General features: G+C 68.9%; 59 protein-coding genes and 1 pseudogene (1 of these 60 only partly in view). 30 read left to right on the top strand and 30 right to left on the bottom strand.

All coding sequences use genetic code 11. The annotated features are described in order from the left end of the window. Positions 1-95, bottom strand: the beginning of a protein-coding gene (gene dgoD, locus BM362_RS06105; RefSeq protein WP_093572415.1) for a galactonate dehydratase. The gene continues 1054 nt to the left of window position 1, outside the view; the window shows 95 of its 1149 coding nt (coding positions 1-95); the start codon lies at positions 93-95; its stop codon lies off the left edge, out of view. 8 nt (positions 96-103) lie between these two features. Next, complete coding sequence (locus BM362_RS06100) at positions 104-784, bottom strand: SDR family NAD(P)-dependent oxidoreductase (protein WP_067577391.1); 681 nt, start codon at positions 782-784, stop codon at positions 104-106. An 80-nt stretch (positions 785-864) separates the two neighbouring features. On the opposite strand from BM362_RS06100, the gene BM362_RS06095 reads away from it, so the two are divergent. The 3 genes from BM362_RS06095 to BM362_RS06085 are packed head-to-tail and all read left to right on the top strand — an operon-like array spanning position 865 to position 3169. Next, the gene (locus BM362_RS06095) at positions 865-1479 is read left to right on the top strand and encodes a bifunctional 4-hydroxy-2-oxoglutarate aldolase/2-dehydro-3-deoxy-phosphogluconate aldolase (RefSeq protein ID WP_093572414.1); all 615 of its coding nucleotides are present in this window, start codon (positions 865-867) and stop codon (positions 1477-1479) included. Next, entirely contained in the window at positions 1476-2462 is a 987-nt protein-coding gene (locus BM362_RS06090) for a lactonase family protein (RefSeq protein WP_093572413.1), read from the top strand. The genes BM362_RS06095 and BM362_RS06090 overlap by 4 nt, the downstream gene beginning before the upstream one ends. Then, on the top strand, positions 2459-3169 hold the full coding sequence (locus BM362_RS06085) for a FadR/GntR family transcriptional regulator (RefSeq protein ID WP_093572752.1): 711 nt from the start codon (positions 2459-2461) through the stop codon (positions 3167-3169). Before BM362_RS06090 ends, BM362_RS06085 begins: the two co-directional genes overlap by 4 nt. On the opposite strand, the gene BM362_RS06080 is transcribed toward BM362_RS06085, so the two are convergent. Next, on the bottom strand, positions 3145-4077 hold the full coding sequence (locus BM362_RS06080; RefSeq protein ID WP_093572412.1) for a GlxA family transcriptional regulator: 933 nt from the start codon (positions 4075-4077) through the stop codon (positions 3145-3147). The two genes, BM362_RS06085 and BM362_RS06080, sit on opposite strands and share 25 nt — an antisense overlap. Before the next feature lie 72 nt (positions 4078-4149). Here BM362_RS06080 and BM362_RS06075 point away from each other — a divergent pair, with 72 nt between their 5' ends. Continuing rightward, complete coding sequence (locus BM362_RS06075; RefSeq protein ID WP_208865105.1) at positions 4150-4806, top strand: HD domain-containing protein; 657 nt, start codon at positions 4150-4152, stop codon at positions 4804-4806. Between the two features lie 13 nt (positions 4807-4819). After that, a complete protein-coding gene (locus BM362_RS06070) occupies positions 4820-5233 on the top strand; it encodes a Rid family hydrolase (RefSeq protein WP_067577401.1) in 414 nt (137 codons plus the stop codon). Positions 5234-5239: 6 nt separating this feature from the next. On the opposite strand, the gene BM362_RS06065 is transcribed toward BM362_RS06070, so the two are convergent. Genes BM362_RS06065 through BM362_RS06055 form a run of 3 tightly spaced genes read right to left on the bottom strand, consistent with a single transcriptional unit; the run spans position 5240 to position 7074 of the window. Next, positions 5240-5845 (bottom strand): TetR/AcrR family transcriptional regulator, encoded by a 606-nt coding sequence (locus BM362_RS06065; protein ID WP_093572410.1) that lies wholly within the window; start codon positions 5843-5845, stop codon positions 5240-5242. Between the two features lie 37 nt (positions 5846-5882). Next, positions 5883-6572: a hypothetical protein gene (locus BM362_RS06060; protein WP_093572409.1), complete on the bottom strand. Its 690-nt coding sequence runs from the start codon at positions 6570-6572 to the stop codon at positions 5883-5885. After that, entirely contained in the window at positions 6565-7074 is a 510-nt protein-coding gene (locus tag BM362_RS06055; RefSeq protein WP_037808752.1) for a SigE family RNA polymerase sigma factor, read from the bottom strand. The genes BM362_RS06060 and BM362_RS06055 overlap by 8 nt, the downstream gene beginning before the upstream one ends. A 141-nt stretch (positions 7075-7215) precedes the next feature. Here BM362_RS06055 and BM362_RS06050 point away from each other — a divergent pair, with 141 nt between their 5' ends. Both BM362_RS06050 and BM362_RS06045 read left to right on the top strand, forming a co-directional pair. Then, on the top strand, positions 7216-8232 hold the full coding sequence (locus tag BM362_RS06050; RefSeq protein ID WP_067577407.1) for a threonine aldolase family protein: 1017 nt from the start codon (positions 7216-7218) through the stop codon (positions 8230-8232). A gap of 16 nt (positions 8233-8248) precedes the next feature. After that, positions 8249-8830 carry an HAD family hydrolase gene (locus BM362_RS06045; RefSeq protein WP_067577409.1) on the top strand — a complete coding sequence of 194 codons (582 nt, stop codon included), beginning with the start codon at positions 8249-8251 and terminating at the stop codon, positions 8828-8830. A 66-nt stretch (positions 8831-8896) separates the two neighbouring features. On the opposite strand, the gene BM362_RS06040 is transcribed toward BM362_RS06045, so the two are convergent. From BM362_RS06040 to purD, 9 genes are all read right to left on the bottom strand, one after another. Next, entirely contained in the window at positions 8897-9082 is a 186-nt protein-coding gene (locus tag BM362_RS06040; protein WP_067577411.1) for a hypothetical protein, read from the bottom strand. A gap of 123 nt (positions 9083-9205) precedes the next feature. After that, positions 9206-10372 carry a pyridoxal phosphate-dependent aminotransferase gene (locus tag BM362_RS06035; RefSeq protein ID WP_067577413.1) on the bottom strand — a complete coding sequence of 389 codons (1167 nt, stop codon included), beginning with the start codon at positions 10370-10372 and terminating at the stop codon, positions 9206-9208. A 41-nt stretch (positions 10373-10413) separates the two neighbouring features. Beyond that, on the bottom strand, positions 10414-11547 hold the full coding sequence (locus BM362_RS06030; protein ID WP_093572406.1) for a transglycosylase SLT domain-containing protein: 1134 nt from the start codon (positions 11545-11547) through the stop codon (positions 10414-10416). A gap of 22 nt (positions 11548-11569) precedes the next feature. Then, entirely contained in the window at positions 11570-11881 is a 312-nt protein-coding gene (locus BM362_RS06025; protein ID WP_067577414.1) for a hypothetical protein, read from the bottom strand. Positions 11882-12068: 187 nt separating this feature from the next. Next, positions 12069-12827, bottom strand: a complete 759-nt coding sequence (locus tag BM362_RS06020) for an ESX secretion-associated protein EspG (protein ID WP_067577416.1) — start codon at positions 12825-12827, stop codon at positions 12069-12071. Continuing rightward, complete coding sequence (locus tag BM362_RS06015; protein ID WP_093572405.1) at positions 12824-14425, bottom strand: PPE domain-containing protein; 1602 nt, start codon at positions 14423-14425, stop codon at positions 12824-12826. Before BM362_RS06015 ends, BM362_RS06020 begins: the two co-directional genes overlap by 4 nt. 9 nt (positions 14426-14434) lie before the next feature. Next, positions 14435-15037, bottom strand: coding sequence for a DUF3558 domain-containing protein (locus BM362_RS06010; RefSeq protein WP_093572404.1), 603 nt, complete (start codon positions 15035-15037; stop codon positions 14435-14437). Beyond that, entirely contained in the window at positions 15018-15407 is a 390-nt protein-coding gene (locus BM362_RS06005; protein ID WP_037354127.1) for a PE domain-containing protein, read from the bottom strand. Before BM362_RS06005 ends, BM362_RS06010 begins: the two co-directional genes overlap by 20 nt. A gap of 99 nt (positions 15408-15506) precedes the next feature. Then, positions 15507-16766, bottom strand: coding sequence for a phosphoribosylamine--glycine ligase (gene purD / locus BM362_RS06000; RefSeq protein ID WP_067577420.1), 1260 nt, complete (start codon positions 16764-16766; stop codon positions 15507-15509). Between the two features lie 241 nt (positions 16767-17007). Between purD and BM362_RS05995 the strand changes: the two genes are divergently transcribed. Beyond that, positions 17008-18144 carry a glycerophosphodiester phosphodiesterase gene (locus BM362_RS05995; protein ID WP_093572403.1) on the top strand — a complete coding sequence of 379 codons (1137 nt, stop codon included), beginning with the start codon at positions 17008-17010 and terminating at the stop codon, positions 18142-18144. A 68-nt stretch (positions 18145-18212) separates the two neighbouring features. Here BM362_RS05995 and BM362_RS05990 read toward each other — a convergent pair whose 3' ends face one another. Beyond that, the gene (locus BM362_RS05990) at positions 18213-18665 is read right to left on the bottom strand and encodes a hypothetical protein (protein ID WP_093572402.1); all 453 of its coding nucleotides are present in this window, start codon (positions 18663-18665) and stop codon (positions 18213-18215) included. A 168-nt stretch (positions 18666-18833) separates the two neighbouring features. On the opposite strand from BM362_RS05990, the gene BM362_RS05985 reads away from it, so the two are divergent. Then, the gene (locus BM362_RS05985) at positions 18834-20369 is read left to right on the top strand and encodes an amino acid permease (RefSeq protein ID WP_093572401.1); all 1536 of its coding nucleotides are present in this window, start codon (positions 18834-18836) and stop codon (positions 20367-20369) included. Between the two features lie 1172 nt (positions 20370-21541). Beyond that, positions 21542-23179, top strand: coding sequence for a Na+/H+ antiporter (locus BM362_RS05980; RefSeq protein ID WP_067577426.1), 1638 nt, complete (start codon positions 21542-21544; stop codon positions 23177-23179). Here the strand turns inward: BM362_RS05980 and BM362_RS05975 are convergent. Further along, the gene (locus BM362_RS05975; protein WP_067577428.1) at positions 23160-24062 is read right to left on the bottom strand and encodes a TIGR03564 family F420-dependent LLM class oxidoreductase; all 903 of its coding nucleotides are present in this window, start codon (positions 24060-24062) and stop codon (positions 23160-23162) included. The two genes, BM362_RS05980 and BM362_RS05975, sit on opposite strands and share 20 nt — an antisense overlap. 150 nt (positions 24063-24212) lie before the next feature. On the opposite strand from BM362_RS05975, the gene BM362_RS05970 reads away from it, so the two are divergent. Further along, on the top strand, positions 24213-24710 hold the full coding sequence (locus BM362_RS05970; protein ID WP_067577430.1) for an OsmC family protein: 498 nt from the start codon (positions 24213-24215) through the stop codon (positions 24708-24710). Positions 24711-24761: 51 nt separating this feature from the next. Here BM362_RS05970 and BM362_RS05965 read toward each other — a convergent pair whose 3' ends face one another. Further along, positions 24762-26048 (bottom strand): adenylosuccinate synthase, encoded by a 1287-nt coding sequence (locus BM362_RS05965; RefSeq protein ID WP_067577432.1) that lies wholly within the window; start codon positions 26046-26048, stop codon positions 24762-24764. Positions 26049-26124: 76 nt separating this feature from the next. Between BM362_RS05965 and BM362_RS05960 the strand changes: the two genes are divergently transcribed. From BM362_RS05960 to BM362_RS05950, 3 genes are all read left to right on the top strand, one after another. Further along, a complete protein-coding gene (locus tag BM362_RS05960; protein WP_244287050.1) occupies positions 26125-26796 on the top strand; it encodes a hypothetical protein in 672 nt (223 codons plus the stop codon). A 152-nt stretch (positions 26797-26948) separates the two neighbouring features. After that, positions 26949-27587, top strand: a complete 639-nt coding sequence (locus BM362_RS05955) for an HNH endonuclease family protein (RefSeq protein ID WP_067577435.1) — start codon at positions 26949-26951, stop codon at positions 27585-27587. A 48-nt stretch (positions 27588-27635) separates the two neighbouring features. Continuing rightward, entirely contained in the window at positions 27636-28535 is a 900-nt protein-coding gene (locus tag BM362_RS05950; RefSeq protein ID WP_093572399.1) for a glycosyl hydrolase family 18 protein, read from the top strand. Here the strand turns inward: BM362_RS05950 and BM362_RS05945 are convergent. Next, a complete protein-coding gene (locus BM362_RS05945; protein ID WP_093572398.1) occupies positions 28525-30402 on the bottom strand; it encodes an FAD/NAD(P)-binding protein in 1878 nt (625 codons plus the stop codon). The genes BM362_RS05950 and BM362_RS05945 overlap by 11 nt on opposite strands. 317 nt (positions 30403-30719) lie before the next feature. Here BM362_RS05945 and BM362_RS05940 point away from each other — a divergent pair, with 317 nt between their 5' ends. The 3 genes from BM362_RS05940 (at position 30720) to BM362_RS05930 (ending at position 34059) form a co-directional block, all read left to right on the top strand. Beyond that, the gene (locus BM362_RS05940; RefSeq protein WP_067577437.1) at positions 30720-31979 is read left to right on the top strand and encodes an MFS transporter; all 1260 of its coding nucleotides are present in this window, start codon (positions 30720-30722) and stop codon (positions 31977-31979) included. 323 nt (positions 31980-32302) lie between these two features. After that, on the top strand, positions 32303-33487 hold the full coding sequence (locus tag BM362_RS05935) for a sensor domain-containing diguanylate cyclase (protein ID WP_425285685.1): 1185 nt from the start codon (positions 32303-32305) through the stop codon (positions 33485-33487). Positions 33488-33552: 65 nt separating this feature from the next. Beyond that, a complete protein-coding gene (locus tag BM362_RS05930; RefSeq protein WP_093572397.1) occupies positions 33553-34059 on the top strand; it encodes a GNAT family N-acetyltransferase in 507 nt (168 codons plus the stop codon). Here BM362_RS05930 and BM362_RS05925 read toward each other — a convergent pair. Both BM362_RS05925 and BM362_RS05920 read right to left on the bottom strand, forming a co-directional pair. Beyond that, on the bottom strand, positions 34056-34934 hold the full coding sequence (locus BM362_RS05925; protein ID WP_093572396.1) for a helix-turn-helix domain-containing protein: 879 nt from the start codon (positions 34932-34934) through the stop codon (positions 34056-34058). The two genes, BM362_RS05930 and BM362_RS05925, sit on opposite strands and share 4 nt — an antisense overlap. Positions 34935-35044: 110 nt before the next feature. Next, on the bottom strand, positions 35045-35455 hold the full coding sequence (locus BM362_RS05920) for a DUF3151 domain-containing protein (RefSeq protein ID WP_093572395.1): 411 nt from the start codon (positions 35453-35455) through the stop codon (positions 35045-35047). A gap of 234 nt (positions 35456-35689) precedes the next feature. Between BM362_RS05920 and BM362_RS05915 the strand changes: the two genes are divergently transcribed. Beyond that, positions 35690-36859 carry a hypothetical protein gene (locus BM362_RS05915; RefSeq protein ID WP_208865104.1) on the top strand — a complete coding sequence of 390 codons (1170 nt, stop codon included), beginning with the start codon at positions 35690-35692 and terminating at the stop codon, positions 36857-36859. A gap of 85 nt (positions 36860-36944) precedes the next feature. After that, positions 36945-37226 (top strand): alpha-L-fucosidase, encoded by a 282-nt coding sequence (locus BM362_RS50450; protein ID WP_093572394.1) that lies wholly within the window; start codon positions 36945-36947, stop codon positions 37224-37226. A 95-nt stretch (positions 37227-37321) separates the two neighbouring features. Here BM362_RS50450 and BM362_RS46785 read toward each other — a convergent pair whose 3' ends face one another. From BM362_RS46785 to BM362_RS05895, 4 genes are all read right to left on the bottom strand, one after another. Beyond that, a complete protein-coding gene (locus BM362_RS46785) occupies positions 37322-37576 on the bottom strand; it encodes a hypothetical protein (RefSeq protein ID WP_143132385.1) in 255 nt (84 codons plus the stop codon). A 125-nt stretch (positions 37577-37701) separates the two neighbouring features. Continuing rightward, positions 37702-38148 (bottom strand): hypothetical protein, encoded by a 447-nt coding sequence (locus BM362_RS48110; RefSeq protein ID WP_208865103.1) that lies wholly within the window; start codon positions 38146-38148, stop codon positions 37702-37704. 106 nt (positions 38149-38254) lie between these two features. Beyond that, the gene (gene fbaA, locus BM362_RS05900; RefSeq protein WP_067577447.1) at positions 38255-39286 is read right to left on the bottom strand and encodes a class II fructose-bisphosphate aldolase; all 1032 of its coding nucleotides are present in this window, start codon (positions 39284-39286) and stop codon (positions 38255-38257) included. A 104-nt stretch (positions 39287-39390) separates the two neighbouring features. Then, positions 39391-40212, bottom strand: coding sequence for an LLM class F420-dependent oxidoreductase (locus BM362_RS05895; RefSeq protein ID WP_067577449.1), 822 nt, complete (start codon positions 40210-40212; stop codon positions 39391-39393). A 62-nt stretch (positions 40213-40274) separates the two neighbouring features. Here BM362_RS05895 and BM362_RS05890 point away from each other — a divergent pair, with 62 nt between their 5' ends. The 3 genes from BM362_RS05890 to BM362_RS05880 all read left to right on the top strand — a co-directional run bounded on the left by BM362_RS05890 (position 40275) and on the right by BM362_RS05880 (position 42643). Next, on the top strand, positions 40275-41189 hold the full coding sequence (locus tag BM362_RS05890) for an aldo/keto reductase (protein ID WP_093572393.1): 915 nt from the start codon (positions 40275-40277) through the stop codon (positions 41187-41189). Positions 41190-41270: 81 nt separating this feature from the next. Then, positions 41271-42161: an SDR family oxidoreductase gene (locus BM362_RS05885; RefSeq protein ID WP_067577453.1), complete on the top strand. Its 891-nt coding sequence runs from the start codon at positions 41271-41273 to the stop codon at positions 42159-42161. An 8-nt stretch (positions 42162-42169) separates the two neighbouring features. After that, entirely contained in the window at positions 42170-42643 is a 474-nt protein-coding gene (locus BM362_RS05880; protein ID WP_093572392.1) for a pyridoxamine 5'-phosphate oxidase family protein, read from the top strand. On the opposite strand, the gene BM362_RS05875 is transcribed toward BM362_RS05880, so the two are convergent. Next, the gene (locus BM362_RS05875; protein ID WP_067577457.1) at positions 42640-43683 is read right to left on the bottom strand and encodes a zinc-binding dehydrogenase; all 1044 of its coding nucleotides are present in this window, start codon (positions 43681-43683) and stop codon (positions 42640-42642) included. The two genes, BM362_RS05880 and BM362_RS05875, sit on opposite strands and share 4 nt — an antisense overlap. A 69-nt stretch (positions 43684-43752) precedes the next feature. On the opposite strand from BM362_RS05875, the gene BM362_RS05870 reads away from it, so the two are divergent. The 4 genes from BM362_RS05870 (at position 43753) to BM362_RS05855 (ending at position 47917) form a co-directional block, all read left to right on the top strand. Then, entirely contained in the window at positions 43753-44520 is a 768-nt protein-coding gene (locus BM362_RS05870) for a helix-turn-helix transcriptional regulator (protein WP_067577459.1), read from the top strand. 75 nt (positions 44521-44595) lie between these two features. Continuing rightward, entirely contained in the window at positions 44596-46065 is a 1470-nt protein-coding gene (locus BM362_RS05865) for a flavin-containing monooxygenase (RefSeq protein ID WP_093572391.1), read from the top strand. Then, complete coding sequence (locus BM362_RS05860) at positions 46062-46922, top strand: metal-dependent hydrolase (protein ID WP_067577462.1); 861 nt, start codon at positions 46062-46064, stop codon at positions 46920-46922. Before BM362_RS05865 ends, BM362_RS05860 begins: the two co-directional genes overlap by 4 nt. Beyond that, positions 46919-47917, top strand: a complete 999-nt coding sequence (locus BM362_RS05855; RefSeq protein ID WP_067577464.1) for a PDR/VanB family oxidoreductase — start codon at positions 46919-46921, stop codon at positions 47915-47917. The genes BM362_RS05860 and BM362_RS05855 overlap by 4 nt, the downstream gene beginning before the upstream one ends. Here BM362_RS05855 and BM362_RS05850 read toward each other — a convergent pair. Continuing rightward, positions 47914-48192: a YciI family protein gene (locus BM362_RS05850; protein ID WP_067577466.1), complete on the bottom strand. Its 279-nt coding sequence runs from the start codon at positions 48190-48192 to the stop codon at positions 47914-47916. The two genes, BM362_RS05855 and BM362_RS05850, sit on opposite strands and share 4 nt — an antisense overlap. Positions 48193-48389: 197 nt before the next feature. Here BM362_RS05850 and BM362_RS05845 point away from each other — a divergent pair, with 197 nt between their 5' ends. The 4 genes and pseudogenes from BM362_RS05845 to BM362_RS05830 all read left to right on the top strand — a co-directional run bounded on the left by BM362_RS05845 (position 48390) and on the right by BM362_RS05830 (position 51685). Then, on the top strand, positions 48390-48965 hold the full coding sequence (locus BM362_RS05845) for a SigE family RNA polymerase sigma factor (protein WP_051172562.1): 576 nt from the start codon (positions 48390-48392) through the stop codon (positions 48963-48965). Positions 48966-49017: 52 nt separating this feature from the next. Next, on the top strand, positions 49018-50208 hold the full coding sequence (nagA, locus tag BM362_RS05840; protein ID WP_067577468.1) for an N-acetylglucosamine-6-phosphate deacetylase: 1191 nt from the start codon (positions 49018-49020) through the stop codon (positions 50206-50208). A gap of 371 nt (positions 50209-50579) precedes the next feature. Beyond that, positions 50580-50840, top strand: a pseudogene (locus BM362_RS50445) (hypothetical protein); the annotation flags it as partial. A gap of 140 nt (positions 50841-50980) precedes the next feature. Continuing rightward, entirely contained in the window at positions 50981-51685 is a 705-nt protein-coding gene (locus BM362_RS05830; RefSeq protein ID WP_067577471.1) for a DedA family protein, read from the top strand. Positions 51686-51747: 62 nt separating this feature from the next. Here the strand turns inward: BM362_RS05830 and BM362_RS05825 are convergent, their stop codons facing one another. From BM362_RS05825 to BM362_RS05815, 3 genes are all read right to left on the bottom strand, one after another. Then, complete coding sequence (locus BM362_RS05825) at positions 51748-53142, bottom strand: FAD-binding oxidoreductase (protein ID WP_067577473.1); 1395 nt, start codon at positions 53140-53142, stop codon at positions 51748-51750. 50 nt (positions 53143-53192) lie between these two features. After that, a complete protein-coding gene (locus tag BM362_RS05820; RefSeq protein WP_093572748.1) occupies positions 53193-53774 on the bottom strand; it encodes a class I SAM-dependent methyltransferase in 582 nt (193 codons plus the stop codon). A gap of 74 nt (positions 53775-53848) precedes the next feature. Next, positions 53849-54730 (bottom strand): SDR family oxidoreductase, encoded by an 882-nt coding sequence (locus BM362_RS05815; RefSeq protein ID WP_093572389.1) that lies wholly within the window; start codon positions 54728-54730, stop codon positions 53849-53851. Positions 54731-54818 lie beyond the last annotated feature (88 nt).

The following is a 54818-nucleotide window of genomic DNA, read 5'->3' as shown; positions in this document are numbered from 1 at the left end:
GGTTCGCCCCAGCCGGTGATGCCCTCGTCGGTACTGATCTTGAGGAACAACCAGCGCGGCGCGACGAGGAACGTTTCGATCCCGGTGATCTGCACCCTGTCTCCTAAGCGGAATCTTTCGCAGCCGACCAGCCGCCGTCGACGGTCAGCTCCGCCCCTGTCACGAACGAAGCCGCGGGCGAGAGCAGGAACGCGATCACCGCGGCGACTTCGGCCGGGTCGCCGAGCCGTCCGGCGGGTGTCGCGCGAGTGCTGCGTTCGCGGTCTTCCGCGCTGATCCGGCCCCATGCCTCGGTCTCGACCGGACCGGGAAGCACCGAATTCACCCGGACATCCGGCGCGTACTCCACGGCCAGTTGCCGGGCCAGAGACACCAACGCGCCTTTGCTGGCCGCGTACGCCGGATGTCCGGGAAGCCCGAAACGGGCGTGTACCGAGGAAACCAGCACCACCGAGCCGCGCCGAGACCGCAGCGAAGGCAGGCAGGTCCGGACGGCGAGGTAGGACGCGGTGAGGTTCACGTCGAGCTGTCGTTGCCATTGCGCGCGGTCTGTTTCGTGCAGTGGGCCCAAAGTCGGCAGGTACGCGTTGCTGACCACTGCGTCGACTTCGCCCGCAAGGTCGAGAACTCGTTGCCACGTCTGGTCATCCGTCACGTCGCCCGGTACGCCGCCGGGCACCGGGGCGAGGTCGACGCCGATCACCCGGTAGCCGTCGGCGTCGAGCTGACGGGCGGTCGCGGCGCCGATCCCGGACGCCGCACCGGTCACCACGGCAGTGCGCATGGTTCGCAAGCATGCCGCGGCACCGGAGCAGCGGTCAAGAATAATTAGTAATTTATAATTTGCCTGCTAGGCTGGCCGCCATGGGATACCGGTGGGAGATCACGCGCGCAGCGGTGCGCCAGGGCGTCGTCGGGATCGTGCGGACGGCGGACGCCGCCTCGGCCGTCGCCGCCGCGCGGGCAGTGCTCGACGCCGGGTTGAAGTCGGTCGAAATCCCGCTCACCAACGCGGGCGCGCTCGTCGCGATCGAGGAGCTGAGCGCCGCGTATCCGGACGCCACCATCGGGGCAGGCACGGTGCTCGACGAGTCGTCCGCAACGGCCGCGATCCGGGCAGGAGCCCAGTTTCTCGTGTCCCCGTCACTGCACACCGCGGTCTTGCGTACCGCTCATCGGTACGGCATCGCGGCACTGCCCGGCACCGGCTCGGTCACCGAAATCGTGCGCGCGATGGAGGAAGGTGCTGACGCCGTAAAGGTTTTCCCCGCGTCCGCGCTCGGCCCGCAATGGATCAAGGACGTGCGCGCCGCGCTTCCGCAAGCCCCGCTCGTGCCAACGGGTGGAATCGCTCCCGAGGACGTGCCACGCTGGCTCGACGCGGGCGCCGTCGCCTGCGGGATCGGGTCGGCGCTGACCCGTGGATCCGCCGAGGACATCCGGGTCCGAGTGGCCGCATTGGTGAGGGAGAGCTTGTGAGCGACGTCGTACTCGTCGGCTGCCGTACCGCCGAAACCGGCGGGAACGGCACCGGAATCGCGGTTTTCCGGCGCTCCGGTGGCGAACTGACCGCGGATTCGACGTTGCCGATGGTGTCGCCGACCTGGCTGACCCAGCATCCCGCGCTGCCGATGGTGTACGCGACCAACGAGACGAGCTACGGCGAGATCACCTCCTTGTCGGTCACCGACGGCCTGGTCGCACTCGACGTCGTCGAATCCGGCGGGGCCAGCCCGTGTCACCTCGCGGTGACGCCGGACGGCCGGTTTCTGTTGTGTGCCAACTACGGCGGCGGCAGCCTCGCCGTCTTCGCCCTGCGCGCGGACGGCCGGATCGAGGGACGCACGGACCTGGTGCAGCACACTGGAAGCGGGCCGCGCACCGATCGGCAGGAAGGCCCGCACGTCCACATGGCGGTATCGTCAGCGGACAGTTCAGTGGTGAGTGCCGTCGATCTGGGCACTGACGAAATCCGCAGCTACACACTGTCTCCCGAAGGAAAACTCACTCCGCTGGCCGTTTCGTCGCTACCGCCGGGCACCGGGCCACGACAGCTCGTGCGCGGCGAGGACGGAATCGCTTACATGGCCGGGGAATTGTCCGGCGAGCTGATTACGCTGCGGGAGACTTCGCCGGGAGCGTTCGAGTTCGTCGCCGCGACTCCGGCGACGGCGACTGGCGGCGAATCACTGGTGGCACACCTGGAAGTGCTCGATTCCGGGATCTACCTGTCGAATCGCGGGCCGGAATGCATCACGTCGTTCGCCGGAACCCCGCTGCGCGCGACGGCCGATCAGCCGTGCGGGTCGTACCCGTGGAACTTCGCGGTAGCGGACGGAACCTGCTACACCGCGGCCTTCAAGGACGATGTCGTTTCCGTTTTCCCATTGAAAGACTTGGGAAACGCAGAGGTCCGGAAGTATCCGACCGGCTCCCCGACGTGCGTGCTCCCGCTCCGGTGACCGACCATCGCCCTCGCGGCCTGCACGGACAGACCGTGGAAACGCTCGCCGCACGCATTCTGTCCGGCGAATGGCACGAGGGCATGGTGCTGGACCTTCCCGCGCTGCGCGAGGAGTTGGACATCAGCCTCACCGCGCTGAGGGAAGCGTTGAAGGTGCTGGCAGCAAAGGGAATGATCGGCGCGCGGCAGAAGCACGGGACCTACGTGCAACCACGCGAGAACTGGCAACTGCTCGACGCCGACGTCATGCGCTGGCAAACCACCGCACGCGGAAACGCCGGTCTGCTGGACGAATTGGCCGAAGTACGCGCGGTGGTCGAGCCCGCGGCAGCACGGCTGGCGGCAGAACGCGCGACCGCCGAAGACCTTGCCGCGCTGGCGTCCGCGCTCGACGCGATGGTCTCCGCACCGGACCTGGAAGCGAGCGTCGAAGCGGATCTGGCGTTCCACCGCGGCCTGTTGACCGCAGCGCACAACAACTTCCTGCTCCAGATCGAACGCGTCATCGCGATCGGCTTGGCAGAGCGGGACAAGCTCGTGCACAGCGCCGGTCCCGCCGACGATCCGGTTCCGAGCCACCGGCGAGTGCTGGACGCCATCGCCGCGCACGACCCGATCGACGCGGAGACCGCGATGCTGGAACTGCTGGTGAAATCCGCCGCCGACGCGAAGCGGACAGATCAGGACGTGAACGCGCGGCGGTAGGCAGTCGGCGTGGTTCCGAGGGTCCGCCGGAAGTGCAGCCGTAGGTTGGCCGGGGTGCCCAGACCACAGTCCCGCGCGACCCGGTCCACCGAGTGGTCCGTGGTTTCCAGCAGTTCCCGCGCTTTGCCGAGCCGGGCGTTGAGCAGCCACTGCAACGGCGTTGTCCCGGTTTCTTCGGCGAACCGGCGCAGGAAAGTCCGCTGCGACATCTCCGAGTGCCGGGCGAGCAGCCGGATGCTGAGCGATTCGTCCAGTCGCTGCAACGCCCATTCCCGCGTGGCCGACAGCGAAGCGTCGCCAGCCTCCGCGAGCGGCGCGGGCACGTACTGGGCCTGTCCGCCTTCGCGATGCGGGGCAGCGACCAGACCGCGCGCGATGCGATTGGCGACGGCGGCACCCAGATCGCGGCGCACGATGTGCAAGCACAGATCGATGCCGCAGCACACGCCCGCTGAGGTGAGCACGTCGCCCTCGTCGACGTAAAGCACATCCCGAGCAACCCGGACCGAAGGGTATTCCCGCTCGAATTCGTCGATATATTCCCAATGCGTCGTGGCGTGCAAGCCGTCCAGCACTCCCGCCGCGGCCAGCGCGAACGCACCCGTGCAGATGGACACCACCCGCCGTCCCCGGTCGCGGGCGTCGGCCAGCAGCTCGACCGCCGCGTCCGGCGTCTCGCGGATCGGGTCGTACCCCGGCACGATCAGCGTGTCCGCAGCGCGCAGCTCCTCGATCCCGCCTTCGGCGGCCAGCTCGAATCCGGCGCTGGTGGCAACCGTCGGACCGAGCGCGCACAGCGTCATCTCGTAGTGCGTTTGCGGCCGGACCTGGAACACCTGCGCCGGGATCGCCAGATCCAGTGGAAGGACCCCGTCGAGCGCCAGCACCGCGACCCGATGCACTGTCATGGCGAGATTCTATCGAAGTCCGGCAAACTTGCCACTCACCAGGTCAGAGCGTTGCGGACCACGCTTGAAGCCATGACCGAACTCCTTCCGGACCCGGTGGTCGCGCTGCCGGCGACTCCGCTGGCGGACGCCGTCGTCGAGCTCGTCCGCCCGGTGGAATCGCAGTCAGTGTTCAACCACAGCGTCCGTACCTACCTGTTCGCGCGGCTGGTCGCCGACCGGCTGGCCGTGTCCGGCTTCGACGACGACCTGCTGTTCGCCGCGTGCGTGATGCACGACATCGGCGTGGCGCCGGACGGCCCGCACGTGGAGCGTTTCGAGGTCGAAGGCGCCGACCGGGCTGCTGGGTTCCTGCTGAAGCAAGGGATTTCCACCGCGGACGCCGACGAGGTCTGGCAAGCCATCGCCCTGCACACCACCGCGGGCATCGCGGAACACCGGGGTCCGCTGTGCCTGCTCGTCCGCGCCGGGGTCTCCGTCGACTTCGGCGGTCCGATCGCCGCCGAGTACCTCACCACCGTCACCGACGAGGAGGGCGGGGCGATCCACGCCGCTTATCCCCGGCTCGAGATGGTCCGCTCGCTCACCGACGCGATCGTCGCGCAGGCCGCGAAAAACCCGAAGAACGCGCCCGTGCCGTCCACTCCCGCTGACTTCTTGCGAGAGCGTGCGGCCGACGGCGAAACCCGGCTGGAGCGTGCCGCCCGCACCTCCCGCTGGGGCAACTGAGAAAGGAAGCCACATGTACGCCGTCAAAATCCCCGAGGACTCCGAGGTTTTCGGACCGTCCGGGGCCTCCGCCTTCGCCCGCTTCGGCTACTCGGCCGCTGTTCGCGCGGGCAACCACCTCTTCATCGCCGGGACGATCGGCCGCCGCCCCGACGGAGAGATCGCCGAAACCATCGAGGAACAGACCGAGATCGCGCTCCGCCGGATCGAGGAAATCCTCCGGCTGGAAGGACTCGACCTCTCCGCGCTGGCCGACATCACCAGCTATCACGTCGACATCCACCAGCACCTGCCCGGTTTCCTGGAAGCCAAGAAGCGACTCGTGACCGCCGAGCCCTATCCGGCGTGGTCGATGATCGGCGTCAGCGGGCTCGCCAGCCCGGGGCTGCTGATCGAAATTCGCGCCACGGCGGCCTATCCGGAATGACTGTCCTCAATGGACGGTCTCGGCGAGCGCGGTCCGCAGCATCCGCCCGGCCGCGGCGCGCGGAGCCGGGTCGACCGCGATCAGCGCGTTGACCACGGCCCCGTCGACCAGCGCGACCAGCCGGTCCAGTTCGTCCTTGGCCACCGGCGTCCCGGAGCGGGTGAGGATCTCCGTCAGCAGTTCGTTGAGCTGCTGGGACAGCGTCCGCATCAGCGGGCGCAGGTACGGCCGGCGGCCGGTCGCGACCAGGCGTTCGTAGCGCAGCAGGACCGCCTCGGCGTCGGCTTCCGGGTCGCCGCTCGGCGGGCCGAGCAGCATGTCCAGCACGAGTTCCACGGTCGCCTGCACGCCCCGGTTCCGGGTCGTCAGGTCGTCGAGCCGCCGTCGTCCGTTCACCAGCTCGGTCTGGCCGTGGTGCTCCACCGCGGCGGTGACGAGTTCTTCCAGTGAGTCGAAGTAGTACGTCGTGGACGCCAGCGGCAGACCGGCCCGTTCGGCGACCGCGCGATGCCGGACCGCGTCGAAACCGCCCTCGGCCAGCAGCTCGGCGGCGGCTTCGACCAGCGCTGCCCGCCGTCGCTCGCCCTTGGGGGTGGTGGCTGCTGCCGTCATGTCCGGTCATTCTGCCAGCCGCCCCGGTGGCCGCCGATCAGAACCGGATGGCCAGCGAAGCGGCGAAGCGCGCCAGGTCGGTTGCGTACGGTGCCGGGTGCCCGGAAGTCCCCGGCACGCTGACCAGCACGAGAGTCCCGCCAGTGCCGGTTTGCTTACGCACGGTGAGAGCTCCTGCTGGTTGCGTGGGCACGTTCACCGCGGCACCGCGAGCGAATACCGCCGCGCCGATGGTCCCGTCCGGAAGCGGGAACCCCGCGCCGCGCGACGACGTCGTACAAACGCTGCCCGGGGAAGCCTGCGCGGCATTCAAGTGGCCTGGGAGCTCGCCAGCGAGGGCAGTGGCGAGCTCCCAGTCCACCCGTCCGCACCCGGAGGTGCCTTCGACCCGAGGGCCGGTCCTCCCGGTTTCGCCGGCTCCCTGCCGAGACGGCTGACCCGGGAAGTCATCCCCATTGCTGAAAGGACGCGCCGCCGACCCGCCGGGTTGCACCGATGCGGCTACGGAATTCGCGCTGGAATCGGACTTCTCACTCGAAATACCCACAATTCCCCAGGTGCCGAACCCGGCGGCCACGAGCACGGCCGCCGCGCCGGCGGTGATCCGGTTACGCCGGCGCAGCGTCTCGCGCTTCGACCGGCGCACCACGTCGTCCACCGAGAACGTCGGCGGCGGCACCTCGCCGGGAACAGCGGAGAACAACGTCTCGGCTTCCCGCTCATCCATTGGTCTCCACCTCCCGTTCCAGCACCTGACGCAGATTCGCCAGCCCGCGTGCCGTCTGGCTCTTCACGTTGCCTTCGCTGCAGCCCAGCGCCGTCGCCGCGGCCCCGACGTCCAGTCCGTCGAAGAACCGCAGCACCAGCACCGCCCGCTGCTTCGGCGGCACTTCCTTCAGCGCCGCGAGCAGGTCCTCGCGCGTCGCGACGCGTTCGGCCAGCCCGGGACTGTCGTCGACAGGCTCCGGCAGCACCTCGGTCTGCCGCTCCCGCCGCCACGGACGGCGGGACTCGTCGATAACCGCGCGCACGAGCGTCTTGCGCACGTACGCGTCGGTCGCCGCGCGGTCTCTGATCTTCTTCCACCTCCGGTGCAACGCGACGAACGCCGTCTGCGCGAGGTCGTCGGCTTTGTGCCAATCCCCGCACATCAAGTAGGCAGTCCGGCGCACGGCGTCCCTCCTCGCGGCGAAGTACTCCGCGAACTCCTGTTCGTCGCGCTGGTCCACGCGCTTTGCAGCTCCGCTCTGGCCATGTCCGGTGTAGGGACGGATCCGGGGGCGTCCACGGTTGCACGTCCGGCCGGAAACGTTCCACCCCCCGTCGCATTGATGCCGCGCCCAGCTGTGTGATGTGATCGGACTGTGACCATGACTGGGCAGCTGATCGACTTCCGTTCCGACACCGTCACCCGCCCGGACGCGATCATGCGCGCGGCCATGGCCGAGGCCGAGGTCGACGACAACGTCATCGGCACCGATCCGACCATCGCCGAACTCGAACGCCGGGCCGCGCAGACGCTCGGGATGCCCGCGGCGCTGTGGACGCCGAGCGGGACGATGGCGAACCTGATCGCGCTGAGCGTCCACCTGCGACGCGGCGACCGGTTCCTCGCCACCCGCGGCGCGCACGTGCTCACCAACGAACTCGGCTCGGCCGCCTGGCTGGCCGGCGGCATGCCCGACATCCTCGAACACGACGCGGGCCCTGGCCGGTGCCTGCCGGAAACGCTGGAAGCGGCGATCGGCAACCCTGGCCCGTACTTCACGCTCCGCACCACGCTGTTGTGCCTGGAGAACACCCACAACGCGGCCGGCGGCGCGGTCACTCCGCCCGACGAGCACGCGCAGCTGCTGTCCGTCGCCAAGCAGGCCGGGCTCACCGTGCACCTCGACGGCGCGCGGATCTGGCACGCGGCTGTCGCGTTGCAGGTGCCGCCCGCCGCGCTGACGGTCGGCGTGGACTCGGTGTCGGCATGCTTCAGCAAGGGCCTCGGCGCGCCGGTCGGCTCGGTCGTCGCGGGGAGCGCCGAGTTCGTCGAGCAGGCCCGCCGGATGCGGCAGATGCTCGGCGGCGGCGTGCGTCAAGGCGGAGTGCTCGCCGCTGCGTGCCTGGTCGCGCTGGACCGCGTCGACGAACTGGCCGAGACGCACGAGTTCGCGAAACGGCTGGCCGACGGCCTGTCCGAACACGGCTGGGACGTGCGGACGCCGGATACCAATATCGTTCTCGCCGGGGTGCCGGACGTGCCGACCGCGCTGAACTGGCTCGGCTCGCTCGGCATCCAGGCTCTGCCCATGGCGGGCAAGGTCCGGTTCGTGACGCACCGGGACCTGTCGTCCGCTGACATCGCCGAAGCACTGCGCCGGATCAAAGCCGGTGCCTGAACCCTGGGGGACTCAGGTGACCAACTGGATCGTGTTCGACTACGGCGAGGTGCTCAGCCTCCGCACCGCCGCGGTGCCGAAGCTGGCCGCCGCCATGGGCGTCTCGCCCGAGACGTTCGAACCGGTGTACTGGAGCGTGCGCGACCCGTACGACCGCGGCTGCCCTGACCTGGAGTACTGGACGTCGATCGGCGACCAGGTAGGCGCGAAGGTGGACGACGCGCTGTCGGCCGAGTTGACCGCGCTCGACGTCGCGGGGTGGGGACAGCTCGCGCCGGGATCGCTGGACCTGTTGCAGTCGCTGTCCGACGCCGGAGCCTCGCTCGCGTTGCTGTCGAACGCGCCGTCGGCGTTCGGCGTCTGGGTGCGCGAGCAGGAGTGGGCGAAGCTGTTCAAGCACACGCTGTTCTCCGGCGACGTGAAGGTCGCGAAGCCGGACGCCGAGATTTTCCAGCTGCTGCTGGACAAACTGGGTGCCGCACCGGAGGAGTGCTTGTTCTTCGACGACCGCCAGGTCAACATCGACGGCGCCCGCGCGGTCGGAATCCGCGCGCACCTCTGGGACGGCGCCGAGGCCGCCCGCGCAGCGCTGGCCTGAACCGCGAACGGCTCCCGCCCCTTTCGGTGCGGGAGCCGTCGGGTGCCCAGTATGGTTCGGCGCCGGTCAGCGGCTGATGCGCTTCGACTGCTTCTTCCCGGTGATCGCCCCGTAGGCCGCGGTGCCCAGGAACAGCACCCCGCCGATGATGCCGATCCACAGCACGGCCTTGAACACGAAGCCGATCACTGACCCGAGCACCATGAAGGCGATCCAGGCCACGATGAGCGCTCCGACGATCTTCCAGAACATGGCTCCTCCGATGCCGTTTCCGCGCCACGTCGGCCCGGTGCCCTCCAGCGTGCCATCCGTGCGACGGAAACTCTCTACGCCAGCCCAACGTTCAGGGGGATCTCCGGGTTCCCCTGACCGGTTTCACCCCAGCCAGTCTCCGAGCCGACGCAGTCCCTCGGTCACGTCCTCGGTCGCGCCCGCGAAGGAAAACCGCACGTAGCGGCCGCCGTCGACCGGGTCGAAGTCGATTCCCGGGGTGATCGCGAGGCCGGTGTCGGCGAGTAGCCGCTGGCACCAGCTCAGGCTGTCGGTGGTGTGGTCGGAGACGTCGGCGTAGGCGTAGAACGCGCCGTCGGCCGGGGCGAGCTTGTCGAGCCCGATCTCGCGGAGCCCGGCGAAGAGCAGGTCGCGGTTGCGCCGGTAGTGCTCGACGTGCGCGTCCGCTTCGGCGTACGACTCCGGGGTGAACGCCGTGACCGCCGCGTACTGCGAGACCGCCGGCGGGCAGATGGTGAAGTTGCCGGTCAGGACGTCGACCGCGCGGTGCAGGCGCTGCGGCACCAGCATCCAGCCGAGCCGCCATCCGGTCATCGCGAAGTACTTCGAGAACGACCCGAGCACCAGCGCTTCCCGGCCGTACTGCCAGGCGCAATCGAGCTGCTTGCCATACGAGATGCCGTGGTAGATCTCGTCGCTGATCAGCTGCACGCCGTGCGAGGCGCACCAGCCGGAGATCGCGGCCAGCTCGCCCGGCGGCAGCACGGTCCCGGTGGGGTTGCTGGGACTCGCGACGATGAGCCCGTCAATCGGCCCGAGCCGGTCGAGCTGCTCGACGGTCGGCTGGAAATTCGTCTCCGCCGTGGTCGCGAACTCGACGACCTCGCAACCGAGGACGTTCAGCAGATTCCGGTACGCCGGGTAGCCCGGGCGGGCCATCGCGACCCGCGCGCCGGGGTCGAACGCGCTGAGGAACGACAGCAGGAACCCGCCGGACGAACCGGTGGTCATGACGACGTCGGAGGCGATCACGTCGACGTCGTAGGTGCGCCGGTAATGCCCGGCGACGGCTTCCCGCAGCTCAGGAATGCCCAGCTGTTCGGTATAGCCGAGGGTGTGCTTCGCGAGCGCTTCCTGGGCGGCCTTGAGCACCGCCGCCGGAGCGGGCACGGACGGCTGCCCAGCGGCGAGCGAAATCAGGTCGCCGTGGCTGCGCTGCCGGGCCTGCGCCGCGGACAGCACGTCCATCACGTGAAAAGGAGGCACGCCTGCCCGCAACGCGGGTCCGCCGAAAGCACCGATGTCGACCATGCGGCCAGGCTAACCGGCGGAACCACGTGCGGGGTGTGCCGTCAGTAACCGCGGTACGCGCCGCCGTGCGCCATCGCCGCGATGCCCGGGACGTTGGACATCGAGCCGTACCGGTCGAGCGAGTACCGCACGCCGGCGATGATGTTGTCGACCGGGTTGTAGATGTTGTCGTGCCCCGGCAGCTTGTGCGCGTTGAACGTCGAGTCGATGCACTGCATCAGGCCCTTGGACGGATGCCCGGCCGCGGCGTTCGAATCCCAGTTGTTGATCGCGTTCGGATTGCCGCCGGACTCGTGCTGGATGATCGCCCAGATGTTCTTGATGTCCGCGTCGGTCACGTTCACGCCCGCGGCCTGCAGTTCCTTGATCGCTTCCTGGATCCACTGCTGAACGTTGCCGGGCGGCGGAGAGGAGGGCGGACCGCCGCTCGGGCCGAGACCGCCGCCGCCACCGCTGGCACCGCCGCCACCGCCGCCGTGATGACCGCCGCCGCCACCGCCGTGGCCGGTGTGCAGGCCGCCGGTGCTCTGCGGGATGGTGCCGTCCGAGTTGGGGAGCGGGACCTTCGAGTAGCCGCCCTCGATCTGCGTCTTCATCAGGTCCTGCGACTTCTTGACCATGTCGTCGGCCTGGCCCAGCAGCGGATCGATGGTCTGCTCGGCATTGGTGGCGTCGGTTTGGTTGGCCTTGTTCGCGGCGTCGATGATCGACTGCGACGTCGGGCTGGGTGCCGGGCCCTTCTTGTCCGACTTGGCGTACTCGGCCTCGGCGGTCTGCGCCTTCTGCGCTTTGTCCGACTCGGTCTTGATGCGGTTGTCGATATTCGTCTTGGCGGTGTTGAAGGCCTCGGTGACCTTGCTCTTGATCCCGCCGAGGTCGCTCGACAGCTGCGTCAGGTCCTTGCCGACGTCGTCAAGATGCCCCTGCACCTTGTCGCCGGCCTTGGTGATCTGCGTGACGTACTCGACGAAGGAGTCCGCCGCCGGGCCTTCCCATACTCCGCCTGCCAACGACTTCGTGGAATTGTTCAGCGCGGCACTGTGGTCGCCCGCCTGCTTCGCGGCGTCGCTGAACTGCTGCCCCGCTTTGCTGATCGCGTCCGGGTTGATCTTGTCGACCTTCTTGGACTTCTCGACAATGCCGTTCCAGTTCGGCGGGTAGTCGATCAGCGCCATGCTCTAGCCCCCTCGTGCCTGCTCAGCGGTCTTCGTGGACGGTCAGGTCGGTCTTGTGGACCTGATCGGTTTCCTGGATCAGCCCGGCGGCCTTCTTGAGAATGAAGCTGGTCGCCTCCATCAGCTTCCCGGCCGCGTCGAACTCGCTGTGCACGCCCTGTTTGAACGTGCCGACCGCGCCGTGCACGTCCTTGGAGCCGCCCATCGTGCCGAACGGGCTTTCCGGCTCGTCGTCAACGCCGGTGAGGTGCTTCTTGGACTTTTCGAACTCGTCCTTCAGCTTCTCCACGTTCCTGGCGGCAATGGCCATGGAATCCGGATCGTAGACAGGCACCGTTCGTCATCCCCTTCGCGACACTCGCTTCCCGACCAGTTCGGACGCTCCGCTCACCAGGTCGGTTCCCTGCTTACTCTAAGACTTCGAGCACGTGCCGTGTGCAGTTCTGCCCGACTTCCGGCCGCGAACCCCCGGACCGGGTTATAGCGCGATCGAAAAGGGGTAAAACGGTCACGCCAAAGCGTCAGATCGCGGCCTGCAACTCCCGCACCCGCTCCACGAGCACCGCGTTGTCCGCCGGGCTCACCGTCGCCCAGGTATGCCCGTCCGGATCATCGGTGAGCTGGAACAGATACCGCCCGGAATCGGTGTCGTAGAACGCCGCGACGTGCGGCGACCGGCGCACCGTCCCGTCCCGCAGGATGTGTTCCGCGCAGAACTGGCCGCGGGCCGCCTGTCCCATCAGCATGCCCGCCAGTTCCTGCGCCTCCCACAACGCCACGCCCCGGTCTTCCAAGGCCGTGACCATTGCTTTCGGATCACCCGCGGCAGCCGTGTCGGCGGCAACGAGCGTGCTGTGCGGTACCGAGACCGACTGGCCGACACCCGGGTCGAGCGATCCGGCCACCGTCACCGCGGCGGCGGCGAGCCCGCTGGCGTCAGCGGGGATCAGCCACACCTCGTCCCGGTCGACCACCGCGAGCACGGCCTGGCTGCCCCGGCTCACCGCGCGGCCGCGGATCTCTCGGTCCGCCCACACCCAGACGTCCACCGCTTCCCGCGGACGCGCCAGCAAATGCAGTTGATCGAGCACCGTCCCAGAAGGACGGCGGCCGCGCGCCAGCCGTCGCTGCGCGAGCGAATCCCAGACGGACTCGATCAGCTCGGCCCGTTCGGTGTGCGTGCGCCCTGGCGACGGAACCGCGAGCGTGGCGGGACGCCCGCCCAGGTCCAGCGATTCCCACAGCACATCGAATTCGAGGGCGGTCAGTACCAGGTTCACGGCCGGCGCACGTCTCCGGTGCCGTCACCGAGGACGTCGCGCGTCACCATCCGGCCGTCGGCGAACAGGTCCTTGTCGTCGACTCCGAAGCGGCGCACGTGCTCGTCGTCGCTTTCCTGCGGCGCGGCTTCGGAGAGGTACTTGGCGTCGCCGCCGCCCGGTTTCGGCGCGATCTGCTCGGCTTTGCGCAGCGCGACGGCTTCTTCCTCGGGAAGCTCGTCCACCGGCAACGGCCGGACCAAACCCTTCGGCTGACCGTCTTGTGCGCGGCCTTGCCGTTCGCGGTCGCCGGAAAGCGCGCCACCGGCTACTCCCGCGCCCAAAGCAGCAGCGCCTGCCCCGATTTCTCCGGCAGACGCGCCTCCTGCGCGCGGGGCCGGGGCGTTGCCGGGAGCTTCGGCGACGGGTGGCGGCGGTGCCTGCGGGACGCTGCCGACCAGCCGACCTCGTTGCAGCGCCTGGTTTTCGTGCCCGCCGCCAGGGTAGCTGCCCCCGGCCGAGCCGCCGACCGCGGAACGACCGGATCCGCTTGTGCCGCCCAGGCTTTCGGAGCTGCCCACAGTTCCGCGGTTGGCCGGCGTGCTCTCGGGTCCGCTGCTCGTGCCGCGCGGACCAGCCGGCGGGAACGTGCCAGGCTCCCCGGGCCGTACCGCGCCCGGAACCCGTGGCCCAGAGGGTCCGCCCGAAGTGCTTGGCCCGCTGGGGATTCCCGGCCCGTTGGTCGAACCGACCGACCGAGGCGGATTGCCGTGCGGCACCGATCCCTTCTCCCACCCCGCGGGCGGCGGCGAGGACGGCGGCACGTAGCTGGCCGCGATCACCGGTGCGGCTGGCCGAGGAACCGGTGCCTGCGAAGCCGTGCCGTACGCGGGCGTCGGCGGATCCACGACCGGCGGGGCCGGAGGCGGCGGCGGGGGAACGTACTGCGACTTCACTGACGCCGCGGCGGGCCGTACCTGGCCGTCCGGAGTCACCTCGACCGCGGCGGCCGCGCGGTCGACCGGGCTCGGCCCGCTGCCAGGCTGGACCATCGTGAGCGACTGCGGCTGGCTCAAGGGCTCGGTGGACAGCAGGTTTTCGCCGCTCTGCTGGGCGTAGGCGTTCAACGCCTCGACCGCCTGGCCGCGCGCGTTGTCCGCGGCCTGCACCTGTGCCGCGTGATCGGTCTCGAATCCGAGGAAGCTCGCCACCGAATCAATGAGGGTGAGGCTCTCCGCGCCTTTGCGCACCGCCGCCGGGTCGGGCAGCTTGTACTTGGTGCGGTTGAACGCTTCCCCCTGCGCGAAAAGCATTTCCGCGGTGTGGGTGACCTTCTGCATCGCGTCTTGGGAGAAGCCAGCCTGGTCCGACAGCACCTGCCCGGCCTGTCCGCCCGCCTGGCTCTGCCATTCGACGCCGAGCTTCGCCAGCTGGTCGCGCAGCGTGTGATCGGTACCCGCGAGCGCGGTCGCGATTTCCCGCAGCGCCTCGACAGCGGTGGCGATGCTGGCGATTCCATCGCCGGTGCCGAACTTCTCGATCTCGTCGGCGATCGCGGTGTCGGTCCATCCGTCGAAACGGTGGTCGCGGATCCTGCCCGCGAGTTCGGAAATCTCCACGCGCCCTCCCTAGGTCCGGTTCTTCAGGCCCTGCACGGCCAGGCCGGCGGCCTGGGTGGCGATGTCGCACAACTGCGGCTGGCTGAACGCGCCCGCGGTGATCGCGAACTCCTGTGCCGCCATGGTCTGTCCCGCGGCGACGCCGACGAGCACCTCGCAGTCGGCGGGGGTGCCCGCCGCTCGGTAGTTCGTGATCGCCGGATAGCCCTCGACGCTGGTGGCCGCTGTGGTCATGCTGTTCTTGCGTCGCGATCCGGTGAGCCACTCCTGCAGGTCCGCGTTGACGATCCGCAGGTGCAGCGCGTGGAACGGCTCGGTCTTGTCCGAATCGAACACGCAGGTGGGCCCGTCCTTCGGCGCGGCGGCCTTGCGCGGCACGCTCGTCACCTTCAGCAGGTCGAGCTGCGCCTGGCCCAGCAGGTCGCACGGATCGGTTCCGGCGATCGGCAAGTCCGATGGCCGCTGCGGCAATGCGGCCGCTTTCGTCTGCTGCGCCAGGGAACTCATCGCGGGCTGTACGGGGTACGCAGTGCCTTGCTCGCCCGAGGAGCAGCTCGCGACCCCGAGCACCGCGACGACGGCGAGGATCGGCTTAGTGGATGCCGTGCGCACCGCGGTCCCCGAACGCCGCGGCCTTGTCCGCGTCGCTGGCCTCGTACGTCTTCGCTGCTTCGCGCAGCTGTCCGACAAGCTTGTGCAGATTGGCGACGTACGCGCGCACCTGCGCCGCATACGACTGATCGCCTTCCGCGACGACCGTGTTCCACGCAGCCATCGCGTTCACACTCACCGTGTCCGACGAAGGAGTGTCGACGCGCAGCTCGCCCAGCCGCGTGAGGAGCTTGTCTTCGAGCGCGCTGACCTGCTCGTCGACCACCCGCGCGACCTCAAGCAGCTTCGCTGGCTCGACCACGATGTCCGCCACGCCCGGCGCTGCCGGAACCGACGAAGCCAGGTCGGTGAGCGGTGTGCTTCCCGGCATGCGCTAACCCCTCCCGTGATACGGACGGTGACCGTACGGACCCGTTTCGAGGCTACCAACCGGCGCGTGAACCCGAGGCGAACTTCGTGGAGAAGCTGTTCAGGCGGGAGCGCTTACTTCCCCGTTGGCCGCGCGCAGTGCGATATCGGTGCGATGGTGCGAGCCCGCGAGGTGTACACGCTCGACAGTCTCGTACGCGTGCTTACGCGCCGCCTTAAGCGTCTTACCGGTGCCGACAACCGACAGCACGCGTCCGCCAGCCGAGATCACCGCACCGTCGTCGCGACGCCGCGTACCCGCGTGAAGCACGCCTTCGATCTCTCCGCCGGTGATGACGTCACCAGTGCGCGGCTTGCCCGGGTACCCGTCCGCAGCAATCACGACGGTGACCGCGGCCCCACCCGACCACTCCAGCGGCGGCAGCTCGGCCAGCTTCCCGGTGGCCGTCGCATTCAGCACAGTGGCCAGCGACGTACGCAGCAGTGCCAGCACAACCTGCGTCTCGGGGTCGCCGAAGCGGCAGTTGAACTCGATCACCTGCGGGCCTTCCGAGGTGAGCGCGAGACCGGCGTAGAGCAGGCCGGAGAACGGGCTGCCCCGGTCGGCGAGCTCGTCCACGACCGGCTGCACGACCCGCGCGACGACGTCGTCCACCAGATCGGCAGGGGCCCACGGCAGCGGTGCGTACGCGCCCATGCCGCCGGTGTTCGGACCGGTGTCGCCGTCGCCGACACGCTTGAAGTCCTGCGCGGGCAGCATCGGCACCACGGTGCGGCCGTCGACGAAGCAGAACAGCGAGGCTTCCGGGCCGTCCAAAAAGGACTCCAGGAGGACCGGGTGACCGCCGTCGAGCAGCATTAGCGCGTGCTTGCGCGCGACCTCGATGTCCTGGGTCACAACCACGCCCTTGCCCGCGGCGAGACCGTCGTCCTTCACGACCCAGGTGGGCCCGAACCGCTGAAGAGCGGCGTCGAGGCGGGCGGGAGTGTCGACGACCTCACTGCGAGCTGTCGGCACCTTCGCGGTCGCCATGACGTCCTTCGCGAACGCCTTCGACCCCTCGATGCGCGCGGCCGCAGCAGACGGTCCGAAGCAGGCGATGCCAGCGTCGCGCACCGCGTCGGCGACGCCCGCGACGAGCGGCACCTCCGGCCCGATCACGACGAGGTCGGCCTTCCACTCCTTGGCCAGAGCCGCGACGGCCTCCGGCTCGGCGAGCTCGACCCCGAGCTGCTCCGCGACCGCAGTCGTGCCGGCATTGCCGGGGGCGCAAGCGAGCGCCGTGACCGCGGGGTCGCCTGCCACCGCGAGGACGAGTGCATGCTCCCGGGCGCCGGAGCCGATTACCAGTACGCGCACGCCGGACAGCGTAACGGTGCGTGTCGCGCCGCGGCAGCGCGCCGTCCGCGACCCCGGCAGCGGACCAGGTGCGCGACTGGTCCGGTGCCGGTCGCATGGTGTCCGGTTTCGGGTGCCATCCACCGTTTACCCGGTTGTCAACCGCCCGTCCGGCTGGTGCCGCGCGCCCGACGCTTGCGGCGGCGAGGGTGACGCGGTAGTCGTGGCGAGCTGCGGATCGCCCGGTAGAGAAAGGTCCCCCATGAAGCGCAAACGCCTCGGCGTGCTCGCCCTGTCCGGCCTGGCCCTGCTCGGCGTCGCCGGTCTCGCGATCGGCCCGGCCGCCGCGAGCGAGGAGACGGCCGCGGGTGCGGCCGCGCACGGTCCCCGGCACGATGGCCCGGTGATCGTCGGACACCGGGGCGCGCCCGGCTACCGCCCGGAGCACACGCTCGCGTCGTACGAACTCGCCTACCGGATGGGCGTGGACTACGTCGACGTCGACCTGGTGCCGACCAAGGACGGCCAGCTCGTCGCCCGGCACGAGCCGGAGATCGGCGGCACCACCGACGTCGCGAACCATCCGGAGTTCGCCTCGCGCAAGACCACGAAGGTCATCGACGGAACCACGATGACCGGCTGGTTCACCGAGGACTTCACCCTCGCCGAGCTGAAGACGCTCTACGCCAAGGAGCGGATCCCGCAGAACCGGCCGAACAACCAGCTCTACGACGGCCGCTACCGGATCGCCACCTATCAGGAGGTGCTCGACCTGACCCGGCGGCTCGGCCACGAACTGCACCGGACGCTGGGCACCTACCCCGAGGTCAAGCACTCGACGTACTTCAGCTCGATCGGGAACCCGACCGAGCCGAAGCTGGTGTCGATCCTCAACCGCAACGGCCTGAACCGCCCGAACGCGCCGGTGATCATCCAGTCGTTCGAGGTGTCGAACCTCCAGGCACTGCACAAGCAGGTGCGGGTGCCGCTGCTGCAGCTCACCGAGGCGACGGGCGCTCCGGCCGACTTCGTCGCGAAGGGCGACAAGCGCACGTACGCCGACCTGGTCACGCCCGCCGGCCTGCGCGAGATCGCTAAGTACGCGAAGTACCTCGGCCCGGACAAAGGCCAGATCATCCCGCGGGACGCGCAGGACAACCTCGGCAAGCCCACCGCGCTGATCGCCGACGCACACCGCGCCGGGCTTGAGGTGCAGCCCTACACCTTCCGCAACGAAAACCCGTTCCTGCCCGCGAACCTGCGCTCCTCGGCCAGCCCGAGTGCGTTCGGCAACGTGTTCGCGGAGGAAGCGGCGTTCTTGAAGGCCGGGGTCGACGGATTCTTCGCCGACCAGCCGGACACCGCACTGGAATCGGTGCGGGACTTCGCCGGTCGCTGAGTTTTCCGCTGGTTCCGCCTGGCCCGCCGGTGACGTTCGCGTCGCCGGCGGGCCGTTTTCGCGGTTGCTCAATGATCGTGACGATGGAGTGCGCCGCGAAGCGCGCGAGCGATCGTTCGCTGCAACCGCCGCAGGATCTTGATCGTCTCCTCGTCCGAGAAGCCGGTGGTTATCGACCAATCACAGCCTGAACCGAACACATCGCTGGCGAAGACGATTTCAGTAGCCACCAGCATCCGCCGCCAGTCCCGAGGGCCGAGCGGATCGCCAGCGGTGAGAGCCGCATGCAGACGACGACCTTCTTCGTACAGATCAGCCACGCTCCGGAAGCCCATCGCCACTGCGAGCGCTTCAGTGCAATGTGCTGGCCCACCCCACTCGGCCAGTCCGCGACCCAGTACTTTGCGCTCGTCGTCGGCCAACTCGATCGCGACCAACTCTTCGGCTTTCACCAGCAGATCATGGCCTGCGCCCGCAGTCCTCCCGCAGATGACCGGTTCGAGTGATGCGATCTCGAACAATTGTTCGAGATACTGGTCTTGTGTTGATCACTCAGACCCGGACCGCCCTGCGCCGTTCGGAGGAGCTTCCGCCCAGCCACCAGCGAAACCTTGACACCCGCGAACGCCGGGAGCTAACTTCTGCGCACTCTCAATGGTCTGTCCGCATACCTTTCAGGTGGGTGCCCGATGGATGTCTCCGACCAGCAGACCGGCCAATCCGACGAAGACAGCGCTCGCCTGCACGCGCTCGGCTACGCGCAGGAACTCAAACGCACGATGTCGGCGTTCTCGAACTTCGCCGTGTCGTTCACGATCATCTCGATCCTGTCCGGCTGTCTCACGCTGTACGGCTTCGGCATGAAAACCGGCGGCCCGGCGGCGATGATCTGGGGCTGGCCACTGGTCGGGCTGTTCGTGGTGCTGGTCGGGCTGGGCATGGCGGAGGTGTGCTCAAGCTACCCAACCGCGGGCGGGCTTTATTACTGGGCCGCGAAACTGGCGACCCGCAACGGCCCGGCGTGGTCGTGGTTCACCGGCTGGTTCAACCTGATCGGACAGATCGCGGTGACCGCGGGCATCGACTTCGGAGCCGCGCTCTTCCTCAACGCGTTCCTCGATCTGCAGTGGGGCTTCAGCGCGACGCCGGGCCACACGATTTTGTTGCTGGCCATCATTCTTGTCGTGCACGGGGTGCTGAACACCTTCGGCGTGCGAGTGGTGGCGGTACTGAACAGCGTCAGCGTGTGGTGGCATTTGCTGGGCGTGCTGGTGATCGTGGGCGTGCTCGTGTTCGTGCCGGCGAAGCATCAGGAAGCGTCGTTCGTGTTCGGCAGCTTCGTGAACCAGACCGGCTGGGGTTCCGCACCGTACGTGTTCTTGCTGGGTTTGCTGCTGGCGCAGTACACCCTGACCGGTTACGACGCCTCGGCGCACATGACGGAGGAAACCAAGAACGCCGCGAAAGCGGGCCCGCGCGGAATCATCAACTCGATCCTCGTGTCGCTGGTCGCGGGCTGGATCCTGTTGATCGGCCTGACGTTCGCGATCCAGGACTACGACGGAGCCGTCAACTCGGCGACCGGCGTCCCGCCAGCCCAGATCTTCATCGACGCGACCGGCGCGGTGACCGGCAAATTCCTGCTCCTGATCTGCATCGGCGCACAGCTGTTCTGCGGCATGGCCTCGGTGACCGCGAACTCCCGCATGATCTACGCCTTCGCCCGCGACGGCGCGATCCCGGGCTCGAAGATCTGGCACAACATCAACAAACGAACCCAGACCCCGACCAACGCAGTATGGCTAGCGGCGGTCGGTGCACTGGTGCTGGCGCTGCCGTACCTGTGGAGCGCGACGGCTTACGCAGCAGTCACCTCGATCGCGACAGTGGGCCTGTACGTCGCCTACGTGATCCCGGTCTTCCTCCGCGTCCGCCGCGGCGACAGCTTCGAGAAGGGCCCGTGGAACCTGGGCCGCTGGGGCAAACCAATCGGCATCGTCGCGACGGGATGGGTCGTGGTGATTTTCGTGCTCTTCATGCTCCCCCAAGCAAGCCCGATCACAGTCGACTCGTTCAACTACACGCCGATCGCCTTCCTGGTAGTCCTGGGCGGAGCGGCCCTGTGGTGGGCCCTGTCGGCGCGGAAGTGGTTCACCGGCCCGAAGGTGCAGGGTTCGGCGGAGGAATTGGCCGCGGTGGAGAAGGAACTGAAGGAACTCGGCTAATCCCGAGAGTTCCCAAGACGGACGACCTTCCGCCACCCGACACCACTCCGTTCGGCGCCGCTCCACCCGGCACCGCTTCGCCCGGCGCACCGCCCTGCACCGCTCCGTCCGACAGCCCGCGCTTGGCGCCACTCCACCCGACACCACTCCGTTCAGCACCACTCCACCCAGCGCCACTCCACCCGGACACCACTCCGTTCAGCACCACTCCACCCGGACACCGCTTCGTCCGGCGCGGCCCACCGCCCTGCACCGCCCCGTCCGGCGGCCCATGCCTGGCACCACTCCACCCAGCAGCGCCAGGCCCGGCACCACTCCACCCGGACACCGCTTCGTCCGGCGCGGCCCACCGCCCTGCACCGCCCCGTCCGGCGGCCCATGCCTGGCACCACTCCGCCCGGCGGCGCCTGGTCCTGCACCGCTTCGCCGCGAAGCACCTGACCGGCGTCCGCGAGCAGGGCCGGCCATTCGCCGAATCGCCGTGCGCCGACCACGAGTCCGCTCTGCGGCGGGGTGAGCCCGCCAACCGGCACGTCGCCACGTCCGCCATTCCTGGGCTTCCTCCGTGCCGCCCGACCACCATTCACGCGGCACCGTCCGGCGACCTCACCCCTCACTGCCCCCGACCTCCGCACCGCCGTGCCCCCAGCGACTCGTCCTCGCCTCAGCGCCAAGCAGCCATCCCCTCCGCCCAGCCACGCCACTGCCCACCCATAACCGACCACCACGGCAACACCGGGCCGCCCGACCACCCGGCGACGAACACCCGTGGGCGCTGCCTCCAAGCAGCGAACCCAGGCACCCGCCGTCGATCCACCAGCCCGGCACCCGTCCCCTCACCATCCGCCAGCCGACCCGACGGCACTGTCCCGCGCACAGCGAGCCCCAGCACCCGCCGTCGATCCACTCATTCCGCGCCCACCCAGCGCCGCCCCCGGCTAACCCCGTGGGAACTGTCCCCAAGGCAACGAATCCCGGCACCAGCGCGGATCCACCCGCCACACCCGACACCTCAGCCCCGGAAAGGCCCATGCCCGCCCCGCTCACCAGCGCCCCACGCGGCCCGCCAGCAAACCGGCCGCGGCCAACCCGTCCGCCTCACGTCGAAGGGAGTCCCGACACGAACCCACGCCATCCGCGTCCCGCCGGATCGATGAGTCAAGATGCCAAGCATGGAGACCTTGACGCTGGTCGGCGTGCTCGCCGGGTCGCTGGGGCTGACCGCGGTCGCCCGGCGGTTCAACCTGTCCGCGCCGCTGCTCATCGTGGTGGTCGCGCTGGGGATCGCGTTGATTCCCGGTGTTCCGCGGGTCGAGTTGGAGCCCGAGCTGATCCTGACCGTCGTGCTGCCGCCGCTGCTGTACTCGACGTCGCTGGAGAGTTCGATCTCCCACTTTCGTGCGAACTTGCGGCCGATCATCACGCTTGGCGTGCTGCTCGTGGTGGCGACCGCGTTCGTGATCGCGTTCGTCGTGCATCTGCTGCTGCCCGATTTGCCGTGGGCGTCGGCGCTGGTGCTCGGGGCGGTCGTGTCTCCGCCGGACGCGGTCACGGCTGTCGCGATCGGACGGCGGCTCGGGCTGCCGCGCGGCGTGATGACGGTGCTCACCGGCGAAAGCCTGGTGAACGACGCGGCCGCGCTCACGCTGTACAAGGTCGCGCTCGCGGCGGTGGTCGGGACTGCGGGATCGCTCGGGCACGGGTTCGCGGTCTTCGCTGTCGCGACGGTGCTCGGCATTCTCGTCGGGCTGGTCGCGGGCGGGGTCGTCGAGCTGATCCGCACGAGGCTGGACGACCCGCTGCTCGAATCGGCATTCGGGATCGTGGTGCCGTTCGCGGCATACGTCACCGCTGAACACCTGCATCCGTTCGGGGCGGAGTTCAGCGGGTCCGGCGTGCTGGCGGTCGTCACGGCGGGGCTGTTCCTCGGGCACCGGTCGTTGCGAGCCTCGCCTGCGACGCGGGTGCAGGACCGGTCTGTCTGGGCGTCGATCGACGTCATGCTTGAGGCGCTGGTGTTCGCGTTGATGGCGCTGCAGCTGCCGTTCGTGCTCGACGGGGCGCAGCATGCCGCACGAGACAACGGGACGCTCGCGTTGTCGGCGATCGTCGTGTTGCTCGCCACGATGTTCGTGCGGATTCCCGCGGTCTTCCTGTCCAGCTACCTGCCCCGGTCGCTGCAACTTCTCAGACGCACGAAGCACGATCCGCCTGCCTGGCGTTCGCTGGCGGTGATCTCCTGGACCGGGATGCGTGGCGTCGTCACCATCGCCGCCGCGTCCGGCGTGCCTGCGGATACGCCTGGTCGCGCGGAGATCCAGCTGTTCGCGTTCTCCGTCGCGGTCGGGACCGTGCTCATCCAAGGGCTCACGCTGCCACCACTGATCCGGCTGCTCAAAGTCCAAGACCCGGACGAGGACGCGCGCGACCAGGCCGAGGAACTGGCCGCGCGCAAGATCGCGCAGAAAGCCGCGCACGAACGGCTGCGTGAACTCGCCCGGGACCAACTGTCCACTTTAGACATAGAGCCGGAGAAGATGAAACGGCTCGAAGAACGACTGGAACGCGTGGTGGACACCCGTTACCGGTTCGCGCAGGCCGCGATCACCCTGTCCGGCGAGGAGCGCCGCGACAGTCCGCAAGCGCAGTTCGCCAAGGCGCGGCGGGAACTTCTCATCACTCAGCGAGCAGCGATGATCGAGGAGAACCGCGCCGGCCGCCTTGACGACGACGTCCTGCAGAAGGTCCTGCGCGAACTCGACCTGGAAGAGATGTCCGTAACGACAACGCTTACGAACCGGATGAGTTGAGCTCGCCCGTCAATCGCCAGGTACGCCGCCGGTCCTCGTCGGTGTGCAGGGCGGTCTGGGTGAGCAGCACGTCGGTCGCGCCGGCGTCGAAGTAACGCCGCACGCCGGCGGCGACCGTCTCCTCGTCGCCGATCAACACCAGCTCCGCCGCGCTTTCGACGCCGCCCTCCTTCAGGATGCGCTGATACGACGGGATCGAACCGTAGAAGCCGAGTTGCTGCACCGCGAGTTCGCGCACCGCGTCGACGTCGCTGGTCACCACTGCCGGGACAGCCGCGATCACGCGCTTGCCAGGACCGATCCCGGGCACGATCAGGTTCGAGATAGCCCGCGGGCTGGCCAGGTACGGCAGCGTGCCGTCAGCCAGCTCCCCAGTCGCCCGCAATGCTTGCGGCCCCATCGCGGCGACGAGCACCGGCACCGGCGCGGCCGGTGCCGGTTCCGACAGGTGCACCTCGACCGTCGAGCCGGTGAAGTCGACTTGCTCGCCAGCGAACAACGCCCGCAGAACAGTCAGGTATTCGCGCAGGTGCCGCACCGGCGGCGGATACGGCGTGCCGTAGACGGGTTCGAGGAAGTTCTTCGCGCCAAGACCGATGCCGAGCGTGAACCGCCCGGCGGACGCCTCGCTCGCCGTGCGCGCCGCGGCGGCCAGCGTCAGCGGATGCCGCGGATAGATCGGCACGACGGACGTGCCGATCTCGACTCGCGACGTCACCTGGCCGGCCAGCGCGGCCAGCGCCAGCGCGTCGTGACCGGAGGGCAGCTGGGAGAACCAGATCGACGCCGCGCCCGCCTCCTCGGCCTCGCGCGCCTGGTCCAGCACTTCGGGCACAGTGATGTTCGCCTGCGGACGGGCAGGCACGGTCAGTCCGACGCTCATACCTTCCAATTATCCAGGTACACCGCCGGTTTCCCGCCAATTAGGACAACCCGGTGCCTTTGCGCCAGCCGCGTTCTCAGCCGCCGAGAGCCCCTGCCCCGTGCCCCAGCAGACCCGCACCCTGGACGTCCGACGAATCCAGGAGGACCGATGTCACTGACCGACGTCATCGACGGCACCCGCCAGGCCGTGCGGACGGACCGGCACAACGCGGCGGTGTCGTTCAGCGTCGAGCACGCGCTGGCCGAGAACACCGCGACCGTGGTGGACGTCCGGGTGCGCGACCACGCGTTCACTGTGGACGAGCCGCCCGAACTCGGCGGCACCGACCAGGCGGCGAACCCGGTCGAGTACGCGCTGGCCGCGCTCGGGTCCTGCCAGGTGATCACGTACCAGTTCTGGGCCGCCCGCCTCGGCATCCCGCTGGACGCAGTGCGCGTGCAGGTGGACGGCGACCTGGACCTCCACGGCTTCTTCGGCTTCGACGAATCGACCCGGCCCGGCTTCAGCGACGTGCGGGTGTCCGTGGAACTCGACGGCCCGGCCGCGCCCGAGGTCTACGAACAACTCCGCCGCGCGGCGGACGAGCATTGCCCGGTGCTCGACCTGTTCCGCAACCAAACCCCGGTCACCACAACGGTTCGCTAGGCACAACGGCCAGGCCAGCGGGAAACCAGCCGGGCCGCTCAACCGGAAAGATCAGGCGAACTCGTGCCGCACGATCGTCTGCTCCCGCCCGGGACCGACGCCGATCGCCGAAACCCGCGCGCCCGACAGTTCCTCGATCCGCTCGACGTAGGCCCGCGCGTTGGCGGGCAGCTCGTCGTACGTGCGGCAGTTCGAGATGTCCTCGAACCAGCCCGGCAGCTCTTCGTAGATCGGGACCGCGTGGTGCACGTCGGTCTGGGTCATCGGCATGTCCGAGGTGCGGAAGCCGTCCACCTCGTAGCCGACGCACACCGGGACCTTTTCCAGGCCGGACAGCACGTCCAGCTTGGTCAGGAAGTAGTCGGTGATGCCGTTGACCCGCACCGCGTAGCGGGCGATCACCGCGTCGAACCAGCCGGTGCGCCGGGAGCGGCCGGTGGTGACGCCGAATTCGCCGCCCTGCTTGCGCAGGTACTCGCCGGACTCGTCGTCCAGTTCGGTCGGGAACGGGCCGGAGCCCACGCGGGTCGTGTACGCCTTCAGGATGCCCAGCACGGTCGTGATGCGGCCCGGGCCGATGCCCGAACCCGAACCCGCTCCGCCGGACGTCGGGTTCGACGACGTGACGAACGGGTACGTGCCGTGGTCCACGTCGAGCAGCGTGCCCTGCGAACCCTCCAGCAGCACTGTCTCGCCGCGCTCCAGCGCCTGGTTCAGCTGCAGCCGGGTGTCGGCGATGCGGTGCGCGAACTTCTCGCCCGCCGCGAGCACCTCGTCGGCGACCTGGTCCGCGTCGAGTGCCTTGCGGTTGTAGACCTTGACCAGCACCTGGTTCTTGAACTCCAGCGCCGCCTCGACCTTCTGGCGGAAGATCTTCTCGTCGAGCAGGTCCTGCACGCGGACGCCGACGCGGGCGATCTTGTCCTGGTAGCACGGGCCGATACCGCGGCCGGTGGTGCCGATCTTGCGGCTGCCGAGGTAGCGCTCGGTGACTTTGTCGATCGCCACGTGGTAAGGCATGATCAAGTGCGCGTCGGCCGAGATCAGCAGCTTGCTGGTGTCGACGTCGCGCTCCTCGAGACCGGCCAGCTCGTCCAGCAGCACACCGGGGTCGATGACCACGCCGTTGCCGATGACGTTCGTCACGCCCGGCGTCAGGATCCCCGACGGGATGAGGTGCAGCGCGAAGTTCTCGCCGTTCGGCAGCACGACCGTGTGGCCCGCGTTGTTGCCGCCCTGGTAGCGGACGACCCACTGGACGCGGTCGCCGAGCAGGTCGGTGGCCTTGCCCTTGCCCTCGTCCCCCCACTGGGCACCGATCAGCACGATGGCCGGCATGTGACACTCCAGGTGTTCGGCAATAGGAATAGTGGCCCCGGACGGGGACACGGGTGGCGCTGGTAAATGCCGGTGCATGACTTTAACGGAGGACGCCGGAGTGCGCGGAATCGTGGTGGCCTGCGGTGCCGCGGCGGATCTCCCCGCGCGGCTCGGCGACGTCCCGCTGGTGCACGCCGGGCCCCGTCCCGGCAAGGCGGAAATCGACTCCTTGCTGGGGGAACACGACCGGTTGGTCGTGCTGGGCTCCGACGCCGACCTCGCCGCCGTGGTGGTGCGTCTCATGCGCCGCGAACTCCTCCCGGGCGTGTCAGTGGGTTTCGTGGCCACTGAGCCCGCCTCTCGCGTCGCCGCGCACTGGCGGCTGCCTTCGGACCCGGACGAGGCGTTCGCGCTCGCCTGGAAGGGCACGGACGCGGAAATCTCCCTCGTGCGCGACGACACCGGCGGCGTGCTCCTCGGGCACGCGACCTTGCGCGATGTCAAGGGCCAGGCGTATTGCGACGAACAGGTGGCTTTCGACGGCTCGGTTTCCGGCATCGAGGTCGCGCCGGACGACTCCGGGGTGACCGCTCGAATCACCCGCGGCAAGCTCCTCAAACGGTCCTCGACCTTCCGCGGCCGCGCCTTCCAGCTCGGCTGCGTGCCGACGTCTTCGCTGGTCATCGACGGTGTCCCGCAGGTTCGCGCGATCACCCGGCGGACCTGGTACCGGCATACCGCCGACCTTCGCGCGGTCCGCGGCTGACCCTCCCGCCCCGGGCGAGGTTCAGGCCAGCTGGGACTCTCGGTGACTTTCTGTTCACAGAAGGTCGGCTTCCTGTCACCTGACGGTGTTGCGCACGCCACTTTCGTGGTCAAAAGTGAATCAGTCCCGCATCTGACCAGGAAGGCAGCAATATGCCGACCACACGTACAGTTCGCAACTCCTTGACCGTCCTGGCCGGCGTCGCGCTGCTCGGCTCGGTCACGGTCGGCGTCGCCGACGCCACCCCGCCGGGCATCCCGTCGGCCGCCACCGCGAAGAGCCAGCTCTCCGGTCTCACGGTGAAACCGGACGGCTCGCAGGACGGCTACAGCCGCGACAAGTTCCCGCACTGGATCGACCAGGGCAACAACTGCAACACGCGCGAGGCGGTCCTCAAGCGCGACGGCACGAACGTCAAAGTCGGCTCCGACTGCTACCCGACGTCGGGCACCTGGACCTCGCCCTACGACGACGCGACGTGGAGCTCTCCCTCCGATGTGGACATCGACCACGTGGTGCCGCTCGCCGACGCCTGGCGCACCGGCGCGTCGTCCTGGACCACCGCGCAGCGGCAGGCCTACGCCAACGACCTGTCCGACCCGCAACTGATCGCGGTGACCGACAACGTGAACCAGCAAAAGGGCGACAAGTCGCCGGACCAGTGGAAGCCGCCGTCCACCGGTTACTGGTGCACTTACGCCAAGATGTGGGTGACGGTCAAGTACAAGTTCAAGCTCACCGTGAATTCGGCGGAGAAGTCTGCGCTGACGGACATGCTGGGCCGCTGCTGACGCTTTCGGCCCTACCGCGGGCACCGCCGCCGTCCTATCGTCCGAACCATGCGGAAGATCACGGCGGCGGTGCTGGCGGTGTTCCTGGTGCTCTGCGGAGCAGCCCCGGCGACGGCGGCGAACGGACGCAGAGTCGTTGTCTACTACCAAACGACGCACCAGAACGGGTCGTACATCTCCCCGTTGGGGCTCACCGACCACGACACCGGCGTCACTGACGTGATCGTCGGAGCCGTGCACCTCAACGACGGCGGAACCATGACGCTCAACGACGATCCGCCGTCGGACGCCAAGTTCACGCAGATGTGGGCCGACCTCGCCACAATGCAGAGCAAAGGCGTGCACGCACTCGCTTTCGTCGGCGGCGCGGCGAAGGGCAGCTTCCAGCGCCTGGAGCAGGACTTCGACACCTACTATCCGTTGCTGCGCAACCTGATCCGCGACCATTCGCTGTCCGGCATCGACCTCGACGTCGAGGAGCAGATGTCGAACGACGCGCTGAACCGGGTGATCGACGCGCTGCGGGGCGACTTCGGCCCGGACTTCCTGATCACCCTCGCGCCGGTCGCGACCGAACTCAGCGGCGGGGGCGGTCTTTCCGGCCTCGACTACGACCGGCTCTACCGCGAACGCGGCGACCAGATCTCCTGGTTCAACGCCCAGTTCTACTGCGGCTGGGGCTCGCTGGCCGACCCGTCGGGCTACGACCAGATCATCGCCCACGGCGTCGTCCCGGCAAGCAAGGTCGTCGCCGGAACGGTCACGAATCCCGCTAACTGCAACGGTTACGTCGACATGCCGACGCTGAAGACCACAGTCGGCAGCCTGGTCCAGAAGTACTCGGATTTCGGCGGCATCGACGGCTGGGAGTACTTCAACTCGCTGCCCGGCGACACCGCCGCACCGTGGGAATGGGCGCAGCAGATCGCACCGGCGGTCAAGGGTTAGCCAGCCGCAGGATTTCCCTTGCCAGCGCGTCGTTCTGCCGGAACGAGATCGCGTTCGTACGCGGCCGGGTGAAGGCTCCCGCCGAGCGGACGCTCGTGTGCGGGCCCACCGCGAACCGCCGCGGATGCGCCACTCCGTCCACAGTGACCAGCCGGAAGTCGTTGAGGGTCGTGGCGATCCGTCCGGACGGCAACGTCGCACCGTCGACATCCGGCACGGTTTCCTCGGCCAGCGCACCGGTGTCCCGCAGATTGCGCAACAGCGGGTCGGACACTCGCGGAACGCTCGCGTCCGGCAGTCGCGCCTCGATCAACGTACGCGCGGTGACGGTGTCCGGATGGCTGGCGCTTGCCGCGACGAACGTCCCGGCCGTCTCGTCGGCGGCGATCGAGATCTCCGCCCCGAGGAACGACACGACGCCAGCGTCCTCAAGAGCGAGCAGCTCGTCGAGCCGACGTGGCGGCGGACCACTTGCGTAGTAAGAGAAGAAGCCATGGAACCAGCCGTCCATATCGGACACTTGAGACGCGGCGGTCAGCCGTCCGGTCGCGAGCAGCGCGGGCAATTGACCGATCACTGACAGCAGGGCCAGGAACGCGCCGAGGTCCGCGCTGTGGTGCACATCCGCCCGGCGCGCGAGGTCGGACTCGATGTATTTCCGCACCGCTTTCCCGAATTCCTCGCCGGAATCAAACCGGCGGCCCGCGAACGGGCGGTCCAGCCGCTCCAGGTCGAGCCGGTCTTCCAGCGCGGGCACCGCGGCTGTGATCAGAGCGTCCATTTCTGGCGACAACCACGGCAGGTCGGCGAATTTGTCCGCGAAGACCGCGAAATCCGTGCGCACACGATCCGGATGTCCGGTGAACAGCTCGGTGTAATACGCCCAGGCGAGTTCTTTCGCGATGAGCGGCCACACGTCCGCACGGAAGTCGAGCGGGCCGGCCAGCCCGTCGATGGCTCGCTTGTCGAAGAACCTGGGCAGCTGCAACGGTTTCCCGCGCAACCGATAGCCGGTCTTCGCGTGATACGGCACCCCGCGCCGGGAGCCGACGTGCAGCACCGGCTCGGCACCGCTCGGGTGGTAGCGCAGGCCGCCGCACGGCAGTTCCTCGAATCGGCCGCCGCGCCCCTCCGTGAGCAACAGCATCAGGTCCACGAACGCGAGGCCGAAACCGCGCACTAGCACCGGTTCTCCGGCAGGCACCGCGGAGTAGTCGACGTCCGCGGTGTAGCCAGCGGGGTAGTAGGACAGCTCGTGCCGCTCGGCGAACGACTCCAGCTCGCGTTCGCGAGAGTCGGGGACCGCGTCGAGGTGGCCGACAGTCAGCACCACGGCGTCGGCGGGCACGGTCGTGCCGTCGGAAAGCCGCACGGTCTCGTCGTCGTCGATGCTCTCGGCCGTGGCGAGATGCTCGACCACCGTGATGCCAGGCGGCAATTCGGCCACCACCTTGCGGTAGAACCACTCCAGGTACCGGCTTTGCAGCCGCCGGGTCGGGAAATCCGTGGCGGCGAGGGTTTCGAACTCCGCGCGGACGTCTTCCGGCACCGGAAAGGCGAGGGTTCCCGCGCGCACCTGCCGCACCCACTCGATCAGCGACGGGCCGGGCCGCACCGGACCGTCGATCCGGACGGTGTCGTCAGTGAACACGGTGACGTCCTCGGGCATCGAGTTCATCCGCAGCAGCGGCGACTGCTCGTACCGCCACACGCGGCCGGGGCCGGGCGGGAACGGGTCGATGAGATGGACTTCGATCCGCCGGTCGCCGAGCAGGCCGGCGGCGCTCGCGGACAGCCGTTCGAGGACGCCGACCCCGCGAGGTCCGGCGCCCACGATGGCGAGCGTGAACGTCGGGAGAGCGGTCACCTGGGCGAAGCTACGCGGCTAGGCGGCCGGGCGGCGGCCATTCCACACTGCGGACGAGCCACCCGAAAGGATGTGTCACAAACCACAAATATCGAAGCGGCCCCAGCGGGGAGTGCGGAGCGCTATCGTCTGGACACGTGGCGAACTGACCGTGACCTGTCGGATACCGGCGAAAGAACCTAGAGAATCACCAACCGTCACGAGACACTGAGCTTGACAACTCACTTCGTGTGACCGGCCCGTGACCAGGAGGATCTAGGGTCACCCGTTGGTCACCAGTGCGGCACAGTCCGCACACAGCAGCGGGGAGAACACGCATGACGACAGCACCACACCGGGTCACGTTCCGCGAGGTGTTCGGAGTCGCCGAGTTCCGCGCGATGTGGTTCGGCGAACTGCTGTCGATCGCCGGTGACCAGCTCGCCAGGGTCGCGTTGTCCGTCCTGGTCTACGCCAACACCGGTTCGGCGACGCTGACCGGCCTCACCTACGCGCTCACATTCTTCCCGTCGCTGCTGGGCGGCATCTTCCTCACCGGATTCGCCGACCGCTTCCCGCGCCGGGCGGTCATGGTCACCGTCGACCTCACCCGCGCGGCGCTGATTCTGTGCGTTGCCATTCCCGGACTGCCGTTCTGGGCACTATGCGTGCTCGTCGGCTGTGTTTCGCTGCTGAATCCGCCGTTCAAGGCGTCTCAGCTGGCGTTGCTTCCGCAGGTGCTCGAAGGCGACCGATTCGTGGTCGGCATGGGCATCCGGAGCATGACGGTCCAATCCGCGCAGCTGCTCGGTTTCGCCGGCGGCGGCGCGCTGCTGCTCGCGATGGACGCCCGCCTCGCCCTGGTGCTCGACGCGGGCACCTTCGTGCTCTCCGCGCTCTTCCTCCGCTTCGGACTCAAGGCCCGCCCCGCGGCGGCCAGCGGCGAAAAGCGCAAGCCGTTCTTCTCCTCGCTGAGCGCGGGCGGCCGCGTCGCCTTCGCGACCACGGCGTTGCGTTCCTTGATGGTCTTCACCTGGCTCGCCGGGCTGATGCCGGTGTACGAGGGCATTGCCGCGCCCTACGTCGCTTCCTCGGGCGGCGGGTCCGAGATGATCGGCTTTCTGCTTGCCGCCGATCCGGTGGGCAGCGTGATCTTCACGTTCATCTACACGCGCTGGGTGCCCGCCGCGATCCGGCCGAAGCTGATCGGCCCGATGACCGCACTCGCCGCGATCCCGCTGCTGCTCTGCTTCCTGCAGCCGGGCCCGATCGTCTCGGTGATCCTGTTCGTGATCTCCGGCGGCTTCGGCACGATCGCGCTGCTGCAGGCGACGGCGTCGCTGACGGTCGCGGTCCCGGACGAGAGCCGGGCGCAGACGATGGGGCTGTCGAACACCGGATTGACCACGACGATGGGCGTGACGCCGCTGATCGGCGGGGTCATCGCGGACCACGTGAGCGCGCAGACGACGGTCGGGATCTTCGGATTGGCCGGCCTGCTGATCACGATTCCGCTCGCGATCGCGTGGCAGCGGAGCTTTTCCGGACAGGCTGAAGACGGGTCAGCGAAGGAAGCCACACGCGCCGAACATGCCTGAATACCCCGACATGCCCCGCGCGTGAGGCTCTGACCTGCGCGACCTTGCGGTGCTGCTACGCGGTCACTGTTCCTTGCTGCGCATCGCTGGTCACCCTTCATCCGGCGTGTTCGGGAAAAATGTACACACCTAAGGCCCTTGTGGACAGGCGGCAAACGGTCTGAAACTGTGAGTAAGGCGAGCGTCACTGGAGATCCGCGCAAGACTCGGGGGGAAGAATGGTCACATCGGGGGAATTTTCTGCTCTGGGGCTGCGCGATGCGGTTTCTCGGTGGACGCTCTGGTCCCGGCCGCGGCAGTGGGTCGCGGTCACGCTGACGAGCATGGCCGTCACGGTGGTGCTCACCGTGGTCAGCACACTGGTGTTCCCGGTCAGCCTCGGCCAGATCGGCATCCTCGGCATGCTCGCCGGACTGGCGATCGCGCAGACCGAGGTCACGCGGCAGATCGAGCGGCAGCGCCGGATGCTGAGCCAGGGCCCGCACATCACCGTCACCTCGGTGTGGCTGCTTCCGGCGGCGCTGCTGGTGCCGCCGCAGCTGGTGGCCGCGCTGGGCGTGATCATTTACGTCTACCTGGCGTTCCGCAGCTGGAACGGCACGCGCCCCGGTGAGGCGCACCGCGTCGCGGCCAACGCGACCACGATGATCCTGTCCGGTTTCGGCGCCGCGCTGGCCGGACACCTCGCGGACGGCCACAGCGTCACCACCGTGGTGGCGGGCGCGCTCGGATACTTCCTGGTCAACACCGCGCTGACCGGCCTTGGCCTGTACCTGACCGACCCGGCGAAGGCGACGCCCGAATCGTGCCTGGGCACAATGGACGACAACCTGCTGGAACTGGCGACCCTGTGCGTCGGCGGACTGCTCGTGATGGTGCTGAGCCACGAACCGCTGCTGTCGGTGATGGTGATCCTCCCGCTGTACGTGCTGCAGCGGTCGATGCTGATCAAGCGGCTTGAGGAACTCGCGACCACGGACCAGAAGACCCAGCTGCTCAACGCCACCACCTGGCAGGACGGCGCGCAGCGCGAGATTTCCCGCGCCGAGCGCGAGAACGGCAGCTTCGGCGCGCTGATGATCGACCTCGACCACTTCAAGCGGATCAATGACACGTTCGGCCACCTCGCGGGCGATGCCGTGCTCAAGGCCGTTGCCGCCGTGGTGAAACAGGAGACGAGGGCACACGACCTCGTCGGCCGGTTCGGCGGCGAGGAGTTCGTCGCGCTGCTGCCGTCGACGTCGAAGGAAGACGCGATCGTGACAGCGGAACGAATCCGGCAGCGGATCAGCGAACTGGTGATCCCGACCCAGACGAACGAAGGCGAGTCGGTCTCGATCGAGAACCGGACCGCGTCGATCGGGGTAGCCGCGTTCCCGCTGGACGGGACAAGCATCGAAGAAGTCATGGCCGCGGCGGACGCTGCGGTGTATGCGGCGAAGGACAGCGGCCGCAACCGGGTCGTCGGCTCGGTCACGCCGGCCCGGGAACTCGCGGCAGTCGCCTGACGACCTCGGACCCGGCCGGCACCCTCCCCCGGTCGGCCGGGTCCATCCTTCCGCCAGCTTCGGAAATGACACCTGTGTCGCTCACCGAGATCCGCCCAGCCCACGACGAAGAATTCCCCGCCGTCGCCGCGTTGCGCTGGCGATGGGTTGCCGGCCGAGGCGGTCCGCTGCACGGTGATCAGGCCGATTTCGTACGCGAGTTCGCCGCCTGGGCCCGCGCACACGCCGAAACGCATCGCTGTGTGGTCGCGGTGCGGGATGAACACGTGCTCGGCATGGCGTTCCTCGCGCTGACCCCCAGAGTGCCGACACCGCAGGACTTTTCGCGGGTCTGCGGCGACGTGCAATGCGTCTACGTCGTGCCGGAAGCGCGCGACAGCGGCGTCGGCGGGCTCCTGATCGAGGCGACGCTGCGGCTGGCCGCGGAATCCGGACTGGAGCGGGTGACCGTGCATTCCTCGGATCGCGCGATCCCGGCCTATCTGCGGCACGGGTTTTCGGTGTCGAAGAACCTGCTGCAAAGCGACCTGCGGATCGCGGCCGACGTACCGGCTAACCGAGCCTGTCCCTAGGCCCCTCCGGCTTTTTTCCGCTGCGCGATCTCCCTGAACTCCTGCGCGGTGCGCTGCACGAACGCCGCCGACGCGCGGGAATCCAGGGAGACCTCGCGGATCCGGTCCGCGACCTCGCAGTAGGTGTCGTTCCCCTCGTCGAGGAGGAAGGCCCCCGAGTGCTGGTGCTCGAAGTAGACGATCGGGTCGCCGACCTCCACGTGGTACACGCAAAACCGGCCGGCCAGACCCGGATGCCCGCCGTTGCCCGCGGGCACGACGCGGACCGACAGCTTCGCCGACGTCGCCATCAGGTCGGCGAGGAAACGCAGCTGCCGGGCCATCGTCGCGGGTCCGCCGACCGGATTGCGCAATGCTGCCTCGCCCAGCAACACCTCACACGGAATCGCGCCGGGACCGACCACCAGCGGACGGCGCATCATCCGGAGCTCCGCCTGGCGTTCCGCGTTCTCCAGCGACAATCCGTCGGCGAGGAACAGCGCCCGCGCGTAATCCGGGATCTGCAGCAGTCCCGGCACGAGAAGCGGCTGCCATTCGACGACCGACGTCGCGGCGCGTTCGCAGGCGAGCAGCCCGCCGAGGTGGTCAGGGGCGGACTGCTTGCCGCGGGCGACCCAGCCCGGTTCGGCGGTGCCGCGCGCCAGTTGCAGGATCCGTTGTTTCTCCGCACCCACGACGCCGAGCGCGCCGAGGATGCCCGCGACGTCCTCCAGCGCGGGAATCCGTTGTCCCAGCTCCCAGTTCGACACCAGCGCGGGGTTGGTGCCGACTCGCCGGGCGAGTTCGCGCAGTCCGAAACGGGCGTCGATCCGGGCCTCGCGCAGCGCGGTGCCGAGGGTGCGGATCCGGGGGGTGAGCATGGCCGTGCCTCGCATGGCCGTCTTTGTAGGTGTCACCAAATGCGAACACCTCTAGCTGTCACCCGAAGGTGGGCAGACGGCCGGTCGCGCCCTGGTTTTCGCCCGTGCGCGACCGGCGGCCCGCGTCACTTCAGGCCGGTCGCCTCGGCCGCGGCCGGGTCGGAGTCGGCGAGGAACGTCTTGCAGCGCTCGTACTCCTCGGACTCGCCGATCCGGCCCGCCGCGGTGCCGAGCACGGCGAGCGCGCGCAGGAAACCCTGGTTCGGCCGGTGCGCCCACGGCACCGGGCCGAAGCCCTTCCAGCCGGCGCGGCGGAGCTGGTCGAGGCCGCGGTGGTAGCCGGTGCGGGCGTAGGCGTAGGCGGCGACGGTCTCGCCGTCGGCGAGCGCGCGTTCGGCGAGCGTGGCCCAGGCCTCGCTGTAGCCGGGGTGTTCGGCGGCCACGGCGGACGGGTCCGTCCCGGAGTCGAGCGCGGCCTGCGCTTCGGTGTGCTCGGGCAGCAGCGTGGGCTCGGGGCCCAGCAGGTTGTGCGTCATGCCGCCATTGTGCCCACGATGCTCCCAGCTCAGAGGAACAGGCTGGTCAGCACGCCTCCGCCGGCCAGAACGAGTGCTGCGATCAGCACGGCGGCGACAGCTCGTTTCGGCATCATGGGCCGACACCCTGCCGTGCCAGAAGGCGCGAGGGCAAGTCCGCCACCCGTAGGGGTGAACCCCGGTTTTTGCCCCTTCTCCCGCCGCGGTCTCTTGCGGCAGGGAATGATGGTGCCTATGACGAAGGCGGTTGAAGACGTCGCCGGCCCCGCGGTCCCGCGCGGACCCGTGGGCAAGACCAGGCTTTTCTTCGCGACGCACTGGCACCGCGGCGCGCCGGGAGCACCGACGCCGGCATGGGTGCTGCGGTTCTGTTACGGCATGTGGCTGACCGCGTTCGCGTTCAAGCTCGTCGGGTCGTCGTGGGACATGTCGTGGCACTTCAAGTGGCTGCGCGACGACCTCGCCCCGCCGCACCTGATCAACACCGTCGGCACGGTGATCATCGTCGTGCTGGTGACGATCCACAGCTACACCGGCCTCGGCTGCGACCGGCGCTCGCTGCGGCTCATGCAGGCCGGGCTGATCGTGTTCCTGGTCGCCGCGCCGCTCGACGTGATCAACCACCGCGTGAACGGCCTCGACCTGACCGCGTGGAGCCCGTCGCACATGATGCTGTACCTCGGCACCGGCATCATGCAGGCGGGCGTCCTGCTCGGCTGGCTGCGGCTGTCCCCGCCGGGCCGCTTCCGCACCGGGGTGCTGCTCGCGCTGTGGGCGTTCTTCCTGGAGAACACCTTCTTCCCGAACGGCCAGCAGGAGTACGGCATCCTCGGCCTGCGGGCTTGGGAACGCGGCGCGCCCGAGGCGGAGCCGACGCTGCTTTCCTTCGCCGCCAACCAGATCGGCCACCCGGTCGACCGGGCCGCGGTGGTGCACTTCACGATGCCGATCCCGGAGTGGGTGTACCCGCTGTGGGGCATCGGGGTTTCGGCGCTGATCCTGGTGCTCGCTCGCAAGACCGTCGGACGGCGCTGGGCCGGGCTGACCGTGGCCGGTGCGTACGTCGCGTACCGGTGCGTGATGTGGCCGCTGCTGCTGGCGCTGGGCTTCCCGGTGTCGACGGTGCCGTTCTATCTGCTGGCCGTCGGGATCGCGGTGGACCTGGCTTTCCTCCTGCCGCGGCCTGCGGTGGCGGGGGCGGTTCTGGTGACCGCGCTCGGGTATGGCGCGTTCTGGGTGCAGTCGCAGTTGCGGCCTTGGCTGCTCGGGGAGCAGCAGACCGAATCCGCGCCGCCGGTGGCGTATTGGACGGCTTTGGTCGCGCTGGCGGCGGTGTTCGCGCTGTGGGCTGGGGCCGGTCCGGCTAAGGAGTGGTGGGCTTCGCGGCGTGCGGTCGCGGCGTAACGCGGGGGTGCCGTGCGACTCAGCGCACACGCCCGCAAGCAGGTCCAATGGCAAGCCACGCCACTGATCGCGGAGCGGTTCCGGGATCCCTTCCGGCGCAACGCGTTGGCCGGGTTGCCGGAGCGGACCGCCGAAGGCTGGCAGCTGGCGGTGCGCACTGCTCCGCCTGCTCGCCGAAGTCGTCAGCAAGAACGGAAACCTGCTGCTCAACATCGGCCCACGAGAGGACGGCACGATCGCGGACTGGTTGAGTTCGCGCCTGCTGGACCTGGGCCGTTGGCTGCGTATCACCAGCCGCGCGTGCGGTGGACCCGAGCCATGGACGGGGATCTTTGTTACACCCGAACGCGCGGCGCGTTCAACCTGAGCCCGCTCCATTGGCCGGGTGATTGGTCGCTTGCCGACCCAGACGCCTTGGAGTCGGCCGAAGGAGGATGCCCATGACGATCCACTGCCAGCAGGTTAATCGTGGAAAAGTACAGATTCTTGCCGCATATCAGGGTTGGCTGGCGTCGTGTCGTCCACCGTCACCGGCGTTCTGACCTCACAGAAGGCCTGGGTTAGCCTGACCTTGAGCAAGCCGTTGCGAACCCGGGGCTTTTGCTCGAATCCTACTTTCAATATGCCAACAGTGAACCTCGATTGTTCATCGAGGGCTGTGAAATATTCGATGACCTGTTCGAAGAAGACGAGATCTCGTACCTTATCAATGACCACTGTGCGCTGCCCGGGCTCCGCTCCAGCTGCGAGCTCCGACGGCCGTGGGTCATCCTGGCGACTCCGGCCTCGGTCGTAGATGGGGCGGGGCGTCCCATTCGGCCATACGCAGGGCGAGGTGCTGGTCAGGAAAAACCGCCCTGCGGGTTCGCTTCAAACGCCATACGAAAACTGTCCGCGTTGTTCTCGACCCAGAGGTACTCGTTCGGCGGAGTGTTGCCGGGCACGCGGAAGTTGTGGATCTGCCACCAGAGGTGAAGAGCGTTGCAGCGCTGGTTAAGCGCGTCAGAACCCCCGCCGACAGCTGCGGCGTTCCAGCGCACAGGGACAACCCGCAGATCATGTGCTTCTGCGCGGTACCGGCGGGCCGCCGCAGTAAGCTGGCCAGCATACTCGTCCATGTTTTTCGTCCAGGCCAGCAGCTCGCGCCCCCACCTGTCGCCGAGCATCCGCGCCGCCTCGATTGCCGTCCCGCCAGGCAATCCCGGTGCGACGCCAGCCAGATCAACCGATTGCGCGCCGGTTGCCGACCTTTTCGCGGCCCCTGAGGACTTCTCGATCGCATCGAGCACCACTTCAGTGGCCGGTTCCGCAATGCGCCAAGCGAGCTGCCTCGCGGGAAAAAACGGGGAGGCCGCCCCGATCAGAAGATCGAGACAGCCTCCCGGGAAAACCCCGTCAGCCCAGCTTCTTGCCAGCCGAGCCGAGCGCCTGCGAAGCCTCGACCACCCGGGTCGCCATGCCCGTTTCGGCGGCCTTCAGGTAGCTGCGCGGGTCGTACACCTTCTTGTTGCCGACCTCGCCGTCGATCTTCAGCACGCCGTCGTAGTTCTTGAAGAAGTGGTCCGCGATCGGGCGGGTGAACGCGTACTGCGTGTCGGTGTCCACGTTCATCTTCACCACGCCGTAGGACACCGCCTCGCGGATTTCCTCCGGGAGCGAGCCGGAGCCGCCGTGGAAGACCAGTTCGAAGGGCTTCGAGCCGGCTGCGAGGCCGAGCTTCTTCGACGCCGCCTCCTGTCCGCCCTTGAGCACGTCCGGGCGCAGCTTCACGTTGCCCGGCTTGTACACGCCGTGCACGTTGCCGAACGTCGCGGCCAGCAGGTAGCGGCCCTTCTCACCGGCGCCCAGCGCGTCGATCGTCTTCAGGAAGTCGCCTTCGGCGGTGTAGAGCTTCTCGTTGATCTCCGCCTCGACGCCGTCTTCCTCGCCGCCGACGACGCCGATCTCGACCTCGAGGATGATCTTCGCCGCCGCGGCCTTGGCGAGCAGTTCCTGCGCGATCTGCAGGTTCTCGTCCAGGTCGATGGCCGAACCGTCCCACATGTGGGACTGGAACAGCGGCAGCCCGCCGGCGCGGACGCGCTCGGCGGAGATCTCGATCAGCGGGCGGACGAAGCCGTCCAGCTTGTCCTTCGGGCAGTGGTCGGTGTGCAGCGCGACGTTGACGTCGTACTTCGCCGCCACCACCTGAGCGAACTCGGCCAGCGCGGTCGCGCCGACAACCATGTCCTTCACCTTCTGCCCGGACGCGAACTCCGCGCCGCCGGTGGAGAACTGGATGATCCCGTCGCTCTCCGCCTCGGCGAACCCGCGGATCGCGGCGTTCACGGTTTCCGACGAGGTCACGTTGATGGCCGGGAAGGCGAATTCGTCCTTCTTCGCCCGGTCGAGCATCTCCGCGTACACCTCGGGGGTGGCGATGGGCATCGGTTCCTCCTCGAGACGACTGGCTTCTACAGCGGCATCGTACGAGGTGGACCGGCCGGGGCGACCGGTCCCACCGCACACGAGACGAAACCGACTGGAGCGATTCAGAGCAGCTCGGCCGCGATTGCCCGGTAGGCAGGGAACGGATCCTCGTCCAGCGGCTGCACGCTGACATGCTCAGCCCCCGCGTCGAGGTGTGCTCGCAGGCCCTTGGCCAGCGCTTTTCCGTCGCCGTGGACCGCGAGTGCGTCGATCAGCCGGTCGCTGCCCTTGCCCGCGACGTCCTCCTCGGAGAAGCCGTGCCTGCGCAGGTTCGCGGTGTAGTTGGACAGGCCGAGATAGACCTGCACCGTCTTGCGGCCGGTCTCGCGCGCCCGCTCCGGGTCGGTGTCGAAGACGACCTTCTGCTCGGGCGCGAGCACCGCCGCGGAGCCGAGGATCTCCCGAGCGGCCCGGGTGTGCTCCGGGGTGGTCAGGTACGGGTGCGCGGCCGCGGTGCGGTCGCGGGCGAGTTCGAGCACCTTCGGGCCGAGCGCGGCCAGCGCGCGTGATTCCGTGGGCACCCCGGCCGCGTCGAGTGCGTCCAGGTACTCGACCAGCGCCGCGTAGGGCTTCTTGTACTCCTGCGTGTGCTCGCGGTGGCCCGCGCCGACGCCGAGCAGGAACCGTCCCGGGTGCTTGCCCTCGATGCGGTGGAAGGCCCGCGCGATGTCCTCGGGCGCGTCGGCCCAGATGTTGACGATCCCGGTGGCGATCTTGATCCCCTCGGTCGCGGCCAGCAGTTCGTCGACGATCGCCAGGTCGCCGCCGGGAGAACCGCCGAGCCAGATCGTGCCGTAGCCCAGTTTCTCCACCTCGGCGGCGAACGCGCCGTCGACCGCGGTCGAGTTCCGCCAAACGCCTAGCTTGCCCAGTTCGATAGCCATGTCCCGCCCAACGCGCGAGAACCCGGTTTTCCTCCCGTCCCGGCCGGATTAGGTTCGAAAGCATGACGAAGCTCGGCACCACGGAATTGGATATCCACGGCCTCAACCTCGGCTGCAACGTCTTCGGCCACACCGCGGACGAACCCACGTCATTCGCTGTTCTCGACGCGTACACCGCGGCCGGGGGAAACTTCCTCGACACCGCCAACACCTACGGCGGCGGAGGCGGTTCCGAAACGATCATCGGCGACTGGCTCGCCAAGCGCGGCCGCCGCGACGACATCGTCATCGCCACCAAGGTCGGCGCGGGAGACGAGCGACCCGGCCTCGCCGCGAAGAACATCGCCGAGGCGGTCGAGGAATCGCTGCGCCGCCTGCGAACCGACCACATCGACCTGTACTACGCGCACAAGGACGATCCGGACACCCCGCAGGAAGAAACCCTCGCTGCGTTCGACCAGCTCGTCCGCGACGGCAAGGTCCGCTACCTCGCGGCGTCCAACTACGAGCCGGACCGGCTCGCCTCCGCACTGTCCATTTCGGACCAGAATGGCCTCGCCCGATACGTTGCCCTGCAACCGCACTACAACCTGGTCGAGCGCGATTACGAGCGGGAGCTGGCCCCGCTCGTCGCCAGGGAGAGCCTGGTGACACTGCCGTATTTCGGACTGGCCAAGGGATTCCTCACCGGCAAGTACCGTTCGAAGGACGAGCCGGGGGACTCGCCGCGCGCTCCGCGGGCACTGGAGTACCTCGACGCCCGCGGCGAACGAGTGCTCGCCGCGCTGGACGAGGTGGCTGCCGCGCACCAGGCTTCGGTCGCCAGTGTCGCGCTCGCGTGGCTCCGTCAGCAGCCGACCGTCGCCGCGCCGATCGCCAGCGCGCGGACCCCGGAGCAGCTCGTTGACCTGCTCGCTTCGGTCGAGCTGACCCTGACCGACGCCGAACTCACCGCTTTGGGCGAAGCGTCGAACTGATACTTACCGAAGAGTAGCTTACTGCGGGTAGGTTGTTGTACGGTGCCCTCCGGACAGGCAAAACCGGCTCAGGAGGGCACCGTGGCTCAGAAGCAGGTCGACGGCAAGGTCGTGCTCATCACCGGAGCCGCTCGCGGGATCGGAGCCGGCCTGGCCGAGCGGCTCGCCGCGCGCGGAGCCAAGGTCGCGCTCGTCGGGCTTGAGGCAGCCGAACAGGAAGCGGTCGCCAAGCGGATCGGCCCGAGCGCGAAATCCTGGGAAGCCGACGTGACCAGCTGGGACGACCTGGAGCGCGTCACCGAGGGCGTGGTCGAGCACTTCGGCGGCATCGACATCGTCATCGCCAACGCGGGCATCGCGACCGCCGGGTTCGTGCGTTCGGTGGACCGCGCCGCGTTCGAGCGGGTGATCGAGGTCGACCTGCTCGGCGTGTGGCGCACGTTCCGCGTCACGATGCCGCACGTGATCGAACGCCGCGGCTACCTGCTCGGCATCTCCTCGCTCGCCGCGATCACGCACGCGCCGGGCATGGCGAACTACGCCGCCGCGAAGGCGGGCGTCGAAGCGTTCTGCAACAGCCTGCGCGCGGAGGTAGCGCACCTCGGCGTGAAGGTCGGCGTCGCGCACCCCACCTGGATCCGCACCGACCTGGTCGAAAGCGCCGACGCGCACCCGGTGTTCGGCAAACTGCGTTCCGGGATGCCGGGCCTGCTCGGCAAGACCTACCCGCTGGACGTCGCGCTCGACGACCTGGAGGCCGGGATTCTGCGCCGCGCCCGGACGATCCACGTGCCACGCTGGGTCGGCGGGCTCAAGCTGCTGCGCTCGTTCCTGCCGCCGATCGTCGAACTCGGCGCGCGGACGCGGGTGCCGGCGGCGGACCGGGCCGCGCTGAAGGACGTCGAGGAGCGCGGCGCGTTCGAGTCGTCGGTCAACGGCCACGGCGGGCGCGCGGCCACCAAGCGCAACTGAGCAACGCCATGTCCCGTCGCGACCAGATCCGGATGACACCGGACGAGGTGCAGGCCTACCTGGCCGAGCAGAAGGTCATCACCGTGGCCTCGATCGGCCCGAACGGCAGGCCGCACCTCACCGCCCTCTGGTACTACCCGCACGAGGGCGGGGTCGCGACGTGGACCTATGGCACCTCGCAGAAAGCGAAGAACCTGCGCCGGCTGCCCGAGGCGACCGTGCTGATCGAAAGCGGCGATTCGTATGACCAGCTGCGCGGGCTTTCGTTCGAGGCAGACGTCGAGTTCGTCGAGGACACTGAGCAGGTCACGGCGATGGGGATCGCGCTGATGATGCGCTACTCCGGGGCCGAACCGGGCGCGCTGGCGCCTGCCGAGCTGCGGACCTTCATCGAAGGGCAGGCTCCGAAGCGGATCGGGCTGATCCTGCGTCCGACGAAGATCGCGAGCTGGGACCACTCGAAACTCGGCGGCGGCTACTAGGGCACGAGGGCGACAAGACTCAGCCCGGCAGTACGTTCCGCCAGGTCGAGAGCGGATTCCGGATCGTCGAGACCCACCTTCAGCAGCTCGACGGCGGAGAGGTCCAGCGCACCCGAGCGGACGAGGTTCCACACCGTCCGCACCGTCTCGTCGTCGCTCATCCAGGAGCCGCGCAGGGTGAGCCTGCGGTGCGTGAATTCTCCGTACGGAATGGTCAGGTCCTGGCGCACACCGCCGATGAGCACCAGGGTGCCGCGCACCCGCAAGCTGTCGCAGGCCGCCATCGTGGCGTCCGCCGTCGGGGTGGCGCCGAGAGCGTCGAGGGCGACGTCCACCGGGCCGATCGCCGCCGCGTCCGTCGCACGATCGCCGGTCAGCTGGTGGGTACGCACGCGCGGACCGAGTTCGGCCAGCCGGTCGAGCGCCACCTTGTTGCGGCCCGCCGCCGTCACCGTCGCCGCACCCTCCGCCAGCGCCAGCAGCACGGCAGCGCCACCCAGTTGACCGGTCGCACCGATCACCGCGACGTCGCGTCCGGCCAGCGGACCCGCGGTGTGCAAGCCCGCGGCGGCCACGCAGAGCCACGGCAGAAACGCCAGCCGCGCGGGGTCCGGGTAATTCTCGGCACCGGGCAGCTTGACCATTGTTTCCTTGGCGCACAACGCTTTCTCCGCGAAGGTGCCGTCCCGCCACATCTCGCGCATGCGGTCCGTGCGCTCGTTGCCGCCGGAAGCGCCGAGGCCGGCCCAGCCGACCAGGATCTCGTCGCCGTCGCCCGCGTTGAGCAGCGCTGTGTCCAGCACGAGGTCGCCCGGCGCGACGTGGAAGACGTCCGGCGCGACGTCGGTCACGCGGCCGATGCACGAGGGGCCGAGGATCAGCGGGAGCGGCAGACCGCCGCGACCGCCCGTCACCACCGCCTTCGTGTAGGCCGGGAGATGCGCGGCGAGCACCTCCACGACCACGCCGCCGCCCGGTAGCGCGGGTTCCGGCAGTTCAGAGAGGCGCAGGCCTTGCGCATCAACGTTCCAAGCTCGCATGCGACTTAGCTTCACGCGCCGTTAAGCTGGTATCCAGAATCGCATTATTCTGGTACTGGAGGTGCTAGGGTGAGCGCCGAACTGGGCACTTTCCTGCGCAGCCGCCGCGAGCGGATCGCCCCGGCCGACGCGGGCCTGCCGATCACCGGACGCCGCCGCACGCCCGGGTTGCGCCGCGAGGAACTGGCCCTGCTGGCCGGGATCAGCGCCACCTGGCTCACTTATCTCGAACAGGGCCGCGACGTCCGCCCATCCGACCAAGTGCTCGACGCCCTGGCCCGGGCACTGCGGCTGACCAGCTCCGAGCAGGAACACCTGCGCCGCCTCGCCGGTGGCGGCGGCGCCACCGAAGACGCACCCGAGGAAGCCGCGCCCGAGGTGGCGGGCGTCCCGGCGATGCTGGGCGACAACCCCGCGTACGTCACCGGCATCTGTTACGACCTGCTCGCCTACAACGACGCCGCGGCGGAGCTGTTCCGGAACATCGAGCCGGGCGCGAACGTCGTCCGCTGGATATTCACCGATCCCGCCGCCCGGGAGGTCCTGGTCGACTGGGAGCAGGAAGCGCGCAACATCCTGGCCCGGCTGCGCGCGATCGCCGGACGCCATCCCGGCCACCCGCGGGTGACCCGGCTGGTGGCCGAGCTGACCGAGGCGAGCCCCGAGGTGCGCGAGTGGTGGCCGCACTACGAAATCCAGTTCAGCCACGCGGGTCAGAAGCGCTTTCGGCACCCCAGGCTTGGCGTGGTGACGGCGACGCACGCCGCGTTCCACGTGGCCGAGCGTCCGGAGCAGACGCTGGTGGTCTACCGCCTGCCGAGTGGTACTGACGAGTAGGAAGTACTTTCGAGTAACTGTTACCTGAGGTAACATCAACGCTGCCAGACCCCCAGCGCAGCGGAGGCCGACAAGATGACCGAGCGGTTCAAGGTCGTGATCGTGGGCACCGGGTTTTCCGGGCTCGGCCAGGCGATCCAGCTCGAAAAAGCGGGCATCCGGGACTACCTGATCCTGGAGAAGGCCGACGAGGTCGGCGGCACCTGGCGGGACAACTCGTACCCCGGCTGCGCGTGTGACGTGCAGTCCCACATGTACTCGTTCTCCTACGCGCAGAACCCCGACTGGAGCCGGTCGTTCTCGCCGCAGCCGGAGATCTTCGACTACCTCAAGGGCGTCGCCGACAAGTACCGGCTGCGCGAGAAGATCCGGTTCGGCACCGAGATCACCGGCGCGCACTGGGACGAGAGCGAACGCCGCTGGACCGTGGAAACCAAGGGCGGTACCGAGTTCTCCGCGCAGTTCCTCGTCGCAGGCGTCGGCGGACTGCACATCCCGCAGATCCCGAAACTGCCCGGGATCTCCAAGTTCAAGGGCCAGACCTGGCATTCGGCGCAGTGGAACCACGAGTTCGACCTGGCGGGCAAGCGGGTCGCGGTGATCGGCACCGGCGCGAGCGCGGTGCAGTTCGTGCCGAAGATCGCGCCCGAGGTCGGCGAACTGACCCTGTTCCAGCGCACTCCGCCGTGGATCATGCCGAAGCCGGACCACGCGATGCCGGGCTGGGCAAGGCAGCTGTTCAAACGCGTTCCGGGCACGCAGCGGCTGTACCGCAACGCGTTGTACTGGATGCTCGAATCCCGCGCGATCGGGTTCAACGGGCATCCGAAACTCATGCGAGCCGCCGAGGTTCTCGCGCGCAGGCACATCGCGAAGGGCATCAAAAACCCCGCGCTGCGCCGGAAAGTCACGCCCGACTACACGATGGGCTGCAAACGCGTCCTGCTGTCGAATGACTATTTCCCGGCACTGGACCGGCCGAACGTCGATGTCGTCACCGACGGCGTCGCCGAGGTCCGCGCGCACAGCATCGTCGACACCGCCGGGGTCGAGCACGAGGTCGACGCGATCATCTACGGCACCGGTTTCAAGGTGACCGACGCGCTGGAGTACCTCGACATCACCGGCGTCGGCGGCCGCGATCTCGCGAAAACCTGGGCCACCGAAGGGATCCAGACGCACAAGGGGATCACCGTGTCCGGGTTCCCCAACCTGTTCTTCCTGCTCGGCCCGAACACCGCGCTCGGCCACAACTCCGTGGTGTTCATGATCGAATCGCAATCCCGCTACGTGGTCGACGCGATCCGGCTGGCCGATTCCCGCGGTGCGGCGGCACTGGACGTGCGGCCGTCAGTGCAGGACGAGTTCCAGGAACAGATCCAGGACAAGCTGGTCAAGGGCGTGTGGACCCAGGGCGGCTGCAAGAGCTGGTACCTCGACTCGAAGGGCGTCAACCGGACGATCTGGCCGGGCTTCACCTGGCGCTACTGGCTGGAGACGCGGCGCGTCGAGCCGAGCGACTACGAACTGAGCGGCCGGTCATGAGCGCCGACCACGAGCAGATCGTGCTCCACGCGCGCGACGTGGAGTTCGACTGGTCGAAGCTGCCGATGCACTGGATTCCCGGGCAGCCGCAGGCCACGCACAGCATCAACGTGCTGCACCTGGCGCTGCCCGAGGGCGAACGCTGGTTCGTCGAGGTGTTCAAGCAGGCCGTGCCGCTGATCCGCGACGAGCGGCTCAAGGAGGACGTGCTCGGGTTCATCGGCCAGGAGGCGATGCACGCCGTGGCGCACGACGGCGCGGCGGAGCACCTGGAGTCCGCCGGGGTTTCCGTGCGGCCCTACATCGCGCAGATGGAGTGGATGTTCCGGCGGCTGCTGGGCGACCGGCCCGGATCGAGCCGGGAATGGCTGATCGAACGGCTCGCGCTGGTCGCGGCGATCGAGCACTACACCGCGTTTCTCGGCCAGTGGATCCTCGACGCGAAGGCGCTCGACGCGGCCGGCGCGGACGAGACGATGCTGGATCTCCTTCGCTGGCACGGTGCGGAAGAGGTCGAGCACCGGTCGGTGGCCTACGACCTGTTCTGCCACCTCGACGGCCGCTACGGTCGGCGGGTGCGTTCGATGCTCGTGGTGACGCCGGTGCTGGCGTGGATTTTCCTGCGTGGCACCCGGTTCCTGATGAAGAACGACCCGACGCGCCCCGGCCGCACCAGCTGGCGGGCCTACCGGCGCGCCGCCCGGCTCGGACTCTTGCCGGGACCGCGCGACCTGCTGCGCGAGATCCGGCCGTACTTCCGGAAGTCCTATCACCCCACCGAAACCGGCAACACCGACCAGGCGGTGGCGTACCTGGCGAGTTCGCCCGCGGCCAAGGCCGCCGACGCTCCGCGATGACCGCACCGCGGTTCCCGCCCCGGCTCGACGGCAGCGGCAGGCGCGACCGGCTGATGTCCACTTTGGTCGCGGTCGGCGCGGCTTATCGAAGGCTGGCCGAGGTTTCCGGTCGACGGCGTCCGCCGGTGCGGGAGATCGACCGTCGGCTGCCGTTGGTCGTCGAGGCCGTGCGCGCTGAGGCCGAGGGCGTGGTGAGTCTCCGGCTCGTGCGGCCCGACTCGACCTCGTTGCCCGCGTGGCGGCCAGGCGCACACATCGATCTGATCCTGCCTTCCGGAACGGTCCGGCAGTATTCGCTGTGCGGCTCGCCTTCGGACCTGTCGCACTACCGGATTGCCGTGCGGCGCATCGGTTCCGCATCGGCCGAGGTGCACGCGCTCACCGCCGGAACCCGCGTCACCGTGCGCGGGCCGCGCAATGCTTTCCCGTTCGTCGCCGCGCCCGCGTACCACTTCGTGGCGGGCGGAATCGGGATCACGCCGATCCTGCCGATGGTGCACCGCGCGGAAGCGAGCGGCGCGGATTGGCGGCTGGTCTACACCGGCCGTGACCGGGAGTCGATGCCGTTCCTCGACGAACTTCCGGCCGAGCGAGTGCGGATCCGGCCGGACACGGAGTTCGGCATCCCGGCGTCCGGCGCGGAACTGCTGGAGGAAATGCCCGCCGGCGCGTCGGTGTACTGCTGCGGCCCGATGCCGATGATCACCGGCGTCCGCGTCGACCTGGCTCGCACGGGTGCCGCCGCGGTCTACTTCGAACGGTTCTCGCCGCCGCCGATCGTGGACGGCGAACCGTTCCGCGTGGTCCTGCGGCGCAGCGGCCGCACCCTCGACGTACCTGCCGACCGCTCCACGCTCGACGTGGTGCGCGAGGTGCTGCCGGACGTGCCGTACTCGTGCCGCCAGGGCTTCTGCGGCACCTGCGAGGTGGCGGCCGAGGACGGCGGGCGCGTGCGGATCTGCGTCGACCGCGGGCCCGCCGTCCTGGAGCTTTAGGGTTCGACCCAGGTCCCCAGCACCGGCTTGAACTCGCGCACCGTTCGCTCGGCCACGACGCCTTCGAGCGCATACGGGTCGTTGTCGATCAGCTCGGCCAGCGCCGTCTCGTCCTCGGCCTGCCAGAGCACCAGCCCGCCGGAGTTGTCGGCGAGGGGACCGGCCACCGCGACGCGGCCCGCGTCGACGTGCTCTTTCAGGTAGTCCCGATGCCGCGGCCGGACGTCGGCCAGCTTCTCCGGGACGTAGCGGATCTCGACGAGGTACCAGGCCATGCGCTTACTCCTGGGGTGAGCACGACAGTGACGCCGCAGACGCTACCGGTGACCGCCGGGCGGACGCACCATGCGAGCGGTGGCAGCGGGAGGCCAACCCGATAGGCTAGGCGCGGGCGGAACCTGTGTGCACGCTGTGCCTATCGCGCACGCGTTGGGGCCTGCGGAGCGGACACGTCGAGGACAGGCGGGGATACATGCTGGAGGGGAACGCGGAACGCAGCGTCGAGGCGACCCTCGGCCACCTGCGGACCATGGACGGGCCGGTCCCGGCGCAGCCGCCGACTGCCCCGTTGAACCTGGAAGACCTCTACCGGCAGCACCGGATGCGGCTCGTGCGCCTCGCCATCCTGCTGGTCGACGAGCCCGCGACGGCCGAGGACGTCGTGCAGGAGGCGTTCACCGGCCTGCACCGCAACTGGGGCAGGCTGCGCGACGCCGCCGCGGCCGTCGGCTACCTGCGCACCGCAGTGGTCAACGGATCCCGCAGCGTGCTGCGCCGGCGCAAGACCGCCCGCGAGTACGTGCCCCCGCACGCGGTGAACGCCCGGTCCGCGGAAAGCCTCGCGATGCTCTCCAGCGAGCACCAGGCCGTGGTCAACGCCCTGTCGAAGCTTCCGCCGCGCCAGCGCGAGGTGCTCGTGCTGCGCTACTACGGCGGGCTGAGCGAAGCGGAGATTTCGGAAGCCGCGGGCATTTCGAAGGGCACCGTGAAGTCAACCGCCAGCCGGGCGCTGGAGGCGCTGCAAAAGGCGATGCAGCCGCCTCAGTGACCTGGGCGGACCAATCTCGCGCTGGTCGACCCCCCTTGGTCCAGACCAATATATGCTGGACCGCGTGAAACACCCCGGAGACTTCGTCATCACGGGCGGCCGCGTCGTGGCCCCGGACCGCGTACTCGACGACGGCTGGCTCGCCGTGTCCGGCGGGCAGATCGCCGCGGTAGGCACCGGAACGCCCCCGAGCAGCCCGGATGCCGCGCCGGTCGACGTCGCCGGGGCGCTGGTCGTGCCCGGTTTCGTGGACACCCACTGCCATGGCGGCGGCGGCGCGTCGTTCTCGACGCTCGACCCGGACGAGATCCGCACCGCGGTCCGCGCGCACCGGCGCCACGGCACCACGACCATGCTCGCGAGCCTGGTCTCCGACCCGATCGACCTGCTCACCGAGCAGATCGCCGCGCTGCGCGAACTCGTGCAGGAGGGCGACCTCGCGGGCATCCACCTGGAGGGCCCGTTCATCTCGCGGGCCCGCTGCGGCGCGCACGATCCGGACACTCTGCGTGAACCGGACACCGGCACCGTCGAGAAGCTGCTGCGCGCCGGACACGGCTCCATCCGGATGGTCACGCTCGCACCCGAGCTGAACGGCGGCGTCAAGGCCGTCCGGCAGCTCGCCGAGTCCGGCGTGATCGCCGCGATCGGCCACACCGACGGCGTCGCTGACCAGCTGGTTCCGGCCATCGACGCCGGCGCGACGGTCGCCACCCACCTGTTCAACGGCATGCGCCCGCTGCACCACCGCGAACCGGGCCCGGTCGGCGTGCTGCTCGACGACGAGCGCGTGACGGTCGAGCTGATCTGCGACCTGGTCCACCTGCACCCGACGGTCGTGCGGCTGGCCGCACAGCACGCGGGCCGCGGCCGGACGGTGCTGATCACCGACGCCATGTCGGCCACCGACGCCGCCGACGGCCGCTACACCCTGGGCAGGCTGGAGGTCGACGTCCACGACGGCGTCGCCACCCTGGACAACGGTTCACTCGCCGGAAGCACGCTGACCATGGACAACGCCTTCCGCAACCTGGTGAAGGGTGCGAAACTCGACGTACTGGACGCCGTCCGGGCGACGTCGGCTCGACCGGCCGAACTGCTCGGCATCGCCGACCGCACCGGCGCACTGCGCCCCGGCCTCGCCGCGGACGCCGTGATCCTGGACGACGACCTGCGCCCGTCCCGGGTACTGCACCGGGGCGAATGGGTGGCCGAGGCGGGCCGGGCTACCTTGAGCACGTGACGAGCTAGCACTTCGACAGGCGGACGGAGCGGATGAGCGAGCCGAAAGACCCGGAACGGTTACTGGCCGACGCGCTGCGTGCACAAGCCGTCTTCGCTCCGCACGCCGTGGCGAACCCGGCAGAAGAACAGGCTGGTTCCGAAGCTTCGGGCACCGGCTCGCAGGGCGCGGTCCAGCCCGGCGCTTCCGGCACGGGCTCGTTCAGCGCGGCCGGTGGTCCCGGCATCTCCGGCCCTGGCGCTTCCGGAACCGGCTCGTTCGGAGCCACTCCGGCCTCCGGAACCGGCTCGTTCGGCGCCACTCCGGCCTCCGGAACCGGCTCGTTCGGGGCCTCGGCCCAGACTGGCGCGCCGTCGCAGACCGGCCCGACCACCGAACTGCCGCCCAACTACGGTCTGCTGTCCGGGGCGGGAGCCGACTCGCTCGCCCGCGAGCGCGCCGCCCTCGACGCGGCCGGCACCTCGCCCGGCACCACCGGCTCGATCCCGCCGGTCGGGGCCTCCGACGCGACCGTCCGCCGCCCCGCTCAGGCGGCACAGAGCGGCCCCCTGCCCGCGCACTGGGTCCTGCTGCTGGCGGTGCTGCTCGGCCTCGCCGCCGGGTCCGTCATCGGCCTGCTGACGCTGATCTGAGCCCGCCACCGCGCCCGCTTGCCCGGACAACCATTCCGGCAGGCACTCCCGGGCCGAGTTCTTAACCCCGATCCCACACCGATGACCTGCGATTCCTTGCCCGATGAGGCGACACTGAGTCACCCTGTACCGTTTTCGGTGTGATTCTCGCCCAGAACACAGTGACCACCATGTCCCTGCTGCCGTCGTGGCTGGACCCGCAGCATCTGCTGAACGGGCTGACGGCCCCCGTGATCGCCGTGCTGTGCTTGATCATCTTCATCGAGAGCAGCGTCTTCCCGGTCCTGCCCGGCGACTCGCTGCTGTTCACCGCGGGCCTGTTCATCGCGAACGGCACGCTGAAGGCTCCGCTGTGGCTGGTGTGCGTGCTGGTCACGGTCGCCGCGCTGCTGGGCAACGTCGTCGGGTACTACCTCGGCTACTTCGCCGGGCCGAAGCTGTTCAGCAGGCCGGACTCCAAGTTCTTCAAGCAGGAGTACGTCGACAAGACGCACACGTTCCTGGAGAAGCACGGTCCGAAGGCCGTCGTGCTGGCCCGGTTCGTGCCGTTCGTGCGGACGTTCATCACCTGGATCGCCGGCATCGGCCGGATGGACCCGAAGCGCTACTTCACCTACACGGTCATCGGCGGCATCCTGTGGGCCGCGGGCATCACCGTGCTGGGGTCGCTGCTGGGCAACATCGGCTTCATCCGGGACAACGTCGACGCGATCTTCGTCCTCATCGTGCTGGTGTCGGTCGTGCCGATCGCCATCGAGTACCTGAAGAGCCGCCGCGAGAAGAAGGACCGCCCGGCCGACGATTCGGCCGACGTCACGCAGCAGATTCCGCGCGTGCGCGACTGAGGTTTCCGCATTCGACCGAAGCGGCGTCCGGGGTTCCGGACGCCGCTTCGTCGTTTCCGGGGTCAGTCGGTCATCGAGAACATCGAGCCCGGGTTGAAGAGGTTTTCCGGGTCGAGGGCCTGTTTGATCTGCCGGTGCACACGGATCCCGACCGGGCCGATCTCGCGGGCGAGCCATTCGCGCTTGATCTTGCCGACGCCGTGCTCGCCGGTCACCGTGCCGCCGAGCGACAGGCCGACGTCGAGGATCTCGTCGAACGCCTGCTGGGCGCGCGCGAACTCGTCCTCGGAATCGGGCGCGTACACGATGGTCGGGTGCATGTTCCCGTCCCCGGCGTGGCCGACGACGGCGATCTTGAGCCCGGCTTTTTCGCTGATCCGTTCGCAGCCGCGGATCAGCTCGGCGATCCGGGTGCGGGGCACGCTGACATCGTCGGTGAGCCAGACGCCGTAGGTCTCCAGCGCGGTCAGCACGACGCGGCGGGCCTGCAGCAGCATCTTGCCCTCTTCGAGGTCGTCCGTGGCGTAGACCAGGTCCGCCCCGCAGTCGGTGCAGATCTGCTCAAGCAGCGCCAGTTCGCGGCGGGCCGCCTCGCCGCCCGCGTCGGACTGGCCGAGCAGCAGCGCCTGGCAGTCCGAGCCCGCGCCGAGGTCGGTGTTGAGGTAGGTCTCGGAGGCCTTGATCGACGCCGCGTCCATGATCTCCAGCAGCGACGGCACCAACCCCTCGCGCACCGCCCGCGCGACCGCCTCGCCGGCCGCCTCGGTGGTGTTGAATCCGGCGACAAAAGTGGCCGGGGCCTGCGGAAGGGGCCGCAGCGAGACGGTCGCCTGGGTGATGACGCCGAGTGTGCCCTCGCTGCCGATGAACAGCTTGGTGAGGTCGTAGCCCGCGACGCCCTTGACCGTGCGGCGGCCGGTTTTCAGCAGCGATCCGTCCGCGAGCACGACCTCAAGGCCGAGCACCGAATCGGTGGTCACGCCGTATTTCACGCAGCAGAGGCCGCCTGCGTTGGTGGAGAGGTTGCCGCCGATGGTGCACCAGTCGTAGCTGGAGGGGTCGGGCGGATAGAACAGGCCGTGCTTCTCGACGGCGGACCGGAAGTCGAGGTTGACCACGCCCGGCTGCACGACGGCGAGCCGGTTGCCCGCGTCGACCTCGACGATCTCGTTCAGTTTCACGAGCGAAAGCACGACACAGCCGTCGATGGCGTTGGCCGCGCCGGAAAGCCCGCTGCCTGCCCCGCGCGGCACGATGGGGACTCTCGCTTCGGCACAAGCCCGGACAGTCGCCTGCACTCCTGCGGTATCCGCCGGAAGCACCACCGCCAACGGTTTTCCCGAGGGAGCGAGCGGCATCATGTCGCGCGCGTAGGCATCGGTGACGTCAGCGTCGGTGAGCACCGCGGCCGGGCCGAGGTCGTCCCGAAGCCGCTGGAGGAGGGCGTCGTTGCTCATCTCCGCATGGTAAACCGGGATCTCCGCAGTGTGGAATATTAATTCCGATATTAGCTGGTCCGCTGCGCGCGAAGCACAGTGTCACAGGTGTGCGTGGTGCCCGGTGGAGCTGGCATCACCCGCGGCCGGCTCTCGTTGACGACGACGGTCCACTCGTCGCCGAGAGCCCGCGCGATGTCGTCAGCCTGGCAGTAACCGGCATGCTCCGGCGACAGCTCCCGAGGATCGTGGCTGGCGAAGAGAAACGTCCCGCCGGGCGCGACGGCGTCGAGCAGCTTCCGCAGCACCCCGTCGGCTTCGCGAAGCGGGAAATACTGAACGCTGACCAGGTCGAACGCCCTCGCCGGCACCGGAATCGCGGCCAGATCCGAACAGACCCAGGCGATCCCGGAGCTGGCCACGGCCGCCCGCTGCAACGCGGTACGCGAGATGTCGAATGCCGTCACCTGCCAGCCGCGAGCGGCCAGCCACCGCGCATCAGCCCCTTCGCCGCACCCGACGTCCAACGCCTGCCCCGGCGGCAGCTCCTCGACCTCGGTGACGAGCACCCCGTTGGGTTCGCCGCTGAACACCTGCTCACGGCTGCGGTAGAGGTCCTCCCAGAACTGCGCGGTCTCCCCGGACGGAACCATTTTCGCTGCCACCTCCGCCGTGCACGATTCCGCTGAGCGCGCCGGAGGGCAAGGTTCTTTGCCGGAACCGCACATCAGCCCCGAAGGTTCTCCAGGTCCGCCAACAGGCCGGGATGTTCCGGTGCCCAGCCGAGCGCTTGCTGGGTGTGCGCACTGGACGCGGGCTGGTCGGCCGCGAAAACCGGCCCGAGCGGCCCGTAAGTCTCCTCCGGCACCGATTCGACCGGGAGCCCCAGCCGCCGTCCGATCACCGCCGCGATGTCAGCGACCCGAACGCCTTCGTCGGCGACCGCGTGCCAGGACGTACCGGGCTCCGCGTTTTCCAAAGCAAGCCGGAAGAGAACCGCCGCGTCGAGCGCGTGCACCGCCGGCCACCGCTGCGTGCCGTCGCCCGGATAACCGGACACTCCCGTTTGCCGGGCGATGGTGGTCAGCAGACCGGCAAACCCGCCCTTCCCGTTGTTGTGCACCGTGCGCGGCATGCGTACCGCGGATGTCCGGACCCCACGATCCGCAAGCTCCACAATCTCGGCGACCGTGCGCCCCCTCCCGCCGACGGGCCCGTCGGTCGCAACCGGATCAGCCTCGGTCGACGCGCGACCCGGCGCATACGGCGTCCCGGAAACCGTGACCAACGGCCGATCGCTTCCGAGGAGCGCTTCGGCCTGCGCCTTGAGCGCCGCCGTTTCCTCGGCGACCGCGTTCGCGAGGGCTTCGTCGCTGCTGAACGCATTGGCGAAAGCGAGGTGAACCACCCCATCGGCGTTGGCCGCGGCCTCGCGGATGACATCCAAGTCAGCCAGTGCACCCCGCACCGGCTCAGCCCCCGCTTTCTCGGCCGCCGCGGCGGAGGCGTCGGACCGAACGAGCGCGACGACGGAGTGGCCGTGGCCCAGCAGTTCGGCGACGACCGCGGAGCCGATCAAACCGGTCGCTCCGGTGACGAACACGCGCATGGGATTTCCCCCTCACAGTGATGGGACTCTTGTCCCGTCAGACACTACCAGAGTGACGGGACAAAGGTCTCGTCACATAGGATGGTTT

The organism is Amycolatopsis rubida, from assembly GCF_900115345.1.
GTDB lineage: Bacteria > Actinomycetota > Actinomycetes > Mycobacteriales > Pseudonocardiaceae > Amycolatopsis > Amycolatopsis rubida.
This window is presented reverse-complemented; position numbering and strand designations above follow the sequence as displayed.

What these genes read in the sequence shown, in the direction of transcription:
- BM362_RS05960 (WP_244287050.1), top strand. Translation starts at nt 26,125, where the DNA reads ATGACTTTAACGGAGGACGCCGGAGTGCGCGGAATCGTGGTGGCCTGC.
- BM362_RS05965 (WP_067577432.1), bottom strand. Translation starts at nt 26,048, where the DNA reads ATGCCGGCCATCGTGCTGATCGGTGCCCAGTGGGGGGACGAGGGCAAG.
- BM362_RS05970 (WP_067577430.1), top strand. Translation starts at nt 24,213, where the DNA reads ATGTCACTGACCGACGTCATCGACGGCACCCGCCAGGCCGTGCGGACG.
- BM362_RS06060 (WP_093572409.1), bottom strand. Translation starts at nt 6,572, where the DNA reads ATGGATGAGCGGGAAGCCGAGACGTTGTTCTCCGCTGTTCCCGGCGAG.
- BM362_RS05860 (WP_067577462.1), top strand. Translation starts at nt 46,062, where the DNA reads ATGAGCGCCGACCACGAGCAGATCGTGCTCCACGCGCGCGACGTGGAG.
- fbaA (WP_067577447.1), bottom strand. Translation starts at nt 39,286, where the DNA reads ATGCCCATCGCCACCCCCGAGGTGTACGCGGAGATGCTCGACCGGGCG.
- BM362_RS05925 (WP_093572396.1), bottom strand. Translation starts at nt 34,934, where the DNA reads ATGCGAGGCACGGCCATGCTCACCCCCCGGATCCGCACCCTCGGCACC.
- BM362_RS05890 (WP_093572393.1), top strand. Translation starts at nt 40,275, where the DNA reads ATGACGAAGCTCGGCACCACGGAATTGGATATCCACGGCCTCAACCTC.
- BM362_RS05820 (WP_093572748.1), bottom strand. Translation starts at nt 53,774, where the DNA reads ATGGTTCCGTCCGGGGAGACCGCGCAGTTCTGGGAGGACCTCTACCGC.
- BM362_RS05815 (WP_093572389.1), bottom strand. Translation starts at nt 54,730, where the DNA reads ATGCGCGTGTTCGTCACCGGAGCGACCGGTTTGATCGGCTCCGCGGTC.
- BM362_RS05975 (WP_067577428.1), bottom strand. Translation starts at nt 24,062, where the DNA reads ATGAGCGTCGGACTGACCGTGCCTGCCCGTCCGCAGGCGAACATCACT.
- BM362_RS05855 (WP_067577464.1), top strand. Translation starts at nt 46,919, where the DNA reads ATGACCGCACCGCGGTTCCCGCCCCGGCTCGACGGCAGCGGCAGGCGC.
- BM362_RS06100 (WP_067577391.1), bottom strand. Translation starts at nt 784, where the DNA reads ATGCGCACTGCCGTGGTGACCGGTGCGGCGTCCGGGATCGGCGCCGCG.
- BM362_RS05995 (WP_093572403.1), top strand. Translation starts at nt 17,008, where the DNA reads ATGAAGCGCAAACGCCTCGGCGTGCTCGCCCTGTCCGGCCTGGCCCTG.
- BM362_RS06095 (WP_093572414.1), top strand. Translation starts at nt 865, where the DNA reads ATGGGATACCGGTGGGAGATCACGCGCGCAGCGGTGCGCCAGGGCGTC.
- BM362_RS05940 (WP_067577437.1), top strand. Translation starts at nt 30,720, where the DNA reads ATGACGACAGCACCACACCGGGTCACGTTCCGCGAGGTGTTCGGAGTC.
- BM362_RS05825 (WP_067577473.1), bottom strand. Translation starts at nt 53,142, where the DNA reads ATGAGCAACGACGCCCTCCTCCAGCGGCTTCGGGACGACCTCGGCCCG.
- BM362_RS06005 (WP_037354127.1), bottom strand. Translation starts at nt 15,407, where the DNA reads ATGCCGGGAAGCACACCGCTCACCGACCTGGCTTCGTCGGTTCCGGCA.
- BM362_RS05865 (WP_093572391.1), top strand. Translation starts at nt 44,596, where the DNA reads ATGACCGAGCGGTTCAAGGTCGTGATCGTGGGCACCGGGTTTTCCGGG.
- BM362_RS06075 (WP_208865105.1), top strand. Translation starts at nt 4,150, where the DNA reads ATGACCGAACTCCTTCCGGACCCGGTGGTCGCGCTGCCGGCGACTCCG.
- BM362_RS05850 (WP_067577466.1), bottom strand. Translation starts at nt 48,192, where the DNA reads ATGGCCTGGTACCTCGTCGAGATCCGCTACGTCCCGGAGAAGCTGGCC.
- BM362_RS05930 (WP_093572397.1), top strand. Translation starts at nt 33,553, where the DNA reads ATGACACCTGTGTCGCTCACCGAGATCCGCCCAGCCCACGACGAAGAA.
- BM362_RS05880 (WP_093572392.1), top strand. Translation starts at nt 42,170, where the DNA reads ATGTCCCGTCGCGACCAGATCCGGATGACACCGGACGAGGTGCAGGCC.
- BM362_RS06040 (WP_067577411.1), bottom strand. Translation starts at nt 9,082, where the DNA reads ATGTTCTGGAAGATCGTCGGAGCGCTCATCGTGGCCTGGATCGCCTTC.
- BM362_RS05935 (WP_425285685.1), top strand. Translation starts at nt 32,303, where the DNA reads ATGGCCGTCACGGTGGTGCTCACCGTGGTCAGCACACTGGTGTTCCCG.
- BM362_RS05845 (WP_051172562.1), top strand. Translation starts at nt 48,390, where the DNA reads ATGCTGGAGGGGAACGCGGAACGCAGCGTCGAGGCGACCCTCGGCCAC.
- BM362_RS06050 (WP_067577407.1), top strand. Translation starts at nt 7,216, where the DNA reads ATGACTGGGCAGCTGATCGACTTCCGTTCCGACACCGTCACCCGCCCG.
- BM362_RS06080 (WP_093572412.1), bottom strand. Translation starts at nt 4,077, where the DNA reads ATGACAGTGCATCGGGTCGCGGTGCTGGCGCTCGACGGGGTCCTTCCA.
- BM362_RS05980 (WP_067577426.1), top strand. Translation starts at nt 21,542, where the DNA reads ATGGAGACCTTGACGCTGGTCGGCGTGCTCGCCGGGTCGCTGGGGCTG.
- BM362_RS05950 (WP_093572399.1), top strand. Translation starts at nt 27,636, where the DNA reads ATGCGGAAGATCACGGCGGCGGTGCTGGCGGTGTTCCTGGTGCTCTGC.
- nagA (WP_067577468.1), top strand. Translation starts at nt 49,018, where the DNA reads ATGCTGGACCGCGTGAAACACCCCGGAGACTTCGTCATCACGGGCGGC.
- BM362_RS06070 (WP_067577401.1), top strand. Translation starts at nt 4,820, where the DNA reads ATGTACGCCGTCAAAATCCCCGAGGACTCCGAGGTTTTCGGACCGTCC.
- BM362_RS05920 (WP_093572395.1), bottom strand. Translation starts at nt 35,455, where the DNA reads ATGACGCACAACCTGCTGGGCCCCGAGCCCACGCTGCTGCCCGAGCAC.
- BM362_RS05915 (WP_208865104.1), top strand. Translation starts at nt 35,690, where the DNA reads ATGACGAAGGCGGTTGAAGACGTCGCCGGCCCCGCGGTCCCGCGCGGA.
- BM362_RS05895 (WP_067577449.1), bottom strand. Translation starts at nt 40,212, where the DNA reads ATGGCTATCGAACTGGGCAAGCTAGGCGTTTGGCGGAACTCGACCGCG.
- BM362_RS05985 (WP_093572401.1), top strand. Translation starts at nt 18,834, where the DNA reads ATGGATGTCTCCGACCAGCAGACCGGCCAATCCGACGAAGACAGCGCT.
- BM362_RS05875 (WP_067577457.1), bottom strand. Translation starts at nt 43,683, where the DNA reads ATGCGAGCTTGGAACGTTGATGCGCAAGGCCTGCGCCTCTCTGAACTG.
- BM362_RS06035 (WP_067577413.1), bottom strand. Translation starts at nt 10,372, where the DNA reads ATGGTCGACATCGGTGCTTTCGGCGGACCCGCGTTGCGGGCAGGCGTG.
- BM362_RS06065 (WP_093572410.1), bottom strand. Translation starts at nt 5,845, where the DNA reads ATGACGGCAGCAGCCACCACCCCCAAGGGCGAGCGACGGCGGGCAGCG.
- BM362_RS05955 (WP_067577435.1), top strand. Translation starts at nt 26,949, where the DNA reads ATGCCGACCACACGTACAGTTCGCAACTCCTTGACCGTCCTGGCCGGC.
- BM362_RS06030 (WP_093572406.1), bottom strand. Translation starts at nt 11,547, where the DNA reads ATGGCGCTGATCGACTACCCGCCGAACTGGAACGGCATTGTCGAGAAG.